This is a genomic window from Caballeronia sp. SL1002 (assembly GCF_057814995.1).
Window position 1 is genome coordinate 862,768 of sequence record NZ_JBYMUW010000003.1, and the last position, 57,671, is coordinate 920,438.

General features: G+C 59.9%; 48 protein-coding genes and 4 pseudogenes (2 of these 52 only partly in view). 25 read left to right on the top strand and 27 right to left on the bottom strand.

The features are described from left to right. Positions 1-234 carry the start of an ATP-binding cassette domain-containing protein gene (locus tag AC3D25_RS21300; RefSeq protein WP_488890405.1) on the bottom strand. It extends 1,263 nt beyond the left edge of the window, so 234 of the gene's 1,497 nt are visible here — the first part of the coding sequence; the start codon lies at positions 232-234; its stop codon lies off the left edge, out of view. A 36-nt stretch (positions 235-270) separates the two neighbouring features. Then, positions 271-1,302: an ABC transporter substrate-binding protein gene (locus tag AC3D25_RS21305; RefSeq protein ID WP_488890406.1), complete on the bottom strand. Its 1,032-nt coding sequence runs from the start codon at positions 1,300-1,302 to the stop codon at positions 271-273. Positions 1,303-1,456: 154 nt separating this feature from the next. On the opposite strand from AC3D25_RS21305, the gene AC3D25_RS21310 reads away from it, so the two are divergent. Further along, the gene (locus AC3D25_RS21310; protein ID WP_488890407.1) at positions 1,457-2,566 is read left to right on the top strand and encodes a lactonase family protein; all 1,110 of its coding nucleotides are present in this window, start codon (positions 1,457-1,459) and stop codon (positions 2,564-2,566) included. A 9-nt stretch (positions 2,567-2,575) separates the two neighbouring features. Here the strand turns inward: AC3D25_RS21310 and AC3D25_RS21315 are convergent, their stop codons facing one another. After that, positions 2,576-4,051 (bottom strand): mannitol dehydrogenase family protein, encoded by a 1,476-nt coding sequence (locus tag AC3D25_RS21315; protein WP_488890408.1) that lies wholly within the window; start codon positions 4,049-4,051, stop codon positions 2,576-2,578. A 95-nt stretch (positions 4,052-4,146) separates the two neighbouring features. Here AC3D25_RS21315 and manD point away from each other — a divergent pair, with 95 nt between their 5' ends. From manD to AC3D25_RS21335, 4 genes are all read left to right on the top strand, one after another. Next, on the top strand, positions 4,147-5,355 hold the full coding sequence (gene manD / locus AC3D25_RS21320) for a D-mannonate dehydratase ManD (RefSeq protein WP_488890409.1): 1,209 nt from the start codon (positions 4,147-4,149) through the stop codon (positions 5,353-5,355). Between the two features lie 33 nt (positions 5,356-5,388). Further along, positions 5,389-6,426 carry an L-idonate 5-dehydrogenase gene (locus AC3D25_RS21325; RefSeq protein ID WP_488890410.1) on the top strand — a complete coding sequence of 346 codons (1,038 nt, stop codon included), beginning with the start codon at positions 5,389-5,391 and terminating at the stop codon, positions 6,424-6,426. A 53-nt stretch (positions 6,427-6,479) separates the two neighbouring features. Further along, the gene (locus AC3D25_RS21330; RefSeq protein ID WP_488890411.1) at positions 6,480-7,778 is read left to right on the top strand and encodes an MFS transporter; all 1,299 of its coding nucleotides are present in this window, start codon (positions 6,480-6,482) and stop codon (positions 7,776-7,778) included. A 130-nt stretch (positions 7,779-7,908) separates the two neighbouring features. Then, a complete protein-coding gene (locus AC3D25_RS21335) occupies positions 7,909-8,661 on the top strand; it encodes a GntR family transcriptional regulator (RefSeq protein WP_488890412.1) in 753 nt (250 codons plus the stop codon). Between the two features lie 285 nt (positions 8,662-8,946). Here the strand turns inward: AC3D25_RS21335 and AC3D25_RS21340 are convergent. The 3 genes and pseudogenes from AC3D25_RS21340 to AC3D25_RS21350 all read right to left on the bottom strand — a co-directional run. Then, positions 8,947-9,126 (bottom strand): annotated as a pseudogene (locus tag AC3D25_RS21340) (IS5/IS1182 family transposase); the annotation flags it as partial. Then, the gene (locus AC3D25_RS21345; RefSeq protein ID WP_488890505.1) at positions 9,090-9,512 is read right to left on the bottom strand and encodes a transposase; all 423 of its coding nucleotides are present in this window, start codon (positions 9,510-9,512) and stop codon (positions 9,090-9,092) included. The pseudogene AC3D25_RS21340 and the gene AC3D25_RS21345, both read right to left, overlap by 37 nt. A 201-nt stretch (positions 9,513-9,713) precedes the next feature. Further along, positions 9,714-10,319, bottom strand: coding sequence for a TetR/AcrR family transcriptional regulator (locus tag AC3D25_RS21350; protein WP_488890413.1), 606 nt, complete (start codon positions 10,317-10,319; stop codon positions 9,714-9,716). A gap of 127 nt (positions 10,320-10,446) precedes the next feature. On the opposite strand from AC3D25_RS21350, the gene AC3D25_RS21355 reads away from it, so the two are divergent. From AC3D25_RS21355 to AC3D25_RS21365, 3 genes are all read left to right on the top strand, one after another. Beyond that, entirely contained in the window at positions 10,447-11,370 is a 924-nt protein-coding gene (locus AC3D25_RS21355; RefSeq protein ID WP_488890414.1) for an NAD-dependent epimerase/dehydratase family protein, read from the top strand. A 2-nt stretch (positions 11,371-11,372) separates the two neighbouring features. Beyond that, complete coding sequence (locus AC3D25_RS21360; RefSeq protein WP_488890415.1) at positions 11,373-11,717, top strand: DoxX family protein; 345 nt, start codon at positions 11,373-11,375, stop codon at positions 11,715-11,717. A gap of 319 nt (positions 11,718-12,036) precedes the next feature. Next, positions 12,037-12,711, top strand: a complete 675-nt coding sequence (locus tag AC3D25_RS21365) for a DUF4410 domain-containing protein (RefSeq protein WP_488890416.1) — start codon at positions 12,037-12,039, stop codon at positions 12,709-12,711. A gap of 368 nt (positions 12,712-13,079) precedes the next feature. Here the strand turns inward: AC3D25_RS21365 and AC3D25_RS21370 are convergent, their stop codons facing one another. After that, the gene (locus AC3D25_RS21370) at positions 13,080-13,409 is read right to left on the bottom strand and encodes a hypothetical protein (protein ID WP_488890417.1); all 330 of its coding nucleotides are present in this window, start codon (positions 13,407-13,409) and stop codon (positions 13,080-13,082) included. 573 nt (positions 13,410-13,982) lie between these two features. Here AC3D25_RS21370 and AC3D25_RS21375 point away from each other — a divergent pair. After that, positions 13,983-16,187, top strand: a complete 2,205-nt coding sequence (locus AC3D25_RS21375) for an OsmC domain/YcaO domain-containing protein (protein WP_488890418.1) — start codon at positions 13,983-13,985, stop codon at positions 16,185-16,187. Positions 16,188-16,773: 586 nt separating this feature from the next. Here AC3D25_RS21375 and AC3D25_RS21380 read toward each other — a convergent pair. The 10 genes from AC3D25_RS21380 to AC3D25_RS21425 form a co-directional block, all read right to left on the bottom strand. Further along, positions 16,774-18,741, bottom strand: a complete 1,968-nt coding sequence (locus AC3D25_RS21380) for an alkyl/aryl-sulfatase (protein WP_488890419.1) — start codon at positions 18,739-18,741, stop codon at positions 16,774-16,776. A gap of 494 nt (positions 18,742-19,235) precedes the next feature. Further along, positions 19,236-21,101 (bottom strand): methyl-accepting chemotaxis protein, encoded by a 1,866-nt coding sequence (locus AC3D25_RS21385; protein ID WP_488890420.1) that lies wholly within the window; start codon positions 21,099-21,101, stop codon positions 19,236-19,238. 371 nt (positions 21,102-21,472) lie between these two features. Beyond that, positions 21,473-22,204 carry a maleate cis-trans isomerase family protein gene (locus AC3D25_RS21390; RefSeq protein WP_488890421.1) on the bottom strand — a complete coding sequence of 244 codons (732 nt, stop codon included), beginning with the start codon at positions 22,202-22,204 and terminating at the stop codon, positions 21,473-21,475. A gap of 20 nt (positions 22,205-22,224) precedes the next feature. Next, positions 22,225-23,604 (bottom strand): isoxanthopterin deaminase, encoded by a 1,380-nt coding sequence (locus AC3D25_RS21395; RefSeq protein WP_488890506.1) that lies wholly within the window; start codon positions 23,602-23,604, stop codon positions 22,225-22,227. Positions 23,605-23,683: 79 nt separating this feature from the next. Next, positions 23,684-25,024 carry a nucleobase:cation symporter-2 family protein gene (locus AC3D25_RS21400; protein WP_488890422.1) on the bottom strand — a complete coding sequence of 447 codons (1,341 nt, stop codon included), beginning with the start codon at positions 25,022-25,024 and terminating at the stop codon, positions 23,684-23,686. 89 nt (positions 25,025-25,113) lie between these two features. After that, on the bottom strand, positions 25,114-26,196 hold the full coding sequence (locus AC3D25_RS21405; RefSeq protein ID WP_488890423.1) for a CobW family GTP-binding protein: 1,083 nt from the start codon (positions 26,194-26,196) through the stop codon (positions 25,114-25,116). A gap of 47 nt (positions 26,197-26,243) precedes the next feature. Beyond that, positions 26,244-26,834, bottom strand: coding sequence for a UbiX family flavin prenyltransferase (locus tag AC3D25_RS21410; protein WP_488890424.1), 591 nt, complete (start codon positions 26,832-26,834; stop codon positions 26,244-26,246). Then, complete coding sequence (locus AC3D25_RS21415; protein WP_488890425.1) at positions 26,831-28,225, bottom strand: UbiD family decarboxylase; 1,395 nt, start codon at positions 28,223-28,225, stop codon at positions 26,831-26,833. The genes AC3D25_RS21410 and AC3D25_RS21415 overlap by 4 nt, the downstream gene beginning before the upstream one ends. A gap of 105 nt (positions 28,226-28,330) precedes the next feature. After that, on the bottom strand, positions 28,331-29,257 hold the full coding sequence (locus tag AC3D25_RS21420; protein ID WP_408209651.1) for an amidohydrolase family protein: 927 nt from the start codon (positions 29,255-29,257) through the stop codon (positions 28,331-28,333). Next, on the bottom strand, positions 29,257-30,213 hold the full coding sequence (locus AC3D25_RS21425) for an amidohydrolase family protein (protein ID WP_488890426.1): 957 nt from the start codon (positions 30,211-30,213) through the stop codon (positions 29,257-29,259). Before AC3D25_RS21425 ends, AC3D25_RS21420 begins: the two co-directional genes overlap by 1 nt. Positions 30,214-30,453: 240 nt before the next feature. Here AC3D25_RS21425 and AC3D25_RS21430 point away from each other — a divergent pair, with 240 nt between their 5' ends. Beyond that, complete coding sequence (locus tag AC3D25_RS21430; protein WP_488890427.1) at positions 30,454-31,341, top strand: LysR substrate-binding domain-containing protein; 888 nt, start codon at positions 30,454-30,456, stop codon at positions 31,339-31,341. Here the strand turns inward: AC3D25_RS21430 and AC3D25_RS21435 are convergent. After that, the gene (locus tag AC3D25_RS21435) at positions 31,338-32,231 is read right to left on the bottom strand and encodes a LysR family transcriptional regulator (RefSeq protein ID WP_488890428.1); all 894 of its coding nucleotides are present in this window, start codon (positions 32,229-32,231) and stop codon (positions 31,338-31,340) included. The two genes, AC3D25_RS21430 and AC3D25_RS21435, sit on opposite strands and share 4 nt — an antisense overlap. 139 nt (positions 32,232-32,370) lie before the next feature. On the opposite strand from AC3D25_RS21435, the gene AC3D25_RS21440 reads away from it, so the two are divergent. Together AC3D25_RS21440 and AC3D25_RS21445 are read left to right on the top strand one after the other, a co-directional pair. Next, a complete protein-coding gene (locus AC3D25_RS21440) occupies positions 32,371-32,898 on the top strand; it encodes a (2Fe-2S)-binding protein (RefSeq protein ID WP_488890429.1) in 528 nt (175 codons plus the stop codon). After that, on the top strand, positions 32,899-35,145 hold the full coding sequence (locus AC3D25_RS21445; RefSeq protein ID WP_488890430.1) for a xanthine dehydrogenase family protein molybdopterin-binding subunit: 2,247 nt from the start codon (positions 32,899-32,901) through the stop codon (positions 35,143-35,145). Positions 35,146-35,542: 397 nt separating this feature from the next. Here the strand turns inward: AC3D25_RS21445 and AC3D25_RS21450 are convergent, their stop codons facing one another. From AC3D25_RS21450 to AC3D25_RS21470, 5 genes are all read right to left on the bottom strand, one after another. Next, positions 35,543-36,178 carry a YajG family lipoprotein gene (locus tag AC3D25_RS21450; RefSeq protein ID WP_488890431.1) on the bottom strand — a complete coding sequence of 212 codons (636 nt, stop codon included), beginning with the start codon at positions 36,176-36,178 and terminating at the stop codon, positions 35,543-35,545. A 9-nt stretch (positions 36,179-36,187) separates the two neighbouring features. Then, positions 36,188-36,748: a hypothetical protein gene (locus AC3D25_RS21455; RefSeq protein WP_488890432.1), complete on the bottom strand. Its 561-nt coding sequence runs from the start codon at positions 36,746-36,748 to the stop codon at positions 36,188-36,190. 369 nt (positions 36,749-37,117) lie between these two features. Next, complete coding sequence (locus AC3D25_RS21460; RefSeq protein WP_488890433.1) at positions 37,118-38,701, bottom strand: methyl-accepting chemotaxis protein; 1,584 nt, start codon at positions 38,699-38,701, stop codon at positions 37,118-37,120. Between the two features lie 999 nt (positions 38,702-39,700). Continuing rightward, entirely contained in the window at positions 39,701-40,060 is a 360-nt protein-coding gene (locus AC3D25_RS21465; RefSeq protein ID WP_488890434.1) for an alpha/beta family hydrolase, read from the bottom strand. 255 nt (positions 40,061-40,315) lie between these two features. Continuing rightward, the gene (locus AC3D25_RS21470; protein ID WP_488890435.1) at positions 40,316-40,594 is read right to left on the bottom strand and encodes a hypothetical protein; all 279 of its coding nucleotides are present in this window, start codon (positions 40,592-40,594) and stop codon (positions 40,316-40,318) included. A gap of 197 nt (positions 40,595-40,791) precedes the next feature. On the opposite strand from AC3D25_RS21470, the pseudogene AC3D25_RS21475 reads away from it, so the two are divergent. The 10 genes and pseudogenes from AC3D25_RS21475 to AC3D25_RS21520 form a co-directional block, all read left to right on the top strand. Beyond that, positions 40,792-41,085, top strand: a pseudogene (locus AC3D25_RS21475) (winged helix-turn-helix domain-containing protein); the annotation flags it as partial. Between the two features lie 245 nt (positions 41,086-41,330). Then, on the top strand, positions 41,331-41,645 hold the full coding sequence (locus tag AC3D25_RS21480) for a hypothetical protein (RefSeq protein WP_488890436.1): 315 nt from the start codon (positions 41,331-41,333) through the stop codon (positions 41,643-41,645). A 6-nt stretch (positions 41,646-41,651) separates the two neighbouring features. Further along, positions 41,652-41,891 carry a HAMP domain-containing protein gene (locus AC3D25_RS21485; protein WP_488890437.1) on the top strand — a complete coding sequence of 80 codons (240 nt, stop codon included), beginning with the start codon at positions 41,652-41,654 and terminating at the stop codon, positions 41,889-41,891. Beyond that, positions 41,842-42,003, top strand: a pseudogene (locus AC3D25_RS21490) (porin); the annotation flags it as partial. The gene AC3D25_RS21485 and the pseudogene AC3D25_RS21490, both read left to right, overlap by 50 nt. Before the next feature lie 212 nt (positions 42,004-42,215). Continuing rightward, positions 42,216-42,500, top strand: coding sequence for a hypothetical protein (locus AC3D25_RS21495; RefSeq protein ID WP_488890438.1), 285 nt, complete (start codon positions 42,216-42,218; stop codon positions 42,498-42,500). Between the two features lie 796 nt (positions 42,501-43,296). Further along, positions 43,297-43,872 carry a cytochrome b gene (locus AC3D25_RS21500; RefSeq protein WP_488890439.1) on the top strand — a complete coding sequence of 192 codons (576 nt, stop codon included), beginning with the start codon at positions 43,297-43,299 and terminating at the stop codon, positions 43,870-43,872. Between the two features lie 9 nt (positions 43,873-43,881). Continuing rightward, on the top strand, positions 43,882-44,574 hold the full coding sequence (locus AC3D25_RS21505) for a VIT1/CCC1 transporter family protein (protein ID WP_488890440.1): 693 nt from the start codon (positions 43,882-43,884) through the stop codon (positions 44,572-44,574). 965 nt (positions 44,575-45,539) lie between these two features. Then, positions 45,540-46,961, top strand: coding sequence for a hopanoid biosynthesis associated radical SAM protein HpnJ (gene hpnJ / locus AC3D25_RS21510; RefSeq protein WP_488890441.1), 1,422 nt, complete (start codon positions 45,540-45,542; stop codon positions 46,959-46,961). Next, positions 46,958-48,118 (top strand): bacteriohopanetetrol glucosamine biosynthesis glycosyltransferase HpnI, encoded by a 1,161-nt coding sequence (gene hpnI, locus AC3D25_RS21515; protein ID WP_488890442.1) that lies wholly within the window; start codon positions 46,958-46,960, stop codon positions 48,116-48,118. Before hpnJ ends, hpnI begins: the two co-directional genes overlap by 4 nt. Positions 48,119-48,212: 94 nt before the next feature. Then, positions 48,213-49,220, top strand: a complete 1,008-nt coding sequence (locus tag AC3D25_RS21520) for a lysylphosphatidylglycerol synthase domain-containing protein (RefSeq protein ID WP_488890443.1) — start codon at positions 48,213-48,215, stop codon at positions 49,218-49,220. A 1-nt stretch (position 49,221) separates the two neighbouring features. Here the strand turns inward: AC3D25_RS21520 and AC3D25_RS21525 are convergent, their stop codons facing one another. Together AC3D25_RS21525 and AC3D25_RS21530 are read right to left on the bottom strand one after the other, a co-directional pair. Next, positions 49,222-50,622: an ATP-binding protein gene (locus tag AC3D25_RS21525; RefSeq protein ID WP_488890444.1), complete on the bottom strand. Its 1,401-nt coding sequence runs from the start codon at positions 50,620-50,622 to the stop codon at positions 49,222-49,224. After that, positions 50,622-51,281, bottom strand: coding sequence for a response regulator (locus AC3D25_RS21530; protein WP_488890445.1), 660 nt, complete (start codon positions 51,279-51,281; stop codon positions 50,622-50,624). Before AC3D25_RS21530 ends, AC3D25_RS21525 begins: the two co-directional genes overlap by 1 nt. Before the next feature lie 335 nt (positions 51,282-51,616). Between AC3D25_RS21530 and AC3D25_RS21535 the strand changes: the two genes are divergently transcribed. Next, on the top strand, positions 51,617-51,976 hold the full coding sequence (locus AC3D25_RS21535) for a hypothetical protein (RefSeq protein WP_488890446.1): 360 nt from the start codon (positions 51,617-51,619) through the stop codon (positions 51,974-51,976). Between the two features lie 806 nt (positions 51,977-52,782). Here AC3D25_RS21535 and AC3D25_RS21540 read toward each other — a convergent pair. Continuing rightward, positions 52,783-53,304 (bottom strand): YncE family protein, encoded by a 522-nt coding sequence (locus AC3D25_RS21540; RefSeq protein ID WP_488890447.1) that lies wholly within the window; start codon positions 53,302-53,304, stop codon positions 52,783-52,785. Between the two features lie 19 nt (positions 53,305-53,323). After that, on the bottom strand, positions 53,324-53,689 hold the full coding sequence (locus tag AC3D25_RS21545; RefSeq protein WP_488890448.1) for a hypothetical protein: 366 nt from the start codon (positions 53,687-53,689) through the stop codon (positions 53,324-53,326). A 1,282-nt stretch (positions 53,690-54,971) separates the two neighbouring features. Between AC3D25_RS21545 and AC3D25_RS21550 the strand changes: the two genes are divergently transcribed. Both AC3D25_RS21550 and AC3D25_RS21555 read left to right on the top strand, forming a co-directional pair. Further along, positions 54,972-56,615 (top strand): outer membrane protein assembly factor BamB family protein, encoded by a 1,644-nt coding sequence (locus tag AC3D25_RS21550; protein WP_488890449.1) that lies wholly within the window; start codon positions 54,972-54,974, stop codon positions 56,613-56,615. 392 nt (positions 56,616-57,007) lie between these two features. Continuing rightward, positions 57,008-57,671 (top strand): annotated as a pseudogene (locus AC3D25_RS21555) (IS6 family transposase) (it continues 61 nt past the right edge of the window).

The window sequence follows — 57,671 nt, forward strand, 5'->3', positions numbered from 1 at the left end:
GACCCAGCCGGCAGTCGCGCGCCGTGCGCCTGAGAGGACCGACATCAGCGTCGATTTTCCGGCGCCGTTGTGCCCGGCGATCGCCACGCACTCGCCCCGGACAAACTCGAAGGTCGCGCTCTTCAACGCGCGCACGGACCCGAACGTCACGTCGATCTCGCGCAAGGCGATCAACGATTCCGCCGGCCGCCGATCAAGCGCTTCTTCAACCGTGGGCGTGTCTGTCAAGTTCATGGCGAGATCCGGACGAAGGACGGGCAGGGAAAGCGACTACTGCTTCGCTTGCGAGTCGATGAGCTTCACGACCTGATCGCGCGTGAAGACGTTGCTCGCGACCGTGCCCGGTGCGGTCGATGCCAGCACCTTTTCGACTGAATCGGACGTCACGGTCAGCGTCGGGAGCGACATTTCGTGCGGCAGTTTGTTGCCCGCGAGCAATTGCTGCGCGACCCAGAAAGCGAACGTCGAGGAACCGGGATCGGCTGCAATCGACATCGTCTTATACGTGTCGAGGCCCTGTGTTTTCCACCACGCGAGTTCTTCCTGCCGATTACCGAGAATGATGGTCGGCACTTTGCGGCCCGCAGCGGCGAACGCTCGTGCGGCGCCGTAGCCGTCGCCGCCTTGCGTCACGACCGCGTCGATCGGAGGCAGTGACGGCAGCACGCCGGACACTTCCTTCTGCGCGACGGTCTGCGTCCAGGCGCCATAGACCGACCCGACGATCTTCATGTCCGGATACTTCTTCATTTCGTCGACGATGCCACGATGAATGTCATCGTCCACTGACACGCCAGCCAGCCCCCGGACTTCCAGCACGTTGCCCTTGCCGCCCAGTTTCTTCGCGAGGAAATCGACCTGCACTGCGCCCATCTGATGGAAATCGGCTGCTATCCGGTACGCACAGGGTTCTGTCACAATGCCGTCGAAAGAGATGACATACACGCCTGCCGCGCAGGCCTGCTTGACCGCGCCATTGAGCGCCGTGGGCGACGCTGCGTTGATAACGATGGCCTTATAGCCCTGCAACACCAGGTTTTGAATCTGCTGCGCCTGTTCGGTCGCCTGGTTCTCGGCGGTCGTGAACGCGGGAGCATCAGCAACCGTGCCGACCTTCTTCGCGTCGGCCGCAACTTGCGCCCAACTTTTCAACTGCTGCTGTCTGAAGGTGTTCCCGGCGTAGCTGTTGGAGAGGGCGATCTTGTCTTTCGACGTATCGCCGGTAGCGACTTTGGCCGATGCGCTGGCGGCCACGAACGCCGCGCTGACCGCGGCTGCAACGATGACATTCTTGACGAACACGGTTGTCTCCAGATTGTTATGCGCCGAGGGGCGCAAGTTGCAGTGGCTTACTCGCGGTCCGGGCAGTGATTGCATCTTAGTTTTGAACTCTACTACCATACAAGTAGGGTTTAACCGAAGATGTTCGTATTCTGCTTCCGTCTATCCTTGATCCATGACTACTTGCACACGCGTTTTTGTCGGATGTCTGAACCGTCCGGTGCCGCATTTCGCCAGCGCGAACGGGCGGGGCATTGCCGTGTATGCATTCGACGAAAAGACCGGCCGTCTCTCGCTGCTCTCCGAAACCACGGACGTAGCGAATCCGACCTATCTCGCGCTGGCCGCAAAGCGCGGACTGCTTTACGCGACGAGCGAGACTTTCGGCGATGTCGAAGGACAGATCAGCGCTTATCGGATAAACACGCTTTCCGGCGCGCTCTCGCTGATTAACCGCCAGGCGACGCGCGGCAGCCTCACGGCCTATTGCAAACTCGACATGCATGACAACTACGCATTCGTCGCCAACTACGGTCACGAGACGCCGGAGGAGCGGCCGCGGCGGCAGATCGTGAGCTTCCCGGTGATGGCGGACGGTGGCGTGGGCGTCGCATCGAGTGAGTTTTGTCATACGGGAAGTGGTCCGACGCGGGACCGTCAGAGCGTGCCGCACGCGCACTGTGTCGTCCCGAGTCCCGACAACCGGTTTGCCATCGCCACGGATCTCGGCACCGACGAGTTGCTGACCTACAGACTCGACGCCGGCAACGGGCGGCTCGAACCGGTCCGCGCAATACATGTGAGACCGGGCGCGGGTCCTCGTCATTTCGCCTTCCATCCGAACGGTGCGATTGCCTATGTCGTCAACGAACTGGATTCGAGCGTGTGTCGCCTGGCGTATTCCGCGTCCGATGGCGTGCTTCGCATCCTCGACACCGTAGCCGCCACGCCCGCCCCGAGCAGCGCGAGCCAGCCCGCCGATCTGCGCATTGCCGGCAGCGGACGCTTCCTCTATGCGTCGATTCGCGGCGACGACACCATCGCGACATACGGGCTGGAACCCGCGACAGGCGCGATCGTTTCGACTTCGACGCGCGCGGCGGGCGGCAAAACCCCGCGCAGCTTTGCGTTGTCGCCCTGCGGCGGGTACATGCTGGTCGCGTTGCAAGATAGCGACCGCTTGGTCGTTTATCGGCTCGATCCTTCGACGGGCGAGCCAATCGAGCAGGTCGAGGAAATCGGCGTCGGAACGCCGATGTGCGTGCAGGTCGAGCGTCTGGATTAGCGCGCCTTTTCAGTCTCGCTCGATAGCGATAGCGATAGCGTCGCGCGCGCCGCCGCGCAGCAACCAGACGGCGTCGATCAGCGGTCGCCGAAAGTCGTCGCGTTGTGCGAGCGCTACCGGAAAGACTTCGCCGATCGCAAGCAACGTATCGACAAGTTGTTCGGGCTCGCCCGGCAGGCTTGCAGTCAGTCGACTGGCGAGCGGATCGCTGATGTCGTAGCGCGTGCCGTCGTCCGCGTGTCCGCGCAGAAACACGAGCCACGCCGCGACCGCCAGCGCCAGCCGATCGATCGGCTGGCCTGCGTCGAGGCGCGCTTTTATGGTCGATAGCAGGCGCGGCGGAATTTTCTGGCTGCCGTCCATCGCGATCTGCGCGGTGCGATGCTTGAGCGCCGTGTTCGCGTAGCGCGCGAGCAGTGCGTCGCGGTAGGCGAAGACGTCGAACGAAGCGGGCACGTCGAGCGTCGGCGCGATGTCGTGCGTCATCATGGCGTGGATCAGCGCCTTGAGCGGCGGGTGTGCGATCGCTTCGTCGATGGTGGCGAAACCCGCGAGCATCGAGAGATAGGCGAGCGTCGAATGCGTGCCGTTGAGCATGCGCAGCTTGGCGATTTCGAACGGCATCACATCGTCGACGAGTTGCGCGCCCGCGCGCTCCCACGCCGGACGTCCCGTTGGAAAGCGGTCCTCGATCACCCATTGACGAAACGGCTCGCACGGCACGGGCGCCGCGTCGTCGCGCTTCAGCGCCTGCGCTGCGACCTCGCGGTCGGCGTCGGTCGTGGAGGGAACGATACGGTCCACCATCGTCGGCGGAAACGCCACCTGCGCGTCGATCCATGCGGCAAGGTCGCCGTCAGCCGCGCGTGCGAACGAGACGACTGCCTGCTTCAGCGCCGCGCCGTTATGCGAGAGGTTGTCGCATGAAAGCACGGTGAAAGGCGGCGTGCCGGCAGCCCGGCGAGCGGCGAGCGCCGCGGTGAGTATGCCGGGAACGGTCGAAGGTTCTTGCGGATTTGCCAGATCGTGAGCGACGCCGGGATGCTTCAGGTCCACGTCGCCGGACTGCGGATCTCGGCAGTAACCCTTTTCTGTCACGGTCAGCGAGACGATACGCACGTTTTCGTCGGCGAGAAGTTCGAAAAGACGCGCACGGTCGTGCGGCATCGCGAGAACTTCCCGCAATGCGCGAATCACCGTGACACGCACGCCTTCCGGACCCCGCTCGACGACGCTGTAAAGCCCGTCCTGAGCCATCAGGGCATCGCGTTTCGTGATGTCGCCTTGCAGCGTCACGCCGCAGATGCCCCAGTCGCCGCCGGCCGCGATCATCGCCTCTTCTGTATATAGAGCCTCGTGCGCGCGATGGAAGTTTCCGATGCCCAAATGAACAATCCCGATGCGCGGTTCACGCCAATCCGGAGACAGCAGGTAATCGGTCAGTGAATCGAGCGTATTCCGGCACATCCTTGATTTAACGTTCATTTTTTGTTCTCCGGGGCGGGAAAACCCGCTGTTGACGGTTCAATATACTTGTATGGTAGCATCGGTTCAGTCGAATGCCACTCAAGGAAATCCCCATGAAAATCGTCCGCGCGGATGTCATCGTCACGTGTCCGGGACGCAATTTCGTCACGCTGAAAGTGGTGACGGACGAAGGTGTGTACGGCATCGGCGACGCTACGCTGAACGGCCGGGAACTCTCGGTTGCGTCGTACTTGAAGGACCACGTGTGTCCGCTGCTCATCGGGCGCGACCCGGGGCGCATCGAAGATATCTGGCAGTTTCTTTACAAAGGCGCGTACTGGCGGCGCGGCCCGGTGACGATGACCGCGATTGCAGCCGTCGACATGGCGCTCTGGGACATTCTCGGCAAGGTGGCGAATCTTCCGCTTTATCGACTGCTGGGCGGCGCGTCGCGCGAGGGCGTGATGGTCTACGGACACGCGACCGGGCGCGATATTCCGGAAGCGCTGGACCGCTACGAGGAGCATCTCGAACAGGGCTACAAGGCGATCCGCATTCAGTGCGGCGTGCCGAACGTGCGGTCGGTGTACGGCGTGTCGAAGGGCAGCGGCACGTACGAACCGGCGACGAAAGGCGCGGTCGAGGAGCAGAGCTGGTCGACGGAAAAATATCTCGACTTCGTGCCGAAGCTGTTCGAGGCGGTCCGCGACAAGTTCGGTTTCGACTCGCATTTGCTGCACGACGTCCATCACCGCCTGACGCCGATCGAAGCCGCGCGGCTCGGTAAATCGATCGAGCCGTATCGGCTCTTCTGGATGGAAGACCCGACGCCCGCCGAGAATCAGGCCGGCTTCCGGCTGATCCGCGAGCATACGGTTACGCCGATCGCGGTCGGCGAAGTGTTCAACAGCATCTGGGATTGCAAGCAGTTGATCGAAGAGCAACTGATCGACTATATCCGCGCGACGCTCACGCACGCGGGCGGCATCACGCATCTGAAGCGGATCGCGGATTTCGCTTCGTTGTATCAGGTGCGCACCGGCTGTCACGGGCCGTCGGATCTGTCGCCGGTCTGCATGGGCGCGGCGCTCCATTTCGACTTGTGGGTGCCGAACTTCGGCGTGCAGGAATACATGGGCTTTCCGAAGGAAACCCATGACGTGTTCTCTCATGCGTGGACTTTCGATCGCGGCATGATGCATCCGGGCGAAGCGCCGGGACATGGCGTCGATATCGACGAGGAAGCCGCCGCGCGCTATCCCTACGATCCGGCGTATTTGCCGGTCGCGCGGCTGGACGACGGCACGCTCTGGAACTGGTAACTACCGAGTCATCGAACATAAAGGAGCAGCACAATGTTTGCAGCCGTTCTTCACGAACCCAGAAAACTCCGCATCGACGAACTCGATGCACCGCAACCTCAGCCCGGCCAGGTCCAGATCCGCGTGCGCGCGGGCGGAATCTGCGGCTCGGACCTGTCGTATTACTTCAAGGGCAAGAGCGGCGACTTCGCGGTGCGCGAACCGTTCGTGCTCGGCCATGAAGTCGCCGGCGAAGTCGCCGCGCTCGGCGAAGGCGTGAGCGGCTTGCGGGTCGGCCAGCGAGTCGCGGTCAATCCGGGTCTCAATTGCGGCGTCTGCCGATACTGCGTCGATGGCATGCCGAACCATTGTCTGAACATGCGCTTCATGGGCAGTGCGTCGACGTTCCCGCACATGCAGGGCATGTTCCGCCAGTACATCGCGGTTGCGGCGCGCCAGTGCGTGCCGGTTCCGGATGCGCTCGATTTCGCGCAGGCGTCGATGGCCGAACCGCTCGCCGTTGCCCTGCACGCGCTGCGTCAGGCGGGGTCGCTCGTCGGCGCAAAGGTGCTGCTGGTGGGCTGCGGGCCGATCGGTTGCATCCTGCTCGCGGTCGCAAAACGCGCGGGCGCTCACAGGATCGTCGCGGTCGATCTTGCGGAAAAGGCGCTCGCGATGGCCGCGGCGCTCGGCGCGGATGAAACGGCGCTCGCCAACGACCAGACGCGCATCGATCAATGGGCGCAGCAGCGCGGCACCTTCGATGTCGTCCTGGAAGCGTCGGGAAGTTCCGCGGGACTCGACACGGCCCTGCGCGCAGCGCGCGCGGGCGGGACCGTCATTCAGGTCGGCAACTTGCCGGCCGGGCAGTCGCCGGTCGCGGCGAATCTGGTGATGTCGAAGGAGTTGTGCTATCGCGGCTCCTTTCGCTTCACCAACGAATATGCGGTCGCCGCCGAAGAACTCGGCGCCGGGAAGATCGATCTTCGGCCGCTGATGACGCATGCTTTTCCGCTCGCGGACGCAAATCAGGCGTTCGAAGTCGCGCATGATCGCAGCCAGTCGATGAAGGTCCACTTGCACTTCGACTGAATCGATAGGCACTGACCGCCCGGCGAAGAAGAGGCGGGAAACCGGAGACTTACATGATCAAGAGCCAGCGATGGTTCGTCGTCGGCCTGCTGTTTCTCGCGGGCGTCATCAATTATCTTGACCGCGCTGCACTCTCGATCGCGGCACCGCTGATTCAAAAGGACCTGAACTTTTCGCATGCGCAGATGGGCATCGTGTTCAGTAGCTTCTTCATCGGCTATGCGCTGTTTAATTTTATCGGCGGCGTCGCGTCGGATAAATTCGGCGCGAAGAAAGTGTTCGGCGGCGCGATGGGAATCTGGTCGATCTTTTGCGGCGCGACCGCGCTCGCCGGCGGCCTTGTCTCTCTGATCGTGTTGCGCGTGCTGTTCGGCATGGGCGAGGGGCCGTTCAGTTCATCGAACAGCAAAATGGTGAACAACTGGTTTCCCCGCCGCGAAGTCGCGAGCGCGATCGGTGTCATCAGTTCGGGCACGCCACTCGGCGGTGCGCTCGCGGGCCCGGTGGTCGGCTATATGGCGATTCAGTTCGGCTGGCGCTGGGCTTTCGTCGCGATCATGGTGTTCGGGCTTGCGTGGCTTGTCTTGTGGACACTGACGACTACCGAGCACCCGCAGCAAAACAAGCGCGTCGCGCGCGACGAACTCGAATTGATCGTTGCGGGCCAGCAGCAGGCGTCGTCGATGGAGCAGGCGTCGTCGGGACACAAGGCCGGCCTTGGCTTCTATCTCCGCCAACCGATTATCCTCGCTACCGCGTTCGCATTCTTCGCCTACAACTACGTGCTGTTCTTCTTCCTCTCGTGGTTTCCGACCTATCTCATGGAAGCGCATCACTTGTCGTTGCACGACATGAGCATCGCGACCGTGATTCCGTGGGTACTCGGCAGCATTGGACTGGCGGCGGGCGGTTTCATCACCGATTTCATCCTGCGTCTGACCGGCAAGGCGCTGATGTCGCGACGCATCGTGTTGTCGGTGTGCCTCGGCGCGGCGGCAGTTTGCGTGGCCTTTGCGGGACGCGTCGCGAGCATGCAGGGCGCGGTTGCCTTGATGTCCGTGTCGATATTCTTCCTCTACGTGACCGGATCCGTCTACTGGGCAGTGATCCAGGACACGGTGCGCCGCGAGAACGTCGGCGGTGTGGGCGGCTTCGTGCATTTGCTCGCGAACCTCGCGGGCGTGATCGGTCCGGCGGTCACCGGCTTTATCGTGCAGGCGACGAATGGGCACTACGGCGGCGCGTTCATACTGGCTGGCGCAATAGCGGTGCTCGGCGCGCTGTGCGCATTGGTGTTTATCCGCGAACCGAAAGCGCAAAATGCCTCGGCAGAGCGTAAGCTAGTATGGTAGTTTTACGAGACTAGTCTCTGGTTCAACCGGTATGGATACGAAAATTGCAATCCCGAAAGTCGTTACGCGGCGTGAGAGAGGCGCGTCTTCGCTGAGAGTCCTGACGGAGAAAGCGCCTGCGCGCGCTCGCATGGTCTCCGGCGGCGACTCGAAAGCACCGCTTGCCGGGGCGCTAGCGGGGTTAACGGCTGACTCGCACGAGCCGATCGGCAAGCAGATATTCCGTTCGTTGCGCGAGGCGATCTTTACGGGTCTGCTGGCGCCCGGCACGCCGCTTTCCGAGAAAGAGGTCTCCGAGATGTTTCACGTTTCGCGCCAGCCTGTGCGCGAGGCATTCATCAAGCTCGTCGAAGCGGGCGTGCTACAGGTCTTGCCGCAGCGCGGAACCTTCGTCAAACGCATTTCGCCGCGCAAGGTGCGCGAGGGGCGGTTCATCCGCGAGGCGATCGAGGCGGCGGTGGTCCGGCGCGCGGCACTCGCTATCACCGACGTCCAGCTCGCTGACCTCGCCGCGAACATGCGCGAACAGAAAGCGGCCTCGAAATCCAACGATACCGCTGCGTTTCTGGAATGCGACGAGCAGTTTCATTTTCTTATCGCGCAGTCGATCGATTGCGTCGCGGCCTGGGAAACCATTCAGGACATCAAGGCGCAGATGGATCGGGTGCGCTATCTGAGTCTCCATGAAGTATCGCCGCTCGATCTCTTGATCAAGCAGCACGCGCTGATCGTGGGCGGTCTGAAGGCACATGATCCCGATGCGGCCGAAAACGCGATGCGCGCGCATTTGCGCGAAATCCTGGTGTCGCTCGGACCGGTGGCGCAGCGTAATCCCGATTGGTTCGAACCGGACGATCCGGAAGCCACTCACTTGACGCTCTGAAGTCGGTAGTCGGAATTTCGGGCTTACCGTGTTGAAGAATTCGCGAGTGTGAGGGCTGCGTTAGCAACCTGCGGTGAATGGGGCGTATCTGATTCCAGATGAGCTTTGCGGGCGGATGATCGCATTTGCTTAAGGAAGGTCTGAATAAATCATTTTCAGCCTAACTGGTCAGCACATTCGAAATTGTTGAGTCTCGGGACTCGTTTTAGCGTTGCAAGCCGAACGATTACTGACCATAAATTGCGCTCGGTGTTTGCAGATCGCCACTCTCGCGGCGTCTATCGCTTACATTTTCAGCAGCTTGCGACGCGCCATCCAGAGATTGGATAGCGCGAACAGCGTTGTCAGTTGTGCGGTGTTCTTTTTCAGACCACGTTAGCGTGCCTTCGCGAAGCCAGACTGCAGTCCGATCACCCGAAACGGATGCTCTACCTTAAAGCGAACGCTTGCTTTAAAGTATTCAATGTCATTGACGATGCGATCCACCGCATCGTCTTTGTCCAGCGCCGCGCGCTTGCCGGGGCACATTGCGACCATCCACTGCAGCAACGTGTCCGCTTTGACAATGTCATGCTCTCGTCAGGCAGACGCATGTTCCAGTTGTCCAGTGCAGCAAACTCTCGAAACAGCGGCACATCGTGCAACGCTTCTTCCATTGCAGGATCGCTCAAGGTGAACCACTGCTGCATAAAGTGGATGCGCAACATCGTCTCTACCGGAAACGGCGGCCTGCCACGCTTACCTTCGGGCGCATGCGGCAATACCAGCGCCACCAGTTCGCCCCATGGAACCACCCGGTTCATCTCGTCGAGGAACTCGCGCTTGCGCGTTCGTTGGTCGTCAAATCCAATCCCAGATTACCTTGTCTCATGCCCAAATCGTCGCAGTCGACGGCATATTTGGCAACTCAATTCCTGCATGATTTATGCAGACCTTCCTTAGCTAAGGACTATCACCACAAAGTCACTGTAAAGAAGGGCGGTGTCGCGCTTTTCGCACTTCAAGCTGTTGCGCTCCGCATGCGATGGCTCAACATTTTCATGCCGTATTCGTTAGCGCAGTGCAGCCGCCACCGCCTCGTCGATCTGCAGCGCAAAGCGGGCTTCAACGTCGGGCACCGTGAAGCCAATGGACAGTTCCAGATACGCATCGCCGAGCACCAACTGAACGAATGTCGCTGCCCGCAATGCAGCAGTTGATTCGTCAAATCGCTTTCGCAGAATTCTGGCGGAGAACACGCGCACGACCTTCGCGCCATTTTCGTAAAACACACGCCCGAGTTCGGGAAGACGTTCGGCCTCAGCAACGATAGCGCGGTAAAGCCTTAGATAGTCCGGCTCGATAAGGCTTCGTGCCAACACCCATCCCAATTCGTGCAGCTCGACTTCTGGTGATCGATCCAATTGCTGGTCCTGAGCACTGGCAAGAAGTTCACCTACCTGAGCGCACATCGAACTCACCAAACCGACAAAGAGCGCTTCCTTAGATTTGAAGTGGCGGTAGACCGTTTGTTTGCCGACGCCAGCGGCCGCGGCGACATCGTCCATCGTTGCCAGTCCGAAGCCCTGGCTTAAAAAAACGGCTTTCGCGCCGTCGAGGATGGCGGACCGCTTTCGGCGCTGCAGCGGGCTTAAATCGGGGGGGCAGGACGTGTTCATGTCCGATAAATACCAGATCGCCGGGTGGTTGACAAGACTAGTCAGTCTCGTTTACCTTCGCGCTAACGAGACTTATTAGTCTCGTTTCGTTTGTTCAACGTCGCAGGCTATCGTCGAGGAAGACATCATGGAACTGTTCATTACAGGTGGTACGGGGTACATCGGGCAAGCGGTCGCGCGCAAGGCAATCAGCCTCGGCCATCAGGTGACCGCGCTTGTGCGTGACGACGCGTCGGCGGCCGCAGTCGCGCTCGCAGGTCTCGGCGTGAAACTGCATCGCGGTGACTTGCGTGAGCCGCAGTCTTTTGCTGCAACCGCCGGCGCCGCCGATGGCGTGGTGCACACCGCGTCGACCAACAACGCATCCGCCGCTGCAGCCGACAAAGCCGCGGTCGATGCAATGCTTGCACATTCGCATCCGGGCGCGGCGTTCGTCTATACATCGGGCACATGGGTGTACGGCAATACGGAGGGTGAGCCCGCAACTGAAGCGACGGCGCTCAATCCGACATCGCTCGTCGCCTGGCGTCCTGCAGTTGAGCAACACGTGCAGACGCTGGCAGCACGCCGCTCGATTGCCGCGGTGATCCTCCGACCGGCGATGGTGCACGGCTATGGCGGGGGGATCTTCGGCATGCTCGCCGGTATGGTCCGTCAGACCGGGAGTGTGAGAGTCGTCGGGGATGGTCGCAATTACTGGCCCGCCGTGCATCTCGATGATCTCGCCACGGCATACCTGAGCGCGGCGGAGCGGCTCGCAAGCGGGGACGATCGAGTCATCGGACAGATCTTCAACGTTGTCGCAGAAGCTGCCGTTCCGGTCGCCGAAATGGGCGAAGCGATTCGAGCCTCGGTCGGCGCCGACCGCGTCGAATTCTGGCCGCTCGACGACGCTCGCAAATCGCTTGGACCCTTCGCTGATGCTCTGGCGCTAGACCAGACGGTAAGCGGCGAGCACGCCCGGCGGGTTCTTGTGTGGGAGCCGTGCGGCCCCGGCCTAATTGCAGACCTCTCTGACCAGAAGCACTTTGAGCCACGCGGCGGAGCATAACGATGATGTTGAACGCTGCATCTTTCGAATCGATTCTCGCGATGATCGTAGCGGCACTGTTCGCGGTTGCCGGAGTGGTCAACCTCGCAGGACTCGGCGCGGTGAAGCGGGACTTTGCACGCTGGGGTTACCCGGCGTGGTTTCGGCTGTTTTGTGGCGCGCTCGAGTTGATCAGTGCAGCGCTTCTTTTTGGGCAACAAACCCGAGTTTTGGGCCTGGCGCTTGCGGGTACGGTCATGACCGGCGCGCTCTTCACGTTGCTCCGAAACCGGGAGCCGTTCCGGCATCTCGCCCCGGCGTTGATCTTCTCGGCGCTGATCGTGGTTACTCTGGCGGTCCGCAGTTGAAGCCTCCTTGCCGATAGGCAACCGGGCGTGGAATGCTAAACCAGGAAGTACCGTAAATTTTTGGAGGTCCGTTGCTGTTGGCGTCGACCGTTGCTTGAGGGTGGGGGAGCTGGTTTGCAAAGTTGCTCAACCGCTTCCGCTCAACAGGCTGTTCGCTATCCACTCAGGCCAATCAGTTTTCTTGCGTGTCAGAGGCGCATGCGCTGCGCAGTGCCGAACTACGTGGGTGTGAGAAGCCTTATCGCGCAACGCTTGAACCGATTGAGGCAGAGAGAGCAGTACACTCTCCGCGTCTATAGGACATTCGTGGAGATGCGCCATGCAGCGTCGATTTCTGCTCATCATGATGGCGGCGGGATGTCTGGGCGCGGCGTCGGCAATCAGCGCCGCGGCGGACGGCCCCCCGTTCGCGGCGCCGCCACCGGTCGTCTATGTGTCCGACTTCGAACTCGATGCAGCGAACGTGACACCTGACAGCGGACCCGGACAGCGTATGCGCCGGCTGCGCGGTCTGCTGCCGAGTGGTCCAGGGCCGATGGGCAAGGACAAGAACCCGCAGGACCACGCTAAGGACATCGTGAACGAGATGGCGGACGCGCTGACTATGGATCTACAAAAAGGGGGTGTCGATGCGCGCCGTATTGTGCCGGGCCAGCCACTACCCTCGGCGGGCTGGCAAATACGTGGTGTGTTTCTGAGCGTCGACGACGGCAATCGTCTAAGGCGAGCAATGGTCGGTTTTGGTGCGGGCCAGAACGATATTCAGGTGGCGGTCTCGTGCGACAGCCTCGCCACTGCCGATTTACCTCCGCTCTACCAGGTAGTCGCGGAGTCCGACAGCAAGGACAAGCCAGGCGCGGTGATCAAACTCAATCCCTATGTGATCGCGGTCAAGTTCGTGATGGCGGGCGGAGACGAGAAACAGACAATCAGGAAAAATGCGCAGCAGATTTCGAATTCGGTGATTGCAAAGCTGCACGAGATAGCGCAGTGAATAACGGGTTGCCGCCTCCTTCGAGACAGTCGAGATGACCGCCTTAGAGGTTATTTTCGACGGCCTTGCATCGGTTTTCTGTGCATCGCCGGACTCAGCGAAAAGCGCGCGGGATGGAAACGCTTCCTGCGCTAATCAAGCCGCCGTCCCAATAGACGCGCGATGAAAGGGCGCTGAATGTCCGTTGCAGGATGCGCCCGGCGTCGCCTTCGGGTCCGCTACGCAACTTCGCCCCGGTCCCAGCGCGGGGTCGGCGCTTGAACCCGAATAGCCAGTGAACCCGGGCACTTCGGCGATCGGCGCACGGCGCACGACGAGGACGTTCGATCATGGTCTTCCCCAAAGTGATGATGAGCGGTCTTGTTGGTTTAAGCGGAAACGGCTTCGCGCATGAACATGAGCCCGAGGTGCTCGGTCGCGCCGATCAGCGCGGCGCAGAGGATCGCCGGGTCGTTGCCGGGAAAGTAGATGCCCTGTTCGATACAGATGTCGGATGAGCCGCGACAGGCTTCGTCGAGACCGAGTGCATCGGCGAGAAAAAGGCCGTCGAAACAGCCCTCTTCTAGCAGCTTCGCGAGCTTGACCCAGGTTGCGAGTCCGTTGTGCCGGGTCTGTTCCGACGTGCCGTGGGTCCACATGCCGCGATAGACATGCGAGACACTGTTCATCGAGAAAGCGTTGAAGATGAGCGGACGCATTGCGCTGTCATTCGAAGATAGCCGCCCTGTGCTGAGGCCGAATGAAGCACCTGCTTAGAACGTATCCGCATGAGCTTTTCGATCGCGCGGCGGAAAACGTGTTCGCGGGGCGGAGACTGGAAATGAGCGGTATGGCGGGCTTCGGGTGCGAATAAGAGACGCGCATGGACGGTGGAGACATTCATCGCCGACGCTTTACGCGTCTCGACAGCAGAGGTTCGAGCCGGGTTCCGATCCGCGCGTCCTGCTGTCGTTGCGAGCGAAGCCGCGCGTCGCGTATCATCGCCGCAATGTGTCGCTGTTCAAGGGTTCTGGCGAGAAATGCAGCCGAACCCGCTCGGTAAGGCGAGGAGGTCGGATTGCGTCTGTCGTGAGCGGCAGAGTGTCCGTCGACGATGCCAGCGCGTTCGGCATGTATTCGAATTTGCTCGGCGCATGGGTGCGAAGCGGCCGCGAACGCAAATATCGGAGATTATTTTTCGGCACTTTCGGGGCTTCTTCAGCGGCCTTTACCACGGACAGTACTAGCGACGGCACGCGCATATTATTTTAGGCACGAATTTAGGAACCAACATGGAAATCAAAGTTAACTTTCTCGATAAGCTCCGCCTGGAAGCGAAGTTCGATGATTTCACGGTAGTGGCCGACCAGCCTATCCGTTATAAGGGGGATGGCTCGGCGCCTGGCCCCTTCGATTATTTTCTTGCCTCGTCGGCGTTATGTGCCGCTTACTTTGTGAAGCTGTACTGCGTAAATCGCAATATCCCGACCGAAAATATCCGCCTGTCGCAGAACAATATCGTCGATCCGGAAAACCGTTACAAACAGATTTTCAAAATTCAGGTCGAGTTGCCAGCGGAGATTTCGGAAGCCGACCGCCGAGGTATTTTGCGTTTCATCGACCGTTGTACAGTGAAGAAAGTGGTGCAGGCCGGACCCGAGTTCGTCATTGAAGAAGTAGAAAACCTGGATGCCGATGCGCAGTCGTTGTTGATGATGAAGCCGGCATCCGACGCCAGCACCTACATTGCGGGAAAAGATTTGCCGCTGGAGCAAACCATCGCCAATATGTCGGGCGTTCTGGCGGGCTTGGGCATGAAGATTGAAATCGCTTCGTGGCGCAATATCGTTCCCAATGTCTGGTCGCTGCATATCCGCGATGCGCACTCGCCGATGTGTTTTACCAATGGCAAGGGCGCGACCAAGGAAAGCGCGTTGGCGTCGGCGTTGGGAGAGTTTATCGAACGCCTGAATTGCAACCATTTCTATGGCGGCGCGTTTTGGGGCGAAGACATCGCCAATGCGGAGTTTGTCCATTATCCGAACGAGCGCTGGTTCAAGCCTGGCCGTAAAGATGCGCTGCCGGCTGGCATTCTGGATGCGTATTGCCTGGAAATTTATAATCCCGACGGCGAATTGTTTGGCTCGCATCTCTACGACACGAACTCCGGTAATGCGCAGCGCGGTATTTGTTCACTGCCGTTTGTGCGCCGGTCGGACGGCGAAGTGGTGTATTTCCCGTCCAACCTGATCGAAAACCTGTTTGTCAGCAATGGCATGAGTGCCGGTAATACGCTCGCCGAAGCGCAGGTGCAATGTCTGTCCGAGATTTTCGAACGGGCGGTAAAGCGTGAGATTATCGAAGGTGAAATCGCATTGCCCGATGTGCCGCACGATGTGCTCGCCAAATATCCCGGCATTCTGGCCGGGATTGAGGGATTGGAAGCGCAGGGATTTCCGGTGCTGGTCAAGGACGCGTCGCTCGGTGGGACCTACCCGGTAATGTGCGTCACGTTGATGAACCCGCGGACCGGCGGTGTCTTTGCCTCGTTCGGCGCGCATCCTAGTTTCGAGGTGGCGCTGGAACGGAGCCTGACGGAATTGCTGCAGGGGCGCAGTTTTGAAGGTCTGAACGATTTACCTCAGCCTACTTTTGTCAGTAACGCGGTGACCGAGCCGAATAACTTTGTCGAGCACTTCATCGATTCCAGCGGCGTGGTGTCGTGGCGGTTTTTCAGCGCCAAAGCGAACTTCGATTTTGTCGAGTGGGATTTTTCCGGCCAGGGCGAAAACACCAATACCGATGAAGCCGCGACGTTGTTCGGAATTCTCGAAGACATGGGAAAAGAGGTTTATACGGCGGTGTATGACCAACTCGGCGCCGTGGCCTGCCGTATTTTAGTGCCCGGTTATTCGGAAGTGTACCCAGTAGAGGATTTGATCTGGGATAACACGAACAAGGCGTTGTTGTTCCGTGCCGATATTTTGAACTTGCATCGCCTGGACGATGCTGGTCTTGCGGCGCTGCTTGAACGGCTGGACAACAACGAATTGGACGAGCACTCCGACATTGCCACTTTGATCGGCATCGAATTTGACGAGAATACGGGCTGGGGGCAGCTAACCGTTCTCGAACTGAAGCTGCTGATCAATCTCGCTTTGCAGCAATTCGAGGAAGCGCAGGAATTGGTGGGAGCCTTCCTGCAATACAACGACAACACGGTTGAGCGCGGATTGTTTTATCAGGCCTTGAATGTGGTGCTGGAGGTGCTGCTCGACGACGACCTGGAAATGGAAGATTACGCGGTCAACTTTGGTCGAATGTTTGGCCAGGACCGAATGGACGCGGTAATGGGATCGGTGGACGGCAGCGTCCGCTTCTATGGTCTGACTCCAACGAGCATGAAACTGGAAGGTCTCGACAGGCACCACCGCTTGATCGACAGCTATAAAAAATTGCATGTGGCGCGGGCCGGTGTGGTGGCTACGGCGAGTTAACGTGGCGAGCGACGGCAGGATGCGATATGCCGTTCGTTCAGTTTAAGAACCGCCGGTTTCGCTACTTGAGTTGGCCGGCGGCGTAGTTCTGGCGTAAAACTCAAGCGCGTGATGGCGATATTGGGATTCTCGCCCATGAGGGCCATGCGGCGGGTGGGGGCGTGAGCCTCCTGGACCTTTTAACATTTGCCGGGAACGGCTTGAGTTAAGCTAGCGCAAGCACCCAACATCTCAGTTGATCGATTGATTCCGAGAGCGCATCGCGGCTCTATAGTCGTCGAATCAGATTTTTTCCACGTCAAATCTGCGTTCCAGTTTTCTAAGACTTAAAAGGACCGCGCCCTCGACCGGGAACGCTGCGTCCGGACGATGGACCCAACCCGCGATCCTTTATCGCCCAGACGGACAGCGAACCCCGTAGTTCGCATTCTTATCTGCGCCTGTCAGTAGCGCAACGCCTCTTCACGAATCAGTCGGGTCGCACGCCCAAGTCAAAAGAGCGGTCGGTTATAGATAACCATGTCTACTGTTAATGCTATAAGTCGTCCGCTCTTAGTTGAACCGGGGTGGTGCGGTGCGGCTCGCTTCAAGGCTCCGCGATAGTGAACCAGAAATCGAACTTGTCGAAGTTACCCAGCATCTCCTTGAACTTCGCCTTGTCTCCGTCGATGGTCACGTCGCCGCTGTCCGTGAGATTGCCCAGTTTTAGCTTGCCAAGTGCAATGTCATCGAGTGTCGAGCGGTTGAGGGTGACCGTGCCATCTACTTTGTCTAGCTGCTTGTCCTTGCTGTAATTCATGACGCCATTCTTTACTTTCAGGACGTACTGCGCCTTGATATCAGGGAATTTCAGGTTGTAGACATAGGACTTGTCCCCGACTTTTGGTCCATTCAGATGAATGGCAAGAAAGTCGAGGAACATATCCGTCGTCATCCCGCGAATGATGTCTGGAGAACTCGTATTCGGCGTCGTCATTTTCTTGACGCCGCCGCGCAGTTCCTGCGCCCCCGAGAGATAAAAGTTACGGGCCGGACCCGATTCGGCCTGGTAACCTAATTGTTCCAGCGCGTCCGCCTCGATGTTGCGTGCCGCCTGGTTTTTAGGTTGCGCGAACACGACTTTGTTCGCCACGGTCGCTGCCCACCGATAGTCGCCTTTGGCATAGGCTGCCTTGGCCGTTGAAATCATTTTGTCCGCTCCGACCATCTCGACGTATCGCTTCGCCTCTTCGACAGGCGGTAACGGGTTGAAGTCAGCCGGATTGGCATCCCAGAATCCTAAATAAAGCTGGTACGTGGCGCGGACGTTATGTTTGAGATCGCCGTAATAGCCGCGGTTATAAAATTCTTTCGCCAGACTATCCGGCAGAACGAATTGTTCGGCGATCTCGTTCATCGTAAGGCCCTGATTTGCCATACGCAGCGTCTGATCGTTGATGTATTTGTATAGGTCGCGCTGCTTTTCCAGATGTTCGACGACGCGGTCGTTACCCCATTGCGGCCAGTGGTGACTGCCGAATGAAACTACCGCGTCGCCGCCCCATAGGTCGATTGTCTGATCCAGCGTACTCGCCCATTTCTGAGCGCTGCGCACCTTTGCGCCGCGCAAGGTAAGGATGTTGTGAAGGGTGTGGTTGGCATCCTCGGCGAGACAGATCGCCTTGAACTGTGGGAAATAGAACAGCATTTCGGCTGGCGCTTCAGTGCCTGGCGCCATCTGAAAGACAATATCGATGCCGTCGACCGTCAGCTTCTCTCCCGTCTTATCAATGATCTTGGTCGGCTCGAACAAGGTAATCGTGCCGGCTGCCGTAGTAAGGCCGAGGCCGCCGCCCACATTCCCTTCCGGGTCCTTCGGCAGAAGATTGCCGTACATGTACGACGCGCGGCGACTCATGACGTTGCCCGCGAATACGTTTTCGCTGACCGCCTCCTCCATAAAGCCTTCCGGCGCAATCACGGGTACCTTGCCGGCCCGTGCATCCTTTTCATCCACGACCGCTCGTATGCCCGCAAAATGATCTACGTGCGAGTGCGTGAAGATCACGGCGGTGACGGGAAGTTTCTCGACCGTGCTATTGATCAGATCGAGGGCGGCTTTCGCGGTTTCCGTCGATGTGAGTGGATCGATTACCACCCAGCCAACCTTGCCGCGAATGAACGTCATATTGGCCAGGTCAATGTTGCGTACCTGATAAATGCCATCGACAACTTTGAACAGCCCACGAATGCCGAGTAACTGCGATTGCCGCCAGAGACTCGGATTGACCGACGCTGGAGCAGGACCACTCTGCTTCAAGAAGTCGTACTGTGAGAGATCGATCACCGTGTTGCCGGCGCTGCCTTTAATAATGGGATTCGGAAGGTCGGCGATGAAACCGTGTCGGGCATCGTCGAAATCCTGTGTGTTAGAAAATGGCAAGTAATCTGCTATTGCCTGATTGGCTTTCCGAGTCGCGTCAGTAGCCGGATTTGGAGCGGCCTGACTAACATCGATGCAGCAGGCGAGAGCGAGGACGGCGCAAACCGATTGCATTCGAGATATTGCGAACATGCGTGGATCTCCGGTCGTGAGAGTCAACGAGACATACCTGACGCTGATTGCGCCCAACCCGAAATGGAAAACTTGACTGATTTCGCTTCTGTCCGCGCAAAAGCGCAGTTACGCGATCCGCGTAGCTGGGTTGGGACACGGGCTACTTTCGATTTGCTTTCCGATTTTGCCCTAGGATGCCACCGATATCATAATTTCGGACAAGTCGCATCCACGCACTTACAGAGGAGAAACCGTGGAATCCGCCGCACAAGTCACGTCCTTTCGAACGGCAGTCCGGGGTCGGTTACGGAAGCTTATCGCGCGGTCTTAGTGCTCGATGGGCGTTGAACCGCGACCTTCGGCTACGACGGCGACACGGTCCCTTCAAACGGCACATCGGAGAAGTCATCGGCAGTGAGATAACGCGTTTGCAAATCCGCAACCCCGCGTCGTAGGTGAACCGCGTTTGGACTAACGGACGCGCTGCTCAACATTCGCGAGCGCCTAGACGCTCACTCGATTTTGAACATAGCCACAATCCCGTTGAGCGCGACGGCCTGTTCCTCCATCGACTTCGCCGCCGCTGCGGCCTCCTCCACCTGGGCGGCATTGCGCTGAGTGGTCTCGTCGATCTGCGCGACCGCTTGATTGACCTGGCCGATGCCGTTGCCCTGTTCGGCGCTGGCAGTGGCAATCTGGTCCATGATGCCCGTCACCCGTTGCACTGCGGCTACGATCTCGGCCATCGTCTCTTGCGCGTGCATGACCTGACGGCTGCCGGCGTCGATACTTTCCGCGGAACTGTCGATCAGCACCTTGATTTCCTTCGCGGCGGTGGCGCTGCGCTGTGCCAGCACGCGTACTTCTGAAGCCACGACGGCGAATCCTCGTCCCTGATCGCCCGCACGAGCGGCTTCCACCGCGGCGTTGAGCGCCAGAATGTTGGTCTGGAAGGCGATACTGTCAATGACCGAGGTGATATCGACAATCTTGCTCGACGACTGCGTGATGTTGCTCATCGTGCGGACAACATTGCTGACGACCTCTCCTCCACGCTGCGCGTGCCCGGCGGCCGCGACGACCAACTGGTTGGCCTCGCTTGCACTCGAAGCGTTTTGCTGAACGGTCGTCGTCAGTTCCTCCATCGCGGCGGCCGTTTCCTGAAGGCTCGAGGCCTGCGTCTCGGTCCGCGCCGACAGGTCCATATTGCCCTCGGCAATTTCGCGCGACGCCGAAGATATGGTGGCCGCGCTTGAGCGTACGTCGCCGATAATGCGGTTCAGCGATTCGATGAACTTGTTGAAGGATTGCGCTAGCGCGCCGACCTCGTCGTTGGTCTCGACTTTCATCCGGCGCGTCAGATCACCCTGGCCTTCGGCGATCTCCCGCAGCATCGCGGCGGCGCGACCCAACGGGCCGGCGATGGCGCCGCTGATGAAAATAATGATCAGCATGCCAATACCTCCGCCCACGAGCGCGGCCACGAGCGCGGAGATGGTCGACGTCCTCGTGATGTTGCCGAGCACTTCTGCTTCCGGCACTTCTGCGATTAGGTACAGGTTCAGATCGGGCAGGAAAGACGCGGCGACGAGGCGCTTGCCATCGCCGGCGTGATAACTGGCGTGCGCGAATTTCTGTCCGCTGAGCAGCGACGACACGGTTTCAGGACTGAAGCCGGGGGCGTCCTTTAGAAAATGCTGACCGTCTGCCAGCGCCGGGTCGCGGTGAATGACATACGCGCCATCGGGACGCACCAGATACACGAAGCCGTGCTCACCGATCCTGACGTTGCGAATAGTCCTCGCCAGATCGTTCACCGACAAGCCGATCGACGCAACGCCTGCTTTGCCGTTCGCGTTGAAGCGGACGTTGATGAAAAGATTGTAGACCGAGGATGACTTGTCCTTGTCCAGATCGAGGCCGAACGCCTTGTTGCTTGCGAGGAAATCGTAGAACCATTTATCGCCGGCGTCGTTCGCGGATACCGTACGCGATACGCCGTTCTCGCTAAGATATTTGCCCGTGGCGTCCGACACCCAGGAAATGGTGTCTGCTTTGGCGGCGGCTTTCAACCCTCGTGCATACTTCTTCCAGGCGTCCACACCCTCATCGGACAAGCCCTTTTCCTCCCAGTCCAGCAGGAAGGAATTGGCGGCCATTCCCTTCGTGAGCGCCAGCGGCCCTTCGATCTGCCGAAGGACATCGTTACGAATTTCGCCCACTTCCGCTGGCAACTCCTGATTAACAGCGCGCTCCCTAAGGCTATTGCCCGTGAGCGTCAAGCTGAGCGCCGTGGAGATCACGACAAAGATGAGGATAGAGATGCTCATCGCGAAGATGAGCTTTTGTCGAACGGAAAGGCGATTCAGAATGTTCATGAGGCTTCAAGTCAACTTGGCTGGGACAGAGACGAACAATCGTGGTTCGACCGCGACGGATCCTCGCAAAACGCACAGTTCGAAAGATCTGGCGCTGCGACGACCGCTCTCCATCACATACGGCAGGACAAAAATAAACTTGAGCCTGGCGGCAAAATTTCGAGTCCTCACGGCGTCCGCATTCGAAAAGCGAGCGCGGCGACACGAAGGAAAATGTGGCCCTGCCTGCTTTACAGAAGGTCGACAAATAACTGCTCTCATATCGAAAGCCAGGTGACGGGTGAGCGGGATTAACCGGCCGCAATGAGTTCCGCTTCCACGCGGTGTCGCGGTGGAAGGGCCGTGTGCGCTATTACTCGAACGCGGAGCAGCTACCTCGCCTCGGCAAACAACGTCCCCCAGTTAGCCAACGGTTTCGTATCCACATTCGCCAATCTCAGCGCCTTCCACACGACCGTCGCCACCGTGTCATAAGCAGGAATATCCGTAGCCGTTTCGAATGCGCGAACCAGATGCGCCGCGTGCAGATTCGTGCAGAAGGTCGTCACCGCGTCCGGTCTAGCGAACGCGGCCTCGCGCATCATCATCGCAAGTTGAATATCCGGCACATCGGCAAAGCTGAAATTGTCCACGAGGCCAAGATGCCGCTCCGCCACACATTCGATTCCAAGCTGCTCGTAATTGCCTACGATGCGCTGCTGAACGTCATCGGTGTAAGGCGAAACGAGACCGAGCCGCCGCACGCCCGTCTTCTCGATGATCTCGTTGAGCGCCAGCACCGAGGTCGTGGCGGGAATGCCCGTTGCCTCGGTGATCTGCCGGCACAGCGCCTGATCGCGCGCGAATCCGAGCCAGCCCGCCGACGTGCCGCTCCAACCAATGACATCCACTCTTGCATCGGCCAGTTGATGCACGGCCGCCAGAATGCGGCTCACGTCGAACTGGCCGAGCGCGCGGTCGGACAACGCGATTTCCGTCACCTTGAAGCGGGCAAAATGCGCGCTGACGTGCGGCAGTTCGCTCAGCATCGCGGCCGTGATCGGCTCTAACGCAGTGTTCGACGAAGGCGTCAATATGCCGAGCCTGATTCGATTCGTGTGCATCACGGTTCGTTCCCTGTGCCTCAATCTGCGAGCAACAGCTTCACGCCCTCGGCGGCTTCGTGACGAAGCGCATCGAGATCGAGACCCGGAATCACGCCGTCGTCCACCACCACGCGGCCATTCACCACGTTATAGCGAACGCGCGCGGGCTCGCCCGCCGTCACGGGCGCCACCGCAACGTCGTGGAAGCCGTTGAAGCGCAGATCGCTGATGTCGTAGAGCACGAGGTCCGCGGCCTGGCCGGCTTCGAGCGTGCCGACCGCATCGAGGCCGAGCACGCCCGCACCGCCGGCGCTGCCCCAGTGAATCGTCTCTTCGACGGTCGTCGCCGACGCGCCCTGCGCGGCGCGATGCACGAGCCAGGCGAAATGCGCCTCGTTGGTCATGCTGCCGGATTCGTTCGACGCGACGCCATCCACCGCTAAAGACATCGGTACGCCTGCGGCCGCCATTTGCGGCGCAGGCGCAATGCCGCTGCCCAAGCGCGCGTTACTGACCGGGCAGTGCGAACAACCGCTGCCCGTTTCAGCGAGCATGGCGATCTCGCTCGCCTGCAGATGCACGAGATGCGCGAACCACACATCCGGGCCGAGCCATTCGTGATCGGCGACGAACTCGACCGGCAGCTTGTTGAAGCGCTCCCTGCAGAACTCGACGTAGCGGGTCGTCTCGGACAGATGCGTATGTAACCGCAAGCCCATCCCCCGAGCTGCGCGTGCGACCTCCGGCAGCAACTCGGGCGGCAACGAAAACGTTGGCGTAGTCGGCGCGACGACGACACGGCGCATCGAAGCCGCACCGCTATCGTGATAGCGTGACTTCAACCGTTCGATATCCGCGAGCATTTGATCGAGCGTCTCAGGCTTGAGCGCCAGCTTGGAGAAGCCTGGATGATCGCCCGCCGCCTGCAATGCGCCGCCGCGGCACAGCACGAAGCGCATGCCGAACGAAGCCGCCTCGTCGAACAGAAGATCGCCGGTTTCGGTGGTGCCGTCCGCGTGATAGAGGTAGTGATGATCGGCGCAGGTCGTCACGCCAGAGAGCAGCAACTCGGCGAATCCCAATCGCGCGGCAACGCGCGCGAGGTCCGGCGTAAAGCGCGCAAGCCGCGGATACGGCACGGCGGCCAGCCAATCCTGCAAGTCCGCATTGATGCCGGACGGCACCGCCTTCAGCAGATTCTGGAACAGATGATGGTGCGTATTCACCCAGCCCGGATAGACGACGCAAAACCGCGCGTCGATCACACGTTCATCGGCACGAGGTTCGAGATTCGGCGCGATGGTCTCGATACGACCGTGGCGAATCCGCAGATCGACCTGGCCGAGCCGCGCGCGATCGCCGCTCATTCCGCTCATCACCGCGATAGGGTTTTTGATCAGCAACGCTTCAGTTTGCATGCTCACGATTCGATATCCTTTCAGTTACTGCGATGCGGCCGTCCAGTCAGCGACGGCCGCGCTCGTCATCTAGCATCCGTTATTCGCGGACCATGTCGTGCGCCGGCACGACGTCCTCTTCGTGCGCACCGTTGAGCACCGCGTTCAGCACGACGGAAACGAGGCACGCCAGCACCACGCCGCTGTGCAGGAACGGTTGCGTCCAGTCGGGCATGTGCTTGAAGACCTGCGGCGCCATCACCGGAATCAGCGCGGTAGCGATCGTGAAGCCGACGATCAGCACGTTGTAGCGATTGCGCTCGAAGTCCACCTTGGCGAGCGTCTGCACACCCGCCGCGACCACCACGCCGAACATCGCGATGCCAGCGCCGCCGAGCGCCGCCGAGGGCGTCGAGGCCACCACGGCGCCGATCTTCGGCACCAGAGCGACCACGCACATCAGCACGCCGCTGATCGCGACCACCCAGCGACTGCGCACGCCGGTCAGAATGACGAGCCCGACGTTCTCCATGAAAGCGATGAACGGGAACGCCGCGAACATGCCTGCAATTGCGCTCGCGAGCCCATTGGCGCGCATGCCGCGCACCACGTCTTCTTCGCTCACGTCTTTATCGACGATGTCGCCGATCGCGACGAACAGGCCCATGGATTCGACCATCTGCACCACCATCACGACGATCATCGTGAGGACGGGTACCAGCGAGAACACGGGTACGCCGAAATGAAACGGCACGGGCATCGTGAACCACGGCGCTTGAGCGACGCTCGCAAAGTTGCCCATGCCGAGCGAACAAGCCAGAATGCCGCCGGCAATCAGACCGATAAGCACCGAGAGATTACGCAGGAACGCATTGGCAAAACGGTTGATCGCGAGAATCACCAGCGCGACGAACAGCGCGACGCTCAGGAAAGGCAGCGCGCCGAATTGCTGCTGCGCGGCCTCGCCGCCACCGGCCCATTGATACGCGACGGGAAACAGTTGCAAGCCGATCACGGTGACGATGCATCCCGTCACGACAGGTGGAAAGAATCTTCGCAAGCGGCCGACCAGCGGCGCGGCGAACATCGTGAACAGACCCGCGCCGATCACCGCGCCGCATACGCCCGCAAAGCCGACGCCCGGACTCATGCCGATCGCGATCACAGGCCCGACGCTACTGAAGGCGACGCCTTGCAGAATAGGCAGGCGCACACCGAACTTCCAGACGCCGACGGTTTGCAGGATCGTCGAGATGCCCGAGCAAAACAGCGCAGTGCTGATCAGCACGGTCGTGTCGGCCGGCGACATCTTCAAAGCAGACGCGACGATCAGCGGAACCGCAATCGCGCCGATGTAAGCCACTAGCATGTGCTGCAAACCGAGCGTGATCATCTGGCGCTTCGGCAGAATCCGATCGACGGGGTGTATGGCAGAGTTCATGAGGTGTCTCCAGAATTATCGTTGCGATCGGAGCGCGCCGCACGATTCGCGTCGTGCGGCATGATGTTGCGCGCCGACCGGATTGCCCGTCAGGCCGCAACCGGCGCGGCTAGACAGGCATGGAAGCGGTCGGTCAACGCGGCGCGATCGAGATCGCGTCCGATGAATACGATGCGGCAGGAGCGCGGTTCACTGCCCCACACTTGGGCCGCGCGCAGTTCGATGACGTTGTGCACGCCTTGCAGCACATAACGATGCGACTGGCCTTGCACAGCGAGAATGCCTTTCATGCGGAAGAGGTTTGCCGCATCCGCGTCGCGCAACTCGACGAGCCATGCTTGCAGCGCGTCGAGGTCGATATCGGCATCGAGTTCGATGCCGACCGAGGAAACGCTTTCATCGTGCTGGTGGTCGGCGTGGTCGTCGTCGAGATGGGCATGATCGTGCTCATGTTCTTCGTGCTCGTGCGCGTGTTCTTCCTCATGCAGACCATCGGCCTCGACGAGATTTTGCGAAAACTCGTTCGCGCCCACGCCGAGAATCTTGTCCAGGTCGATCCGCGCATAGCTCGACTCGACGATGTCTGCCGTCGCGTTGAGTCCGCGAATGCGTTGCGTGAGCGAAGCGATATCGTCCGGCCCCACCAGATCGACCTTGTTGATGACGATACGGTCCGCACACACGATCTGATCGACGGCCTGGTTGTCGCTGCCGTCCAGCACCAGATCGTCCAGATGCGCCGCGATATGCTTGGCGTCCACCATCGTGACGACCGCATCGAGCGTGACTTGCTTCGCGATCGGATCGTCGAGAAAGAACGTCTGCGCAACCGGATACGGATCGGCGAGCCCGCTCGTTTCGACGATGATGTGATCGAGCCGGTCCGGGCGTTCCACCAGCATTCGCACGATTCGCACCAGATCCTCTCGCACCGCGCCGACGCAGCACACGCAACCGTTCGTCATTTCGTAAATCTCTTCGGTCGATTCGAGCACGAGGCCGCCGTCGATGCCGATTTCGCCGAACTCATTTTCGATCACTGCGATCTTGCGGCCGTGCTTTTCGCGCAGGATGTAATTGAGCAGCGTTGTTTTGCCTGCTCCGAGAAAGCCGGTCAGCACCGTGACGGGGATTTTCTCGATTTCGTTGTGGGTGGTGTGAATGTGATTCATGGCTCGTCTCCGTTTCTTCGTTTCTTCGTTTGAAAGCGATTCGGCTATCAGGCGATCTGCGGTGCTTGTGCTTCGGTTTCTCGCCAGCGTTTGACGGTGCCTGCTTCGAGACCGAAGAGATCGAGCACGCGGCCTAACGTGTGGTCGATCATCTGGTCGAGTGAAGCCGGGCGCGCATAAAACGCCGGCACGGGCGGCGCGACGATCGCGCCCATTTCAGTGACGGCAATCATGTTGCGCAGATGAGCCAGCGTGTAGGGCGTTTCGCGCGCCAACAGAACCAGCGGGCGGCGCTCTTTCAGCGTGACATCGGCGGCGCGCGAAATCAGGCTCGACGACATGCCGCTGGCAATTTCGGCAAGCGTCTTCATCGAACAGGGCGCGACGATCATGCCCAGTGAGCGGAACGAGCCGCTGGAAATCGCGGCGGCCATGTCATCGCTACGGTACGTGGCGCTGGCGAGTGCGGCGACGTCAGCGAGCTTGTAGTCGGTCTCGTGCGTCATCGTGAGCAGGGCGCTGCGTGAGACGCTCAAATGTGTTTCGATGTCGAGTTGACGCAGCAGTTGCAGCACGCGTACGCCATACACAAAACCGGATGCGCCGCTGATACCGACCACAATCCGCCGCGCGCTCATCGTTGTGCTCCGGCGACGCGTGCCAGCATGGCGACGGCTTGTTGCGAGGCACGCTCGCTAATCCGCGCGCGGATGCCGTCGAAGTGCGAGCCGCGTGTCGCGTCGATACCCATGCGCGACGTGGTCCCCGCAGCGGACGACGAGGGATCGAGCGGACTGCCCGGCAAGCCGTCGACGATAAACACGTCCTGGTGCGGCTGAAAGTGCGTGGCGATCGCCCACAACACTTGCGAGTCGTCAGTGATGTCGATGTCGCTATCCACGGCGACGACGTTTTTTAAGTACGGATCCCAGCCGAGCAGCGCGAGCATGATCTGGCGCGCTTCGCCATCGCGAGTCTGATTCAGCGCGACGTAGCAGTGGAAATGCGTGCCGGAGTTCGGGTAGTGCAATCCGGTGACGGAGGGGAAGCGCGCCTTCAGTTTCTCGCTCATCTCCGCTTCGCGCGGCAAACGGGCTAAGGTCAGATGCTCGGCGTAAGGGCCGCCGACTACATCGACTAGCCATGCGTCGCTACGGTGCATCATCGTGTCGATGCGGAGCACGTTGTTGGTCGATCGGTCCGACGAGTAGCCGGTGAATTCGCCAAACGGACCTTCTTCTGCGCGAGCGGCCGGATCGATCGTGCCTTCCAGCACGAACTCCGCGCACGCGGGAACGCCGATGCCGTAACGTGGCGTGCGCACCAACGCCACTGGCGCACCGAACAGACCTCCCGCAATCGCACGCTCGTCGGTGCCGAACGGCACGCGCGCGGCGGCGGCCAGCATGAACAGCGGATGCGCGCCGATCACCATCGCGACCTTCAGCGTATCGCCACGTGCCTGCGCGGTTTGCAGCATGCGCCAGAGGTGGCCGCGTGAGTGCAGGCTGGTCGCCAAGGCGTTTTTTGCGTGCCGCATCGAGCGGTGATAGCTGAGATTCGCGACACCCGTGACCGGGTCTTCTGCGACGATTACGGCGTTGGTGATATACGGACCGCGGTCGGTGTCGAAGTGACGGATCATCGGCAGTTGGGCGAGATCGACGGCGTCGCCTTCGATCACCCGATCCCGAACCGGACCGTTCGCGACGAACACCGGCGCGATGGGTGCGTTGGCACGTTGCTGATAGGCATCGAACAAGCCGGACGCGGCGACGTCGAACAGGCGGCCGATGCGCGTACGTGAAGCAAAGAAATTGGTGACGAGGGGCGTCGCAATGCCATCGACCTTTTCGCAGATCAGCATCGGATGCTGGCCGCGCGCAGCAAGTTCGGCGACGACCGCCGTCACGTCCTGATCGGCCGACAGCGGTTGATCGAGTGTCAATACATCGTCGGGATAGTGCTCGCGATACGCATGCGCTAAGCGATGAAAATCCTGCGTGGCGCGGAAGAGGTTATCCGCCATAGTGAACTCCGTGGGAACCGATAACGAAAGCGGATTGCCGGGTGAGGCAAGCGAAGCAGGCGCGGCGCTGACCGCGCCTGCTCTCAAACCGCCAACCAGTCCGCGTTAAGCCGGCTGCGTGAGGTCATTCACGTACGTCGCCTTCAAACGCTTTTCCGCTTCGGCGAGATCCTTCGGTGGCTTGGTGGGCTCGATCCCGACCAGCCGGGCAATGTTGTTGCCCATATAGTCTTCGAGACCATCCTCGTCCAGATTCATGCCTTGCGGCGCGGGACCACACAGCATTTCAAGTTCGCGCAGCCACATACCCGGCTCGTTCGGCGGCGAGTCCGTGCCGAACACGATCTTGTTGCGCGGGAGTTCGCGAGCGAATTCGACGATGCGCGACTGATAGCACCAGCCCGATTCGCAATACACGTTCGGTGTATCCATCGCCATCCAGAAGGCCTCGAACGAGTAGTTGCCGCCCGTCTGAATCCCGAAGTGACCGATGATGAAATTCACCATCGGGAATTCGCGGATGATCGGATAGAACTGCGTCGGAATCGTGTACGGTCCGTCGCCGGTGTGAATCAGCACCACCACGCCGAGTTCCGCGCACTTCTTCATCGCGGGACGCAACCAGTCGAGCGCGCGATCCGGCCGGTAGCCGTGCATGTTCGCGTGCAGCTTGAGCATCTTGAAGCCGTACTCTTTCACGTGGAATTCGAGTTCGGCCGCGCCATTCTCCGGACCCCAGCGCGGGTTGTACGTGAAGTTGCCGATAAAGCGATCCGGGTACTTCTGCGTCAATTCGGCGATATAGGACATGTAATCGCGAATGCCCTCACGGCCCCGGCGATTGCCGTCGCGATAGCCGGTGTTACCCGGCGGCGGCTGGATAAAGCCCATGTCGATACGGCGCGGCTTGCCGTTGATGATGTACGGACCGTCCATCATCTTCAGCAGGCGTTCGCCGGTGAACGGCTCGCCGGTATGGCGCCATGCTTCGTCGACGAGATTGGTCGGATGCAGATGGGTATCGATGATCATCAGCGTGCTCCTGCGTAGTCGGCCAGGCGTGCGTGTTTCGTCGCGGCGTCGGCACGGTGTTTGAGATAGGCCCGCGCTTCTTCGACGCTTTTTGGCGGCGCACTGGGCTCGACGCCGATCATGCGGGCGAGGTTGTTGCCGAGATAATCTTCGAGCGTGTCTTCGTCGAGATTCAGGCCTTGCGGCGGTTCGTGACACAACACTTCGAGCAGGCGCAGCCACATGCCCGGTTCGTTCGGCGGCGTGTCGGAGCCATAGAGAATCTTGTGTGTGGGCAGCACCTTCGCGAATTCGACAATGCGCGATTGCAGGCACCAGCTCGATTCGCAATACACGTTCGGCGTATCCAGTGCCATCTGATAGGGCTCGAAACAATACACGCCGCCCGTTTGCACACCGAAGTGAGCCATGATGAAATTCACCGACGGGAATTCGCGAATCAGCGGATACCATTCGCTCGGAATGCTGTACGGACCGTCGCCGGTGTGCAGCTTCACCAGCAGTCCGAGGTCCGCGCACTTACGCAACGCGGGCCGCAGCCAGTCGAGCGCGCGGTCGGGGCGATACGCGTGCATGTTGGCCTGCAACTGCACCATCTTGAAGCCGTGTTCCTTCGCATAGAACTCGATGGCTTCGGCGCCGTTCTCCGGACCGCAACGCGGGTTGTAGACGAAACAACCGAGCAGGCGGTCGGGATACTTCTGAACGCATTCCACGGTGTACGCCATGTAGTCGTCGATCGACTCGCGGCCTGAGCGGTCGCCGTCAGTCCACGTGTAGATGGTGTTGCCCTGCGGCGGTTGAATGAATGCCTTGTCGATGCGGCGAGGCTTGCCGTTGATGATGTAGGGGCCGTCCATCACCTCGATCAGACGCTCGCCGGAAAATGGCTCGCCGTCATGGCGCCACGCGAGGTCGACCAGATTGGTCGGATAACAGCTGGTGTCGATGATCATGTACTCGATCTCCTTGAGAGGAACTGGCGTATCCAGTTGCCGGATCGCGGGCAGGCGCATCGATGGAACGCAGCCGTTGGGCATGTCCATGCGGCCCTTTGCAAGACGCAGTGTTTGTGCGCCTTCCCCTCGCCGGCATCGAGTGTCACACTGATGTGCACTGCTGCTTGCGATGCAGTCTCACAAGATAGAAGCGCTCTGTACAATATTTTTTAACCACGATCTTGATACGTTTGCGATATGGACATCCGGCTTTTGCGTTACTTCGCGGTGCTCGCCGACGAACTGCATTTCGGCCGGGCAGCCGCGCGGCTGCACATTTCCCAGCCACCGCTGAGCCAGCAGATTCGCATCCTCGAAGAGGAGATGGGCACCGCGTTGTTCATGCGCTCCCAACATCGTGTCGAACTCACCGATGCAGGGAAAACACTTAAAGAACAGGTGCCGTTGATCTTCGCGCAGTTCGAGCGCGCGATCGATCTGACGCGTTGTGCGGGGCGTGGCGAAGTGGGAAGCCTCGAGATCGGCATCATCAGTTCGGCGATGGTCGAGCCGATTCCGCGCGCGCTACGGGTATTCGCGCAGAAGCATTCGCAAGTGCGCTGGACGCTGCATGAAATGACGCCGGCCGCGCAGATTCTCGCGTTGAAGGAACGCCGGCTCGACGTGTGTTTCTTCCGCGTCTCGCACGAAGATCCGGAGATTCGCAGCGAAGTGGTGATGCGTGAGTCGGCGGTGATCGCGTTGCCGATGGAGCATGCGCTGGCGTCGCGCGAAGAGATTGCGTTGCGTGAGTTGGAGAATGAGCGCTTCGTGTCGTTCGGACTGCGGCAGTCGCAACTGGCGCGCTTTTTACAGGACTGCTGTGTCGAAGCCGGGTTTACGCCGCGGATCGAACAGGAAGTGGTCGAGGTGCATACGCTACTGTGTCTCGTGCGTGAAGGGCTCGGCGTGGCGCTGCTGCCTTCGTCCGCGTGGCAATTGTCGACGGGCGGTGTCGCCTTCGTGCCGGTGGCGGCGCCCCGTCCCGAAGTGTCGCTGCACGCGCGCTATCGTGCCGAAGCGCCTTCACCGGCGTTGTCCCTGTTTCTCGATACCGTGCGGGAAGTGGCCGCCAACGTGGGCTAGCGCGCGCTGAACGTTTGCGCGACCAGCTCGCGAATCACGCCGATCAACGGCGCGACGCGTTCGGTTTTCTCGCGCGGCCACACGGCGTAGAGGTTGTAGTGCGTCGGGATTTCTACTTGCGTGAGTTCGACCAGACTGCCGGTGCGTATGGCGTCGGCGGCAAGCAGGCCGCGCGCTAAACCCGCTCCTACGCCTGCGGTGGCAGCGGCAATCAAGCCTGCCGCGTTGTCGAACACGGCGACGGCGTAGGGTTCGACTTCGGGCAGACCCGCTGCGGCGAGCCAGGGAATCCACGATCGCTTCGTATAGCCGAGCAACGGCAAATTCAATAGTTGCTCAGGTGTGAGCGGCACGCTGAGTCCGCGTGCTTGCAACAGCGAAGGTGAACCCACGGCCGTCAGACGGTCGCCGGCAATCAGCGCGTTTTCGAAGCCGTCCCATTCTCCATACCCATACCTCAGCGCGATATCCACACGTTCAAATGCGCCGCGGTCATGACGCGGCGTGGACAGCACGGTAAGCGAGGCATCCGTGGCGCCGAGCAGCGCAGGTAAGCGTGCCACCAACCAGCTCTGCGCGAGTTCGGGATCGACGTCCAGCACGATGGACTGCTTGAACGAGCGCTCTTTCACGGACGACAGCGCACGATCGATCTGCTCGAAGCCGTCCGTCAACTGATGAGCGAACAGCACGCCCGCATCGGTCAGCACCACGCGGCCGCCTTCTCGCACAAAGAGCGGTTGACCGACGAACTCTTCGAGCGTGCGGATCTGCTGGCTGATCGCGCTATGCGTGAGCGACAACTGCCGGGCCGCGCTCGAAAAGCTGCTGAGACGCGCGGCTTGCAGGAAGGCCTGCATCGACTGGATGGACGGATAGCGCTTCAACATGGGTGTTAGCCGGCCTTACGGGTGATGGAAGAAATGGTCGCTGGCGTTGTGCTCGACGTCTTTCAATAATGGCCGCAAGCGCGCGGTCCTGCCATTCACGCACACGCCGCGCAGCACAACGACATTCAGGAGACAGCGCATGATCGAGATGGTGGTCAACGGCACGCGGCACTCGCTCGACAATGTACCGGAAGACATGCCCCTGTTGTGGGTATTGCGCGACCGGCTCAGATTGACCGGCACGAAGTTCGGTTGCGGCGGTGGCTTCTGTGGTGCATGCACGGTGCATCTCGAAGGCGAAGCGGTGCGCTCCTGTTTGCTGCCGGCTGCCGCTGTCGCCGGAAAACAGATTACGACGATCGAAGGTCTGTCGAAGGATGGCCGGCATCCGTTGCAGCTCGCGTGGGTCGCCGAAGATGTGCCGCAATGCGGATACTGCCAGTCGGGCCAGTTAATGCAGGCGGCCGCGTTTCTCAAGGATAAGCCGACCGTCAGCGACGAAACCATCTCGTCCGCCATGTCGGGCAACATCTGTCGCTGCGGTACGTACTCGCGGATTCGCCGAGCGATCAAGCGTGCGGCATCGGCTGATCCGACACTGACGGCGGTGGAGATGCCGGCGTGCGCGTCCGCCTGCTCGTCGCACGTGACGAACGAGGAGGCTTGAATGTCCGCCGAGAAAGAGGCGTTGAGCAGCGTTCGCGGCGCCGCGCGCCGTCGCTTCATCAAACGGAGTTCGGCGCTGTTGACCGCGGGTCTCGCAATCGGCTTCCGGTTGCCCGATGCGTTCGCCAAGGGCGACGACACAAGCGGCGATCCTAAACCGCAGCCCGGCGAATTCGAGCCGAATGCATGGGTGCGCGTGCTGCCGGACGACACAATTAAACTGGTCGTCCACAAGCACGACTCCGGCACCGGAACGCGTACCGCGCTCGCTGCAGTGGTCGCGGAAGAACTGGACGTCGATCTGTTTCGTGTCGATGTAATCACGCCGGAGAATCCGTTTTACAGCGACTACATTCATCCCTTGTGGAAAGTGTTTTCGACGGGCGGCAGTACGAGCGTGTCGCTGGAATACGATCGCTTGCGACGTGCAGGCGCGACCGCGCGCGCGATGCTGATCGCCGCCGCCGCGAAACAATGGAACGTGGCGCCGTCTGCGTGCTCGACGGAAAATGGCTTCGTGATCGATACGGTCGGCGGCAAGCGTGCAACTTATGGGTCGCTGGCGCAGGTCGCCGCGCAATTGCCCGCGCCGAAAGACGTCGGGTTGAAAGACCCGTCGCAGTTCAAATACATCGGCAAGTTGCAGAAGAAACGCGGCGCCGCGCAGAAGGCGCGGGGCGAGTTCCCGTATAGCATCGACGTGGTATTGCCGGGCATGCTGGTGGCGGTGGTCACGCGTGCGCCGGTGATAGATGCGCGCGTGCGCAGCGTGGATGTCAAAGCCGCGCTGGCCGTGCCGGGCGTGCGGCAGATTCTGCAGATTCCCGGCCGTCCTGACATTCTCGGCGGCAATCAGGCGGGCGTCGCTGTGTTGGCCGACGATTACTGGTCGGCACATAAGGGGCAGGCGGCGTTGCAAGTGGAGTGGGAAGACAGTCCGCTCGAGACCTTTGATAGCAGCACGCTTGCCGCGCATCAGGCTGCGTGGCTCGATGATCCCGCGGCTCGGGTAGTGCCGACTATTCAGCTTGGCGATGTGAAGACGGCGTGGCCGCACGGAGCGCGGGTGATCGAGGCTTCTTATTCGATGCCTTATAAGGCATCGAATCCGCTTGAGCCGATCAACGTCACGGCTTGGGCGCAGGGCGGCGGGATTGAGTATTGGGGCGGGTTGCAAGTGCCATCGACGGTGCAGGAGGCGGCCGGCGTGATCGGTGGCATTCAGGCGGATCATGTCGTGCTGCATGAGCTTGTTTCAGGTGGCAGCTTTGGATCGCGCGAGTCGAAGTACTGGCTTTTTGAAGTGACGTGGCTTGCGTTGAAAGTTGGGAAGCCGGTCAAGCTGATGAACAGCCGCGAAGATGAAATGCGCGCGCTTTACTATCACTCGGCGAGCTATCACCGGGCGAAAGCCGTGCTCGATGCACGAGGTAATCTGGCGACGCTGCAATTGCGCGCAGTGATGCCTGCTTCCCCGGAACAGTGGGAGCCCGGCTATTTCGATCGGCCGGACCGGATGGACTACAGCACGACCGAAGCGATTAGCAAGTATGAGTTCGCTTATGGTGCGCCGCATGTGGATATCGGTTGGGTGCGGCACGAAACGGGTGTGCCGACCGGGTGGTATCGCGCGGTGAGTTATATACCGAACGTGTTCGCGGTGGAGTCTTTCATGGACGAGGCGGCTCACGCGGGGCATCGCGATCCGGTTGATTTTCGACTCGCCCATATGAAGGATCCGCGGCATCAGGCGGTTTTGCGGGAAGCGACTAAGCGGGCCGGCTGGGGGAAGGCGTTGCCTGCCGGGACTGCGCTGGGTGTGGCGACCAATCAGGCTTATAGCAGTTATGTGGCGGTCGTCGCTCGCGTGGCCCGGAAAGGTAATGAGGTTGTGATCGAGAAGCTGACATGTGTCGCGGATTGCGGGTTGGCGGTTTCGCCCGGCGGGGTCGAGGAACAGCTTTACGGCGGGCTGATGTGGGGGCTCGGCCATGCGACCGCGGACCGCATCGATATCCGGCATGGGCAGGTCGTGCAGAAGAACTTCGACATGTATCGTGTCATGCGGATGAACGATATGCCGGACGTCGATATTTTGATCGTGCAAGGCGACATGTCGAAGCCCGGGGGAGTGGGCGAACTGTCGAGTCCTTCGGTGGCACCGGCGGTTGCGAACGCGATATTCAGATTGACGGGGAGGAGGACAAGAGAGACTCCGCTTGATCTGGCGAAGCTGGCTCAAGTCTAGATCTTGGCTTTCGAAGTGTCTACGCCGAACGGATTTTTATCGGCGCAAGTTCCATGTGCCAGTGCGTGTGGCGCGGGTACAGAATAGGCTGCGCTACAAGCGCTACAAGCGCTACAAGCGCTACAAGCGCTACAAGCGCTACAAGCGGGTCGGCGTTGGTGATTCATAGGCCGCGTTGCTTACGACGACATCGATCCGTCCGAGATGTCCCCGCGCCTGCTCCACCGTCGCTCGCATGCCTTCGATATCGGTGAGTAGAGTTGCAGAACCTTTAAAGCCTCTCGGTGTTTTTGTTGAAGGTCCGCTAGAGCGTTGTCGCGCCGTACAGAGATGTGCGTGTCTCTACGCGGCGCTTCCTGAACATCTCTTCGCGGTTGTTGTCCGCCCCGGCTTTCGTTCAATGCGCCGCCGGCTGCGCCCCCATTCCGTTCTGCGCGGTACTCGTCCCAAGCGCCTGCTCGAGCGCATCGGGCAACTTCTTGACCGCCTCGATCGTTGCTCGATCTGCTGATAGCCCGAGATTGTGCTTGAACTCGTCGAACTCGGCATGGCCTCTGCCGGTGACTTGCGGCTTGGCGATAACCTTGCCGGACGGATCGGAGACCGTGCACGACAACGTGACGCTAAAGTCGGTCGGCGGCCAGGTGAGCATACTCGGCGACGACGAAGTCGTCGCAATCTCCGGCGTGATGACGTAGGTGAGACCTTGCGCGCGCGCAGCCGCTTCGTTCGGTGCATCGTGAAGCTTCACGACATTCCTGAACGTCTGCGAAAGGGCGAGATAGACGGGAAATTCGAGATCTTGATATGGCTTGTATGCGACCTTATCCCCACCGCCGCCGGGCGTTACGGTTTCATGTTTGCGCATTGCGTCCGTGACGACCAAACCGACGGTTGCGTTGATTTGATTGGGTTTCTTTTCGGGTGTCAGCGATGCCACGTCGGGCGCGATCGTGATGTTGTGCGCGCACCCGGCAAAGAGGCTGATGCCGAAGCACAATGTGGCAAGGCGGATATATCGGCGAATATGCATGTGCGTACCCTAGTGAATCGTCTTCATGAAAACCGGATCGGCGTAGAGCTTGGCCAACAAGGTCTGTACGATCTGCGGATACGCAGCAGTCGCGTTATTGATGGCTACGACGCCCATAAACGAGGAGTCCCAGCTGCCCGATGCGGTTTTAACGCTGTCGTAGACGGTTTCTGAGCCGCGACGCACGACAAACCGTGCCGAGATGGTTCCTTCGCCGTGCGACAGACCCGATGCGTCAATATCGTTCTTGAGCAGCACGCCGCTCACTTCGAACTTTGCGTTCGGCGAGAGGTCGCCTGCGACGGCGAATTCCTGCTCCATTGCGTTCGACAAATACGTACCAAACGAGTCGCCGACCGGTGAGTGCATACGGGCCGCGCGTAGGTGGACGGGATAGGGGTTATCGTGACTTTCAGGCGCCTCGAACGGCTTGATGCGTGCTTCGACCGTTCCGGACGACTTCAGTGTTTGAAGATTGTCGACAGACGGCGCATATTTGGCCGCGTCGACTGACGCGCATGCAGTGAGAACGCAGCTTAGCGCCACGCACACAACAGTCCTGCTCAACATCGATGTTTCTCCCCGTGATTGCGTTGCTACGCATATATGTGTTGGATTGCGCTGCGGGGAGCCGCCAGACCTACGCTGGCGCATGTCGATCGTCCTCTTGCCGATATCGACTGCGCAACTTCGTGCGCGATCAGCAAGTCGTCGCGTTTTGTATAAGTCATCCCCGCACTCCAATTTACGGCGGGGTCGGCCCAAACTTAATACCGATTTTGCTGAATTCGATGGATATTTTCTGTTTATTCAGGTGGTGCGCGCCCGGGAAAGTCGCAGGGCAGCGCGAATCACCACTGCTACGAAATCGACGCATTCGAATGTCGGCTCCGCCTCCAATGATGGCCATTCAAGTAATCCGTCTGCAATCCGGATCCATTAGCTGCTTGTTATCGGCTCAAGGCGAAATAGGGCGATGCATTGATTCAGTTGCCGGCCCTGATCTTCGAGCGAGTTCGCCGCGGCAGCCGCCTCCTCCACAAGCGCGGCGTTCTGCTGAGTCACCTCGTCCATCTGGGTGATCGCTTGGTTGACCTGTTCAATGCCCTTGCTTTGCTCAGTCGATGCAGCAGCGATTTCGCTCATGATGTCAGTGACACGGCTGACTGCCTGAGTCACTTCCGACATGGTTGTGCCGGCTTCGTTCGCGAGAGCCTCTCCCTCGCGAACCTTATGCACCGATGTACTGATCAGTTCTTTGATCTCTTTCGCAGCACTAGACGAACGCTGCGCAAGGCTACGTACTTCGCTGGCGACTACCGCAAAACCACGTCCCTGTTCACCCGCTCGTGCGGCTTCCACGGCAGCGTTAAGCGCCAGAATGTTCGTCTGGAAAGCGATGCCTTCAATAATGCTCGTGATGTCCGCGATCTTTGTCGAATTTGCGCTGATATCTCCCATTGCGTCGACAACACGACCGACCACGCCGCTACCCTTGAGCGCGACTCCCGACGCGTTCGTGGACAATGTACTTGCCTGCTGGGCATTCTCAGCGTTCTGTTTCACTGTAGAGGTAAGTTCTTCCATGCTCGACGCCGTTTCCTGCAACGAGGCCGCTTGCTGCTCCGTGCGGGAGGAGAGGTCGGTGTTACCCGTGGCGATCTGACTGGATCCGGTCGCAATGCTGTCTGCGGCGGTGCGTACGCGGCCGATCAGGCGCACAAGACTAATCTGCATTTCACCCATTGACGCAAGTACGCTTCCCGCAGGAGCGTTCGCCGCGCCCGCGACCGGGCTGAGATCGCCCGCGGCGACGCGCTGGGTCACATAGGCGAGATCGGTCGGCTCCGCACCGAGAGCGCGCATCAAGCTACGCGTAATGACCACCCCGGCCAGTACCGCCATCGCGATCGCGGCAAAACATATCGCGATGAGCAAGTTGCGTTGGCTGGAAAATTTATCCTCGGCTTCCTGAACCATTTTCGTGGCGCGCTGGTGTGTGACCTCCGCGTAGTCGTTGGACGCCTTGATTAGCGACGAAAGCAGGGGCCTGCATTTCGTCGTGATCTCCTCGATTGCCGCCTCGCGTTGGTTGCTCAACGCAAGGCGATTGATATCCAGAGCGACCGGGCGATACAGCATTTCAACGCGGGATATTTCCGCGGCAAGGCTTCGCGCTTGATCGCTCATGTCGTGAGCGCCCGCCACCATCGCGTTGAACTTTTCCAGGCGGCTCTCGACCCGCTGTTCTGCATCGAGAACTGCGGCTTTCTCGATGTCCACATCAGCCGGCGTGCTCACGAGCACCAGGTTGCGGACTGCCACGGCGCGATCATCTACGGCAGTACGGATGGCCTCAGCCATTTCTGCCCGCGCGTTGATGCCATTGACGAAGCCGTAGAAGCGGTCGTTGGCGTCGTTCAGCGATTTCAGCGAGATTCCCGATACGATCAACACGACAACGGCAAGCAAGCCAAAAGCGATGGAAAGCTTGGCCTTCACCGTAAGTCGATTTGAGTTCATGTTTTAATTCCAATCATCGTTATTGAGGGAGGGGTTTAAGCGGTTTTCTCGTACTGGATCTGGGCCGCTGGCGGTGTCGCAGGAAAAGGGGATCGCTGATATGCATAACGACATGAAAGCGTAACTCGGTAGGGTGGACAGACCTTGGTCGGTATTCGCAAAGGTTTGCGCACCATTAATTTTTGCTATGAAGTGTTTGACGAGTCGAGCGGCAGTTTAAAAAGCGGGAAGTATCCTTAAAAGGTCTAACTGCTTAACCTGTTGCTAGCGGCGCCCGTTCCTCAGACGGCGAGTATTTGACCGGTCACTTCAGCGGTCGGCTCCTCGCAAAACAGAGAAGACACGTCATGAGATCCGTCATTTTCGAAGGGCTAACGGCCGCTTCAACGCGGTGAGCGATCTTTGGGATCACGCTGACTCGAGAGGCTGAAGCGGGTCTACGGCCGGTCGCGGGAATCGTGGTCTGCCGCCGAGCTTCATTCACCCGGACGTGTCGAGATGTTCAACGCACGCTTGATACACTGACTGAACGGCGGACGAGCGGTGGTCCAACTGCCAGCGGTCGACGGCGTGGCGCTTTTAGGTCGGCACATCCGCCGCAGCAGACCGCCAATTGGACGTCGTACGTCGGAAGCCGCCCTTGAGATGGTGTCGCGAAAACGACGGTTGCGGGGTTTGGGGCGACCGCGTCCGCGCAGTGACCGGCCGACGCGCATTGTTCGACACTCCGCCAGTTTGGTTTCGACTGGATCCCTACGCGGTCACTTATGGATCGGCACCAGGAAATCGAACCAGATGCCCTGCATATACTGGGGCGCACACCGCAAGCGGACCTGACAGACTCACTCATTCGGAAAACGTCGCCGACACGATAGGCGCCGCGTGATCGTGCCTGCGACAGACCATCTGCGGATGGCGAAGGGATTGAGCTAGCAAGTCCGGCGCGGAGAGTTCGCCGGCTCGCCCTCCCGACGCTACTACAAGCATTCCTGGGCTTGCTCACGCAACGCGCTCGAGCTTTCCTTCGGCGAAAAACCACGCCGACATCGTCCGTGCCAGCTCGAGCACGACCTCCGCGTCGGTCCGGCCGGAGGACGCACGCACGTGGAACGAATGATCTGCGTCGTCCACCACATGCAACGTGGCGCGTGGCCCAAGCGTCTCGACGACCGACCTCAGCAGGGGAAGCTCGGCCAGCTTGTCGCGCGTGCCCTGCAGGAAGAGAGTCGGCACCGTGACCTCCGCCAAGTGCTGTGCCCGCTCTATGCCGGGCGCGCCCGCCGGGTGCAGCGGGAACGCGACGAACGCGAGGCCACGCACGCCGTCGAGCGGGGAGATGGCTTGGGCTTGGGACGTCATGCGGCCGCCGAACGACCGGCCGCCTGCGAAGAGTGGCAGGGCTGGCAGCGGCTTGCGGCAATGGCCGCGCTACGCGGGCGCGGGTAGCCAGACGATGCGGCTCGGCGCGGTCGCTCAGGCGGCCGCGGAAGAGGGTACGGCGCGGTTCTGGTTGCTCGATCGGTTCCGGGCGAACGGGCTTTCCGATGCGACGCAGCGCCAACGCGGCGCGTCTGCGGATGACGCGTCTTGCTACGCGTCATCCGCGTTGGACGTTTAAGCAGTTGATGCTTTCTCTGCGGCCTTTTTCGCCCGAAGACGCTGCGCCTGCGTGTCGCCGCCGCCCGCTTCCTTGGCGGTTTGCGCCGCGGTTTCGGTCGCTTCGGCGAGTGCCTGGCGCGCCGCGTTGCTGATGCTCACTGTCGATGAAGCCTGCGGCTTGGTCGCCGTTGTCGGCGCGGATGATGCGGTGGTTTGCGCTGTCGCGCTCGTCGCGTTCGCGGCGGCTTGAGTCGTGGACGGCAATGCCGCTTGAGTCAGTGCGGAGAGGTTCATGTGAATCCCTGGATACGTTATATGGATGGGTGCTGCATCCGTAGTAACGGCGAGTGCACGTAGCGCTTGAGCACTATATTTTTCTAATATCGGGTGTGGCTTAAGGGTTTCATAAGACTTGGCTCTGGGCGTCCGGCGTGCAGCAAGTGCGCCGCGAGTTAGATAACGGGTTTGTGATTTCGGATCGCGTATTCGAGGGTAACCTGGAGATCGACGTCACGCGCCGCAAGGATCGTCGCGCCGGTAAGCGTATCGATTTGACGCCGCGCGAATTCGCCTTCCAGCAACTGCTCACGCGACGGCGAGGCGAAGTGATGAGTAGCACGCGAAATGCAACATATGTGTGGGACATGAATTTCGACGGCGACCCCAAGGTGGTCGAAGTCGCGATACGCCGGCTGCGCGCAAAGATACACGTTGACTTCGAGATAAAGCTGATCCAGACGGTGCGCGGCGTGGGCTTCGTGCTCCGCTTGAAAGACAGCTTCTGATGCGTGCCCGTTTGCTGACGACCGCTTTGGCGCTCGCCTTCGCGGGCACGACGCTCACCGTGGTTCGCATTGGTCGGAAGATTTTTCTTTATCTCGCGCTGGGCGCCAGGTCCGCACGCAGGACGATCTGGATATCGTGCTCGCCGTGCGCCGCACCCGGCGTCTCGCGCAGGAACTGGCGAACGCCGCCGATGCCCCGCGCACGCGGAACGGCTCGAAAATAAGGTGCTCGGCAACGCGGTTTTATGGCTACAAGTGCTCGATCCCGAAGTAGCGTGCTGATGGAGCACAACGTCGGCGGCGCGTCCGAGCGGCAGTTGCCGCCTGTGCGCGCGAAAGCGGACGCGCAGATCACGACGTTGTTCATCGAGCCATCGACCTCTATCGACGGCAATCCGCAGCGCAGTCTCGCCGCCGATGCGCGGCTGACCGACGGCACGAACGTCACGATCCTCGTCACGCGCAACATGCGCGAACGCTGGATGTTGCTCGACCAGTGCCGCGACCGGTTGCATCTGGCGGGCATCGCGGGCGTGGTGGCTGCCTTCCTGATGAGCTAGCTGTTTGTGCGCGAGTCGCTCAAACCGCTGCGTGAACTCGCGCGCAGCGCGGACAACTTCACGGTGGATAAGCTGCATACGCGGATCGCCGTCGAGCATGCGCCTTCGGAACTCCGCGCGCTGATCCAGTCGCTCAATGCGATGTTCTCGGGACTCGAGCGCAGTTTTCAACCCCTCAGGTACCGGCAGCGGCTAGAAGCAAACGCTATACGGCTCGATCTTCTACCACTTCTCGAAGCGCACTGAGGTGTATCTGGCGGGCGATTATCTGAAGTTGCACAACGGCTACCTCGTTGCGAGCACGTTCGGCGGCAAGAATCAGCTTGAATCGACGGCGGGGGTGCGCACCCGTTTCTAAATCGAGAGTTGGCATGGGCGCCGCGCGCTTCGGTCATCGCGGCCCGTCAGCGAACGGATGGGTTTGTGTAGCCGTCGACCATTGGTTCCCGAGATGCACCAACAATTCCTGCCTCAAACATAGGTTACTCCACATGCGGAATATCGAGCAGCCCCATACGGGCTGCTTGCGCTCGTAGGTTGAGAAGACAAAGACATCAGTGCGCGGTCGGATTGCTGCGCCGTACCGCTTCGCAAAGCTTAAAAACGTCGGCGATCGAATCCGGGCAGCGCGCGCGTTCCCTCAACGGCGACAGCGTGCAGCAACGCCGGATCGAGGTCGAGCAAGCGCAGGACGGTCGGCGCGACTTGCGTCGTCCTCACGTACTCGTCGTTCGTCCAGCCGGCAAGGTGCGAATGCGGCACGTAGATGATCAGACCGAGATGTTTGTCGTCGAGCGAGTTGCCGCCGTGCTCCTCGTCCTGCGCCTTGCTCGACTGAACCAGCCGTTCGGATGATGGGGTCTACAAGGTGAGCCGGCCTGCCGCCGCGATATTGGCGCTGTTTAGCGTCGCGCGCGCACATGCTCCGAGCATGTCGGACTTCATGGGCTTTGCGCCGGCAGCCGCTATGAAAAGCCAGTTTGTCGACATGGCATCTCTTGTGTGAGGGTGTGATACGCGCGCGGCCGTCTCCCCAAAATCGTCTTTCGGGACGACTTTGGCGTATGCCTTTTGTGCTCCCAACGTCTATTGCGGCTCACTGTAAGGGTCCGCTGTGCGTCGGGAAGCGTTTAAAGGCGAAAATGGCTTCGCTACCGCAACAACCCGAATGGCGAAACATCCTGACATCTTCCTATCGTGAACATTTACAGAAAAGTTCCTCATTCTTGCGACCGTGGAGACCATTGGAGACGAATTCGTACGGGTGTCAAAGCTGACGGTGCGTGACGAATCACATCCGAGCGCAGTCCCATTCGATCTCTCCGGCGGGTTAAACGGTCGTTTCGATCCAACCGGGAACGCGATCGCTGAAGCTGCCTCGAGAGCGCGTACTTGGATTGACAAGATCGCCCGTCAATACCGAGACCAGTGAGCGGCCGGTTCCGAACGCTTGCCCGCCGCGACAGCCAGTCAAATGGCAGTTTCAGTTAAAGGTCCGGCTGCCCTTTTTAAATGAGTGAAAGCGCCTTCCGGACTAAGCGTGCCTTCGCAGTAGGCCGGTATTGGCTGCCACAAGAGTAGGTCAATGGGTATTTGCGAGCGCCCGATGATTGCTAAGTTAGCGGCCGATCTAATTCGTCTAGGAGCAGGAATGGTCAAGGTTCAAGGAATGCAGAGTCCGGCATACGGTGCAGTCGCGCGCATGCTCCATTGGCTTACCGCCCTGTTGGTCGCTGTGCAGTTTGTGATCGGCTGGACAATGCCGGATGTCCACAAGGATACGCAGCCGATCAATCTGATCGCATGGCATCTTGGCGTGGGCTCGACGCTCGTCGGCGTGATGGCAATTCGGGTGATATGGCGATTGACGCATTGGCCCATGCGGGACGAACTGCCACCCTTGCTCAGCGTCGTCTCACGCATAACGCATGTTCTGCTCTACGTCGCGCTGCTGCTGGTGCCGCTGCTCGGCTGGGTCAACGCGTCCTCACGCGGTTGGGCGGTCCGCCTGCTGGGCGTCGTGCCCTATCCGGCGTTGAGCAAGCCGGGATCGGCCTTCGGTCACGAGATGGGGGATGTGCACGGCGTCCTCGCGTGGGTGCTCTTCGCATTCATCGGTTTGCATGTCGCCGCAGCGCTGTTCCACCGCTTCGTTCTAAAAGACCATGTGTTACAGCGGATGCTGCCCCACACCGGCTCGTCGCGTGAACGGGTTCGAAACCGGTAGGGTAAGCCAATGCCCAGGACTCACAAAGAACCGCATCGCATCAAGGCGATTGGCTGGCTACGCGCTGCGGTACTTGGCGCAAACGACGGCATCATCTCGACGGCAAGTCTGATAGTCGGTGTCGCGTCCGCGCACACCGAGCACGGCCGTCTGGTGCTGACGGGCCTGGCTGGGCTCGTAGCCGGCGCGATGTCGATGGCAACAGGCGAGTACGTGTCAGTCTCGTCGCAGGCGGATACTGAAAAAGCTGCACTCGCCCAAGAGCAAGCGGAGCTCGATGCGGATGGTGCACACGAGCATCGAGAACTGGCAGCCATTTACGAGCGTCGCGGGCTGGACGCGGCGCTTGCCAAACAGGTTGCGCAGGCTCTGATGGCGCACGACGCACTCGGCGCACATGCCCGTGACGAATTAGGTATTTCGGAATCGACGGCGGCAAATCCGTTACAGGCCGCGCTGACCTCGGCCTGCAGCTTTTCCGTGGGTGCGGCTTTGCCGCTCATCGTCACCGCGCTCACCCCACAGCAAGGCGTGGCCGCGAGTATCGCGGTGACGGGTCTCGTTTCCCTGGCAATACTTGGCGGACTTGCCGCGCGTGTCGGAGGGGCGAACGTGGTTCCGGCCGTAGTGCGGGTTACCTTCTGGAGCGCGCTGTCGATGGGCGTGGCATCTGTGGTCGGTGCTGTATTCGGTGCGACTTGAGCCGTGACATTTTCTCCGTGAAACAGTGGGTCGCTATCCCCACAGCGATCCATCAGCTTGCTCGGTTCAGATGTTCTTCGGAATGTCCCTCAGTCAGAACCGCTGAGGTTCCCCAGTGAGTCGCAAACGCGACGCCGTGATTGGTATCAACTGAACAAGACGACTTCGAGCTGCTCTGTCGCGACCGCGCTTTTGATGGAGCGGACGCACCACGCTGCTTTCTTAATGGCCCTGGCGCAAACGTGACATGCAACTTCAAGTCACGGCGGCCCGCCGTTTTCACCCGACTGATCGAGCTCCGGATGGTCCATTTGGTTGCGTGCCAGTGCGATTATTGCGTCGACGATAGGACGCCCCATCGGCTCAGTACTAGCCCGAGCCTCTTTTGCGGTCCAGAACGATGTTGGATTCCGTTCCCGACGGATGATGATTCCATTTCTGGAAATCTCCACGGTTCCGCTGTATCGGTCGGACCCAGTCTCGGCCACAGAGACCGCTATTTCGAAGCCCGCGTAGCGTTCGGACATCATTCCCCTCCCGTTTTTAACGCATGTATCGCAACTATAGAAATCCAGAAGCGACGTTAATTGGCCGCTCCTTCAGTGAAGGCGGGATATCCAACCACACCTCTGGAAAGGAGCCAGTTGGCCGTCTTCGCCAGTGTAAGTCGTGTTGCTGCATGACTCGAAAGCCCTTTATGACCAATATATGCCGCAAGTTTGGGAGGTCAACTTTTTGTATGTGCCGCGATGCCCGTTGCGCTGCCGCTTTGATTAAATTGACTAATCCCTGCGCCCAGTCAGCGCTAGTCTCGTCGGTGTGCCGCCCGTAGATCCCGTTCTTCAGGTTTCCTTCAGGTTTGCCCCGTACTATTTGCGCGTCCGCTCGCATCTCGGGGATCAAATGCTTTAGAAGCTCCTGGAACGATGTATGGGAGCTCCGATAAAAGCCCTGTTGGAGCATTGATGAGAACTCTCTTCTTGCAGGCGCCGTCCTATGACGGCTTCGACGGTGGCGCCGGATCGCGGTACCAAGCCAAGCGTGAAGTCCGATCGTTCTGGTATCCGACCTGGCTCGCCCAGCCCGCCGCGCTTATTCCCAATAGCCGCGTTCTCGATGCTCCCGCCGATGGCCTTTCGGTGGAGGCTGCGATGGACATCGCGCAGCAATACGATCTGGTGATCATTCATACCAGTACGCCGTCATTTCCGACCGACGCCTTGTTCGCCGAAAGCCTGAAGAAGCGCAAGCCTTCGGTATTGCTCGGCATGGTCGGCGCTAAGGTTGCAATCGATCCGCACAATTCGCTAACCGCAAGCGGCGCGATCGATTTTGTCTGCCGTGAAGAGTTCGACTTTACCTGCCGCGAGATTGCCGAAGGCGTGCCGTTCCCGCAGATCCGGGGCTTGAGTTATCGCGCGGCCGACGGCTCGATCGATCATAACGAAGCACGCCCGATCCTCGAGAACATGGATGAGTTGCCGTTCGTTGCCCCGGTTTACAAGCGCGATCTGAAGATCGAGAACTACTTCAACGGCTACTTAAAGCATCCGTATGTGTCGCTCTACACGGGCCGCGGCTGCCGCTCCAAGTGCACCTTCTGCCTGTGGCCGCAAACAGTCGGCGGCCATCGCTACCGGGTGCGCTCGGTCGAGAACGTGCTCGAAGAAGTCCAGTGGATTCGCGACTACATGCCGGAAGTGAAGGAGATCATGTTCGATGACGACACCTTCACGGATTTCAAACCCCGCGCTGAAGAGATCGCCCGCGGAATGGGCAAGCTCGGTGTGACGTGGTCGTGCAACGCGAAGGCGAACGTGCCCTTTTCGACGTTGCAGATCATGAAGGAAAACGGGCTGCGTCTGCTGCTGGTCGGCTATGAATCCGGCGACGATCAGATCCTGCTGAATGTAAAGAAGGGCTTGCGCACGGACATCGCGCGACGCTTCGCGAAGGACTGTCGCTCGCTTGGCATCAAGGTGCACGGCACGTTTATTCTGGGCTTGCCGGGCGAGACGCCGGAAACCATTCAGAAGACCATCGAGTACGCGAAAGAGATCAATCCGCTGACGATCCAGGTGTCGCTCGCGGCGCCCTATCCCGGCACGAGACTGTATGAGCAGGCCGTTGAGAACGGCTGGCTTCAGGAGAACAAGGTCATCAACCTCGTCAGCAAGGAAGGGGTGCAACTGGCCGCGATCGGCTATCCGCATCTGTCACGCGACGAGATGTATCACCAGCTCGAAAATTTTTACAAGCGCTTTTATTTCCGGCCGTCGAAGATCTGGGAAATCCTGCGCGAGATGCTGACGAGTTGGGACATGATGAAACGGCGCTTGCGTGAAGGCGTCGAATTTTTCCGCTTCTTGCGCGCCCATCAAGCGTGAGCGCCGCGCACCTGCTCGCCGTCACGCTGGCCTACGCCTGTGCGACGGCGGCGGTACTCGGCATCGCTTATACCGTGCTGGCCGGCGCACTCATCGGGCGCTTCTTCGCGCGGCCCGTGTTCGAACCGACCAGCTATCCGCTAGTCACGATCGTCAAGCCGCTGCACGGCGATGAATGGGCGCTGCTCGCGAATCTATCGAGCTTCTGCCGGCAGGATTATCCAGGCCCCGTGCAATTTCTGTTCGGCGTGCACGACTCGAACGACCCCGCCTTGCAAACGGTGGATGATTTGCGGCGTCTGCATCCGGACGCCGACATCACCGTCATTGCCGATACGCGCCTGTATGGCCCGAACCGTAAAATGAGCAACATCCTCAATATGCTGCCGCAGGCACGGCACGACGTGCTGGTGTTTGCGGATAGCGACGTGAGCGTCGGCCGGGATTATCTGCGCAATGTGATCGGAGAATTGCAAAGGCCGGGCGTCGGTCTCGTCACCTGTGTGTATCGCGGACAACCTGATCCGGGATTCTGGCCGCGCCTCTCCGCCAATGCGACCAACTATCAGTTTTTGCCCGGCGTCGTGACCGGACTGGCGCTCGGTCTGGCGCGGCCCTGTTTTGGGCAAAGCATCGCCATGCGACGCGATACGCTTGAAAAAATCGGCGGCTTCACACCGTTCGTCCGACACCTGGCCGAGGATCACGCGATCGGGGAAGCCGTGCGGATGATCGGCGAGAAGGTTTCGATTCCGCCCTTTACGATTTCGCACGCCTGCGTCGAATCGAGTGCGATGGAGCTGATCGATCACGAACTGCGCTGGAGCCGCACGATTCGCACCATCGATCCACTCGGCCACCTGGGTTCTGCGTTGATTCATCCGCTCGCTTTCGCTCTGCTCGCCGCCGCGTTCTCGTCCGGCGCGGTGTGGGCATGGCCGGTCGCGCTGGTCGCCCTGTGTGCCCGGCTCGCCTTGAAAGTCTTGTCCGATCGCGCATTGCGGCAGGCGCATCGCGACCTGTGGCTATTGCCTCTATGGGATGTCGTGTCGTTCGCTATTTTCGTGGCGAGCTTCTGGTCCTCGCGCGTGATCTGGCGCGGCTTCATTTTCAGGGTAGACGGCGACGGCTTGTTGTCGGCGGCGCAGGACGAATGATGAATGACCGACGGATTCGGTATGCGGCGCGGCACGAGCGTGGCGCAACCCGGGCTTACGCGGACGAACTGAGCCGAACACGCGAGGTGTCGGCGTGATCAGGCATCTCGGCCGCGTATCGGCGCTCGCCGGCTTGCTGGTTTCGCTGTGGCTGGTCTGGCAACAGAACCCCGTTGGGATTCTGGGCGCGTTGCATACCGCTGGCGCGGGACTTCTGCTGGCCGCGATCTCGCATGGGCTGCCGATGCTTGCCAACGCATGCGACTGGCGCTCGCTGATCCGTGGCGCAGCGCGGCCGGGCATCGCCAGCATGCTGCAACTGGTCTGGGTGCGCGAATCCTTGAATAGCATGCTGCCCGTGGCGCGCGTCGGCGGCGAGGTGGTGTCGTTCAGGATGCTCAAACGCCAAGGAGTACGTCCGTCGATCGCGGCGGGTAGCATCATCGTCGATATGCAGCTCACCGTTGTCAGTCAGTTGTTGTTCACGATGATCGGCATCGGCTTTCTATTCGCCCATGCGCATTCGAATACGCTGCGGCTAGCGGCGCAACTGGCGTGGGGCGCGGTAGTGCTGACGCCGCTGTTGATACTGTTTGCGTTCGTACAGCACGCCAATCCATTCGAACGCATCACGCGTACGCTTGATCGCATATTGAGCGGCAAGCTGGTCTCGCTGATAGGAAAGTCGGCGCAAATCGATCTGGCGATCACGCTGATCTGGCGCAGGCGCGCGGTGGTGCTGCGTTATCTCTTCCTCTGGCAACCGCTGCAGTGCGTCCTCACGTCGCTGGAACTCTGGCTCGCGCTGTACTTCCTCGGAGCGCCGGTGAGCATGACGGAGGCCGTCGTGCTCGAATCGCTGATTCAGGCCGTCAGCAGCGCGGCTTTCTTCGTGCCGGGGGGGCTCGGTGTCCAGGAGGGCGGTTTTATTCTGATCGGCGGCGCGCTCGGCCTCGACCCGTCGAGCTGTCTGGCGCTGGCGGGCGCGCGCCGCATTCGCGACCTGCTGATCTTCGTGCCGGGTCTGCTGGCGTGGCAGTTTGCCGAGTCGTCGGAGCGCGCGTCCCGGCAATCGATACGGGTAGAACGCCACGTACCCTGACTTAATCCGCTTCGACGTAAGCGGGAAACAGCAATTCCACCGCTAGCCCGCGGCCGCCGATGCCCGTGCCGAGTTGGAGGTTGGCATCGAAATGCTCGGCTATCCGCGCGACGATCGAGAGGCCGAGGCCACTGCCCGACGCCTCGGTGCCGGTGGCGCGGAAAAATCGGTTAGTTAGCCGAGCAAGATCGTCGGGCGCAACGCCGGGGCCGTCGTCGCGCACGGTGAGCCGCACGCTTTCGCCCGCTTGCTCCACGATAACCTCGACATTGCCATGTTCACATCCGTATTTGATCGCGTTATCGAGCAGATTGTCGAGGATGATGCCGATCAATACCGGCTCCGCGTCGATTTCCGGGTGCGGGTCGCCCGTCAATGTCAGGCGGATGCTTCTCTGCTCGGCATTGCGCGTGTTGGCGAGCAAAACACCTTTGGCTATTTCCGCGAGCTTGAGCCGTGCCGCCGACAATTTCTCGTGCGCATCCAGCCGTGCGAGCAGCAGCAATTGCTCCGCGAGCCGGGTGCTGCGATCGACGCCTTGCACAACGCGTTCAATTGCCAGTTGTTGTAGCGCAGCGTCTGGCTCCGCTAGCGCGACTTGCGCGTGCACCTTTATCGCGGCGAGCGGCGTCTTCAGTTCATGCGCCGCGTCAGCGGTGAATGCCCGTTCGCGCTCAATCGACCGCCGCAAACGCGACAGCACCAGATTTATTGCATCCACCAGCGGCCGCACTTCGGTCGGCGCCCGGCCAATATCGACCGCCTGGAGGCGGTTGATGTCGCGCACGCGGATCTCGCCCGATAGGGTCTTGAGCGGCGCCAGACTCCAGCGGATGCTAAGCCACACCAGCAATGCCAGCACCGGGAGGGCGACGAGCGTGGGCCGGGCGATGCGGCTCGCCACGCCGCTCACGAGGTCGCTGCGTGTATTGGCGGGTTCAAATACGCGTACCGATTTCCCGGCCGCTGCGTCCCGCAAGGTGAACGTATGCCATATCTGGCTATCGAGCGTCATATCCCCTGTGCCGCTGACCGGCGGCATCGGTATGTCCCAAGCATGCAAGGTCCGCAATTGCGGGCTGCCTGCGAGCACGTCGCCATTTGCGCCGCGTACCTGGAATAGGGCGTCGCGGGGTAACGAGTCGTCGTCGTCGCTATCGTTGGCGCCCGGCTCGCCGCCTTTCTCTTCTTCCCGCACGTCAATATGCGCATTGGCGAGCGTGGTGAGATTGCGTTGGTCGAGCAGTGCGAGGATTTGCGCGAGTTCAGCGAGCCGCGCCTGCTCCCATTCGCCGACTTCGCGCTCAGCCTGTCGATAACTCGACGCCAGCGCGATACCCCAAGTCAACGCGATGCTAGCGAGTACCAGGAACACCAGGCGCCAGCTAATCGATGCCGACATCACGCTTCCTCCACCACGTAGCCGATATTGCGCACGGTTCTGATCAGGCTTGCACCGATCTTTTTGCGCAGGTTGGAGACGTGGACCTCGATCGCGTTGCTTTCAATTTCCTGCTGCCAGCCGTACAAACTTTCTTCAAGACTTGAGCGCGACTGAGGAATGCCCTGATGGGTCAGCAACTGCATGAGGATGGCCCATTCGCGCGAGGTCAGGGACACCCGTGTGTTCCCCACATCGACGGTTTGTGCAGCGGGATTAACCGTTAGATCGTGATATCGGATCAGCTCTACGCTGCGCCCTTGCGCGCGGCGCAGCAAGGCCCGGCAACGCGCGATCAGTTCGGTGAGATCGAACGGCTTGCCAAGGTAATCGTCGGCGCCCGCTTCTAGACCGCCGACGCGATCGACCACGGTTCCTCGCGCGGTCAGCACGAGCACCGGAACGTTCTTGCCGGCATCGCGCAAGCGCCTGAGCAGTTCCATGCCCGACACCTTGGGCAAGCCGAGATCCAGCACGACCATCGCGTAGGTGGTGGTCGCGAGGGCGAGGTCGGCCTCGTGACCGTCGCGGGCCCAGTCGACGGTGAAGGCGGCCTGACGCAACCCTGCCTCGACACCACAGCCGATCAGATCGTCGTCTTCTACGAAGAGTATGCGCATGGCTCGCAGATCCTGTCTTGTGTTGATTGCTGTTTACGGGAGGCGTGATCTCTCAAGGGAGCATCGCACCGCTGATTCGAACTGATACCACGATGTTAGTCGCACAACGCTTCTCGACGTCGAACACTTAAGCTTTCCTTCAGGCTTAATCGCTAGTATTGAATTTGAATAGCCTCCGCTCATTTTCGCCGTTAAACGCACACATAACAGCGTCATACGAGCGGCTCGCGCCGCTTAAATGTCAGATCGCGGTCTTGTTAATCGGCCTGCGATTTTTGGAGGCCAATCAACACGGTGTGTCACGCCGTGCGGCCGTCCGTCCCCGAGACCACGCCATGAAACCAGTTACTGTCGATATGTTGCGGGCGCACTTGATGGCGGCTTCGATGACGGCCATTGCCATCGAATTTCTCGCGTTGATTGCCTTGCTGACTCTGCCGGTTTCACAGGAAGCCTTGAGTTCGACACCATCCAGACTTGTCGCGATTATTGTGACTATTAGCGGTGTCATGGCGATACGCCATCGCGCCCGTGTCGCGTTCGATCTGGCCGTTCAGCGCCATCACGTGGTCCCTTGCGTGTCATCCTCTCAAAAGGTGCTCGTAACGACGACCTGTCCCCGTGGTTGGCTGGTGGTCCTTCATCTGCGCTTTACCGGCAGGCCATTTAGTCTGGCGAGCATTGACGGAACCTAGGAACGTCGATGTCAACGTTGCTCGCGATCTAAAAAGGGTCCCGCTAGCGGGATGCGGTGTGGTCTTTGCTGTACCCAATGCTTGCATCCCTGACGACGCGATTTGTGCGCAGGCGCACCGGTGCAATTGGTCCGGTACGGGCTTTCGGAGCCCGGTGTTCGATGCCAAAGCATCTAAGAACAAAAGGGACGGCGTAACAGAGTCACGCCTGCGTGAGTGCGTTCACTGCCGGTCGAGAGTCATCCGCGGCGGTTCGTCTCCTTTTGTTTGACATCTATACCCCAGCCCACGGCGCGCCGAATGAATTCGCCGGGATACTTACTGCGCTCTCGGGCAAAATTTGCGAACGCGTCGCGCACGGCGAGGTAGGGGTCGATCGTCTGCGAGCCGCACGACGTCACCCGTCGACGCGATGGCCCTTCAGCGGATCGCCGCCGTATTCACGATAGATGCCACAGCGCCGCCGCTCGACCTTCTCCCTCATGATCGATTGAGCGCTTTATCCCGAAGGCCTTGAACCAAAGCTCTCGTTAAGTGAAACTTCCAAGCGACGATCGGGAGCCGGTAGTGGATGCCCGAGGTCGTTGAATCATCGCCGGGTTGCAATAGACCGAAAGTATGCGGCGATTGAGGCGCCTGCGAACGGATGCTCCATCCCAATGAACGACGCACACCACCGGCGCTCCGAACCCGTAGCCTACTGGATCACAGAGCGATGGTGGGAGCGTCCGTTCGTCTATTGTTGCGACGTGTGTTGAGCGGTCTCCATCAGACAAGGACGCCAGTCAATGACCAGATCTTGGCAACTAATGGGTCGAGAATACCGAGATTCCGCCCGTCGGGAATCCTGCCGCGCCCGGTTGGAACGGTACATAGACTTGTCCAAGCGTGCTGTCGATGGCAACCGAGTGCGCCCCTGTGCCCACCGGGACCTTAAAGAGCAACTGTCGTGACGTGCCGTCGATCACACCCATCTGCGGGCTAAATCCTGAAGTTGCCGCAGTGCCGTTTGAGACGTAGTGCCTAGCGGGCAAGAAATAGCGGTTGGAAGCCGGATCATAGTTGACCTGGTCTGTCCCGCCAAATGGAAGGCTGGCCTTAATTGCGCCATCCGAACGATCGAGGATCAGGGTGATGAGCGGGTCGCCGGCCGGCGGGTCGCATCCAATGAGCACGTCGTTATTCGGACCAAGCACGATTCCCGCCGGTCCGCACTTTCCTAACGGAAACGATTTGCTGACAGCAGGACTGCCAGCCACCGCAGAACTGGCGGCGATAACGTCGAGCTGACCATCTGGATTCGCCAAGGTCCCGTCATTGTTGATCAAAAAGCTCTTTGAGGCAGGATCATAGGTGCATGCCTCGAGCCCGGATGAACCGTTGAAAGGGAGCTTTATCACGGCTCTGGGTCAGCGTGGAAATGAACGTAACGAACGGCGGCGAGTCTCCGGGACTCGCATACATCACGAGGTGATCGTCAGGATCGTAGCAACCCTCGTCGACGCGCGACCCGGAATTGCTAATAACGATCGTGTTGACGGTCTTTTGCGCGTTAGTATCAATCACTTTGACTGAATCGACGTCGCCGACGTAGATCGTGTTCGTGCCGGTGATGCCAACAATTCCGTCCGGACCGGACTCGTTCGTCGTGGCACCAGCACCGATGAACGGCCCGGGGATCTGTGCGATCAAGGTGTTCGATTTGGTGTTCACGACATCGACTGCTTTGTTATTGCGGTCGGTTAGATAGTACCTTCCGGCCTCGACATAGCCGATGTCGAAGCTGAATGGTGGGCTTGAAGCATTAGGCACCGCGATGTTTGTGATTAGCTTTGGGGGGGCGGTGCGCTGGCGTCATCTCCACCCCCGCAGCCGGTCAACGCAGCCGCAGCGAAAAACATCAAGCCCATCATGCGCGTTTCCATCGATTCGTCTCCTTTGTGTTTATTGGTTGACCGTGGTCTGGGATGAATCCAGAGTGCCGGAAATCTTCCGGTTCAGAACGACGGCCTTAATCCAATGCGTTCTTAAGCAAACCTTAAGGAATGGTTCCTTAAGGAGACGGCTATTTACCCATCGACGCGATTTGCTTCGTTCGGTGGAGAAGCTGTCTGGATCACACAATGGCGGCGTGACGAAGTATCGGAAAGTAAAACTTCTTTATGGTCTGCATTGGGCCGACGTTATACCCGTAACGAATCTGAAATTTAATGGACGTGGCGGAGATCGACCGCAATTTGGCACTGCAATGTCTGCGAGCCGACATGCAGTTGTCGTGCAATGAGCCGAGCCACATGATCAATCACCCAAGCAAAAGCTGTTGTCAGTGCGCGGTAACACGGACGGGTTTTGACGGGTCGGGCGAGCGATGCCGTATGCCTTTCTCGGTGAGCAGTCGTTACGGGGCGCGAGGTAATGAGATTTACTATTGTGTCCCGTCTGAATCGCGTAAGTTTGGACTACCGCTACTCGTCGCGCGAGTTGTGCTCCTCAGCGCCTGATAGATACATTGCTTAGCGAACGTGCGCGCCGTGCGAATTCGGGCGTTTTGATGATGCCATGACGGCACCGGCAACAACCCTACTAGTAAGGTCTTACACTCCGCAGTTCCGGCGCGGCGAGTACGTCCCGATAGGAGGCCCGCAGGAATGCAACTAATTACGATCCCTAGTCCGAGGATGCCAAATCATTTTCATTGTTGGCACGCTGCTATTCGACTCGGAGCTTCTGATAGGCGGCGGCTCTATGATCGGCGACGCTCGGGGGATGCGAAAAGACGTTGTGCGTACGTCGCCGAAGTTGTAATGTCCGTGAAGAAGCAGGTTCCGCGACGCCATGCACACTCGCTTTGATGCAGCCAGATAAATACAAAAGCGCTGCCACCTCGATCTCGCGCCCTCAAGCATCCGCTTAACGGTCGGCCCGTCTTGCAGACTTCTGCTGCTATGACGGCCTAACCGCCCCGCACGTTTCCCTTCATGTGGAGAAGTGTCTTATGCGCAACATTCCTGCAGCTCGGTTCGGCGCGGTATGCCAAGTTTTCGCCGTGTTGTCGACGGCGTCTCCGGCCTTTTCCCAAACACAGCAGATGGTGCTTGACTCGACCGTAATCCAACGCGAATTTCACTTGCAGACGCCAGAGGCGACGCCCGGATTCAATGTCGATCACGACGATACCGGCCCGGCCGCCGATTCGCCTTTCATGGCGGCGCCTGTCTCCAGCTTAAACGCAGCCGCGACGACGTCTGCCGCTCCTTTAGCCGCGGTTGTGACTGACTGGCCCACTTTCGGGATGAACAAACAACGCACCGGCTACAACGCGGTTGAAGCCATGCTAAGCGTGGGCAACGTTTCTCAGTTGCGTCACCATTGGACAACCGATATCGGCGGACCGATCACGACGCAACCAACGTTGATGAGCGGCGTGCTGATCAAAGGGAAGCCGACCGACGTGCTTTATGCAGCCACCTGGGCAGGGCGGATCGTCGCATTAAACGCTGCGACCGGCGCCTTAATCTGGAGTGTCCAAGCGCCCACCGTACAGACCAATTGCGGAAACTTCACTGCATCGCGTGGCTTCGTTGGGACGATTGGTACGCCGACTCTCGATCGTCGTACGAACCGGATGTACGTGGTGACTGGCTACGGCTTCTTGCATATGCTGGACTTATCGACGGGGGCCGACGTGGTTCCATGGGTGCAGCTCCTCGACGCACAGAATGCATCGCCGCGAACTATTGTGTATGGGAGTCCGACGCTCAATGGAAGCGACGTCTATATTGCAACCGCAAGCCCATGCGACGTGCGTCCGTATCATGGGCAAGTAATTCGGGCATCAGCCTCGACTGGCACAGTCCTGCAACGATGGTATTCGACCGGGAAGAACGGTCCTGACGGCGGCGGTATCTGGGGTCCGGGCGGCGTCTCAATCAGCCCGAACGGCTCCTGGATCTACACCGCAACGGGTAACGCCTTTCCTGAGCCGCAAAACGCACGCTACGCGGAGTACGTCGTGAGATTGACGCCCGATTTGGCGCTCGACGCGGCGAACACGCCCCCGCCCCCTAATATTATCGATGCGGACTTTGGTGCGACTCCACTACTGTTCCAGGCAGGTACATGCCCGCCCATGTTAGCTGCTATGCAGAAGACGGGTCGGCTTTACATCTATAACCGAAACACGTTCGCAAGCGGACCAATTTATTCATTTCAGATCGGCACGAGTACACCCGGTGGCAATTTTATAGGCTTGCCAGCGTTCGATCCGGCGTTAAACCAACTGTATCTCGGCAATCCGGTCGACTCAAGTTCAGGACTTGTCCGCCACGGGCTGGTTGCATTGTCGATCCACTCCGACTGCTCGATCGCAATTTTATGGAATCTACCCGTCGGTGTAAATTCGCGAGGACAGAACCCTTCGATTTCCCCGGTCGTTGCGAATGGCGTTGTGTATTACGCAGATGGTATCGCGAGCGAAGTCTTTGCAGTTAACGCGAGGAGCGGCGCTCAGCTTTGGAGCACAAATAATCTTCCGCCCGCCGAGCGCGTGAGTGGCGGAATTCTGACCTCGCCGACGGTAGTGAACGGGCAGTTGTTTGTTGCCGGGTTCGATCACAAGATCCACGCCTATGGCCTATAGAAGCGCTACACCTCCGATATGCGGGTGCGATCTTCTGCAAGTCCTAGGCGTCCATCTTTAGATAGATGGGTTTCACGCTTTGACGACGAAAGAGAGAGTGGCTTAAGAGATATATTTTAGTTATCTTTTATGAAGCTGAAGCAAGTCAGAAGCTTCCTTGTTGATTCTTGTGCCACGAACACAGTCATCGAGCCCTTGAACGCGATTTGCTGCTGATAGAGGCCGCCGAGTTCGTACTAGACGCCCTTCGGAAGCAGGTTAGCCGCGCCCAGCGCTTTTTCCACATCGGCGCCGGTTGAGCCAAGATCGCGTCCGACGATCCGCGCCGTGACCGCGACCATGCGCTTCAAGGGCAATATCAGGTTGCGTGACTCGTCGGATAATCTGGCACGATGAAGAAATCGAAATCGCTTTATCACGGTCACCGTTTGCCGGCTGGTGTCATCAGCTGCGCTGTTCGATGGTATTTCCGCTTCCAGTTGAGCCTGCGCGACGTCGAGGAACTGCTCTTCGACCGCGGCGTGATCGTGACATACGAGACGATCCGACGCTGGTGCGACAAGTTTGGTAAAGACTTTGCTCATAGGGTGAAAGCGGGGCGACGCAAGCCGGGTAGCACGTGGCACATCGACGAGATGTTCGTCACCGTGCGTGGCGAACCGCTGCTGTAGCGTGCGATCGACGAGCATGGCGCCGAACTCGACATTCTGGTGTAAAAGCGGCACGACAAGGCTGCCGCCAAACGCTTCTTCAAGCGTGTGTTGCGATCGAGCCCGGTGCCGCGCAAGATCGTCACTGATCGGTTGCGCAGCTCCCGGCGGCAAAAGCCGAGATTCCGGAGCTTGCGAACGTGAAGCACGTGTTCGTCAAAGCGGCAGCTCGGCTGAACAACCGCGCAGAGAATAGCCACCCACCGACACACGAGCGTCGTATGCGTGGCTTTCGCGACCCAAAACGTACACAAAAAATTCTCTCGTGCTTCGGGCCGATCCGGCAACATTTCGCGCTTAAGCGCCATCTTCTGCGCGCTTCAATCTATCGTAAACAACTCGCTGC

Bases quoted from the DNA above. Each gene is read 5' to 3' on its own strand.
- AC3D25_RS21405 (WP_488890423.1), bottom strand. From the start codon at position 26,196: ATGAATCACATTCACACCACCCACAACGAAATCGAGAAAATCCCCGTC.
- AC3D25_RS21535 (WP_488890446.1), top strand. From the start codon at position 51,617: ATGAAACCAGTTACTGTCGATATGTTGCGGGCGCACTTGATGGCGGCT.
- AC3D25_RS21445 (WP_488890430.1), top strand. From the start codon at position 32,899: ATGTCCGCCGAGAAAGAGGCGTTGAGCAGCGTTCGCGGCGCCGCGCGC.
- AC3D25_RS21450 (WP_488890431.1), bottom strand. From the start codon at position 36,178: ATGCATATTCGCCGATATATCCGCCTTGCCACATTGTGCTTCGGCATC.
- AC3D25_RS21435 (WP_488890428.1), bottom strand. From the start codon at position 32,231: ATGTTGAAGCGCTATCCGTCCATCCAGTCGATGCAGGCCTTCCTGCAA.
- AC3D25_RS21550 (WP_488890449.1), top strand. From the start codon at position 54,972: ATGCGCAACATTCCTGCAGCTCGGTTCGGCGCGGTATGCCAAGTTTTC.
- AC3D25_RS21315 (WP_488890408.1), bottom strand. From the start codon at position 4,051: ATGAACGTTAAATCAAGGATGTGCCGGAATACGCTCGATTCACTGACC.
- AC3D25_RS21480 (WP_488890436.1), top strand. From the start codon at position 41,331: ATGGCTACAAGTGCTCGATCCCGAAGTAGCGTGCTGATGGAGCACAAC.
- AC3D25_RS21400 (WP_488890422.1), bottom strand. From the start codon at position 25,024: ATGAACTCTGCCATACACCCCGTCGATCGGATTCTGCCGAAGCGCCAG.
- AC3D25_RS21505 (WP_488890440.1), top strand. From the start codon at position 43,882: ATGCCCAGGACTCACAAAGAACCGCATCGCATCAAGGCGATTGGCTGG.
- AC3D25_RS21370 (WP_488890417.1), bottom strand. From the start codon at position 13,409: ATGCGTCCGCTCATCTTCAACGCTTTCTCGATGAACAGTGTCTCGCAT.
- AC3D25_RS21500 (WP_488890439.1), top strand. From the start codon at position 43,297: ATGGTCAAGGTTCAAGGAATGCAGAGTCCGGCATACGGTGCAGTCGCG.
- AC3D25_RS21460 (WP_488890433.1), bottom strand. From the start codon at position 38,701: ATGAACTCAAATCGACTTACGGTGAAGGCCAAGCTTTCCATCGCTTTT.
- AC3D25_RS21530 (WP_488890445.1), bottom strand. From the start codon at position 51,281: ATGCGCATACTCTTCGTAGAAGACGACGATCTGATCGGCTGTGGTGTC.
- AC3D25_RS21360 (WP_488890415.1), top strand. From the start codon at position 11,373: ATGATGTTGAACGCTGCATCTTTCGAATCGATTCTCGCGATGATCGTA.
- AC3D25_RS21420 (WP_408209651.1), bottom strand. From the start codon at position 29,257: ATGATCATCGATACCCATCTGCATCCGACCAATCTCGTCGACGAAGCA.
- hpnJ (WP_488890441.1), top strand. From the start codon at position 45,540: ATGAGAACTCTCTTCTTGCAGGCGCCGTCCTATGACGGCTTCGACGGT.
- AC3D25_RS21355 (WP_488890414.1), top strand. From the start codon at position 10,447: ATGGAACTGTTCATTACAGGTGGTACGGGGTACATCGGGCAAGCGGTC.
- AC3D25_RS21425 (WP_488890426.1), bottom strand. From the start codon at position 30,213: ATGATCATCGACACCAGCTGTTATCCGACCAATCTGGTCGACCTCGCG.
- AC3D25_RS21380 (WP_488890419.1), bottom strand. From the start codon at position 18,741: ATGTTCGCAATATCTCGAATGCAATCGGTTTGCGCCGTCCTCGCTCTC.
- manD (WP_488890409.1), top strand. From the start codon at position 4,147: ATGAAAATCGTCCGCGCGGATGTCATCGTCACGTGTCCGGGACGCAAT.
- AC3D25_RS21465 (WP_488890434.1), bottom strand. From the start codon at position 40,060: ATGACGTCCCAAGCCCAAGCCATCTCCCCGCTCGACGGCGTGCGTGGC.
- AC3D25_RS21430 (WP_488890427.1), top strand. From the start codon at position 30,454: ATGGACATCCGGCTTTTGCGTTACTTCGCGGTGCTCGCCGACGAACTG.
- AC3D25_RS21385 (WP_488890420.1), bottom strand. From the start codon at position 21,101: ATGAACATTCTGAATCGCCTTTCCGTTCGACAAAAGCTCATCTTCGCG.
- AC3D25_RS21410 (WP_488890424.1), bottom strand. From the start codon at position 26,834: ATGAGCGCGCGGCGGATTGTGGTCGGTATCAGCGGCGCATCCGGTTTT.
- AC3D25_RS21375 (WP_488890418.1), top strand. From the start codon at position 13,983: ATGGAAATCAAAGTTAACTTTCTCGATAAGCTCCGCCTGGAAGCGAAG.
- AC3D25_RS21325 (WP_488890410.1), top strand. From the start codon at position 5,389: ATGTTTGCAGCCGTTCTTCACGAACCCAGAAAACTCCGCATCGACGAA.
- AC3D25_RS21455 (WP_488890432.1), bottom strand. From the start codon at position 36,748: ATGTTGAGCAGGACTGTTGTGTGCGTGGCGCTAAGCTGCGTTCTCACT.
- AC3D25_RS21395 (WP_488890506.1), bottom strand. From the start codon at position 23,604: ATGCAAACTGAAGCGTTGCTGATCAAAAACCCTATCGCGGTGATGAGC.
- AC3D25_RS21440 (WP_488890429.1), top strand. From the start codon at position 32,371: ATGATCGAGATGGTGGTCAACGGCACGCGGCACTCGCTCGACAATGTA.
- AC3D25_RS21365 (WP_488890416.1), top strand. From the start codon at position 12,037: ATGCAGCGTCGATTTCTGCTCATCATGATGGCGGCGGGATGTCTGGGC.
- AC3D25_RS21310 (WP_488890407.1), top strand. From the start codon at position 1,457: ATGACTACTTGCACACGCGTTTTTGTCGGATGTCTGAACCGTCCGGTG.
- AC3D25_RS21525 (WP_488890444.1), bottom strand. From the start codon at position 50,622: ATGTCGGCATCGATTAGCTGGCGCCTGGTGTTCCTGGTACTCGCTAGC.
- AC3D25_RS21330 (WP_488890411.1), top strand. From the start codon at position 6,480: ATGATCAAGAGCCAGCGATGGTTCGTCGTCGGCCTGCTGTTTCTCGCG.
- AC3D25_RS21335 (WP_488890412.1), top strand. From the start codon at position 7,909: ATGGTCTCCGGCGGCGACTCGAAAGCACCGCTTGCCGGGGCGCTAGCG.
- AC3D25_RS21415 (WP_488890425.1), bottom strand. From the start codon at position 28,225: ATGGCGGATAACCTCTTCCGCGCCACGCAGGATTTTCATCGCTTAGCG.
- AC3D25_RS21470 (WP_488890435.1), bottom strand. From the start codon at position 40,594: ATGAACCTCTCCGCACTGACTCAAGCGGCATTGCCGTCCACGACTCAA.
- AC3D25_RS21390 (WP_488890421.1), bottom strand. From the start codon at position 22,204: ATGCACACGAATCGAATCAGGCTCGGCATATTGACGCCTTCGTCGAAC.
- AC3D25_RS21350 (WP_488890413.1), bottom strand. From the start codon at position 10,319: ATGAACACGTCCTGCCCCCCCGATTTAAGCCCGCTGCAGCGCCGAAAG.